Genomic DNA, 56537 nt, shown 5'->3' with positions numbered 1-56537 from the left:
TCTTCATGTCCATCCGGCGTGAACAGCACGACGCGGGTGCTCGAATGCGCCACGCGCAGCTCGATCCAGCGCTTGCCCGGACCCATCGGCTGGTCGGTGGAGATTTCGAAGCCGAGTTTTTCGGTGTAGAAGGCGAGGGCGCGGTCCTGGTCGGACACGGGGATGCCGACGAATTTGAGTTGGGTAATCATGGGGAGGCTTTCTGTTTTTGCTTGTAATGATCGGCATTATCGTGGCAGCATCATCGGCTGTGTGCTTTTAACTACTATAGTTTTTATGACTACCCGCCAGTCCTCGCTCGATGCCTACGTGTTCGACGTCCTCATGCCCGACCTGGTCGGCCACGACCGGCGCCCGGCCGCCTTCGTGGTCTACCTGTTCCTGCTGCACAGCGCCCAGGCGCTCGGCCGCGACCAGGTGCCGGCCAGCCTGCAGACGATTGCGGTGAAAACGGGGCTGTCGAAGTCGGCGGTACAGGTGGCCTTGCGGCACCTGAAGCGGCGCGGGTTGATCGCTGCGGAGGAGGCCGGTTCGCAGGTGAATCCGGTGCGGCAGGTGCTGCGGCCATGGCGCCGCCGGCTGGAGGCTGCGTGACGCCTGGATCGTCCCTCTTGTACTGCTGGGAATCCTTGCTATAATAGGCGGCTTCGCAGCCATGCGAAAACCCATCAGGAGAGATGGATGAGTGGTTTAAGTCGCACGCCTGGAAAGCGTGTATAGGTTCATAGCCTATCGGGGGTTCGAATCCCCCTCTCTCCGCCAAGAACATAGACACAGAGCGGCCTCCGGGCCGCTTTGTCGTTTCTACCCACAATTCGACCCCCAATCGAATTCGGTCGAGCTGGCCTACAGCTTTTCGATCTGCCGGTCGATCGCCTTGCGCGCCCGCTCATTGCGCTCACTGTAACGATCGTTCAGGTAGTCGGCGCGGCCGCGCAGTAGCAGAGTGAACTTGAACAGCTCCTCCATCACGTCGACCACGCGGTCGTAGTAGGCAGACGGGCGCATGCGGCCTGCCTCGTCGAATTCTTTGTAGGCCATCGGCACCGACGACTGGTTCGGGATCGTGAACATGCGCATCCAGCGGCCCAGCAGGCGCAGGGTGTTGACCACGTTGAAGGATTGCGAGCCGCCGCACAACTGCATCACCGCCAGCGTACGGCCCTGGCTTGGCCGGACGGCACCCTGTTCCAGCGGAATCCAGTCGATCTGGTTCTTCATCACGGCCGTGATCGCCCCGTGGCGTTCGGGGCTGCACCACACCTGGCCCTCGGACCACAGGCACAGCTCGCGCAGCTCGGCCACCTTCGGATGCGTCTCGGGCACGCTGCCGACCATCGGCAGCTCCATCGGGTCGAAGATCTTCACCTCGGCGCCGAAGTGCTCGAGGATGCGCGCCGCCTCCCAGGTCAGGAAGCGGCTGAAGGAGCGTTCGCGCAAGGAGCCGTAGAGCATCAGGATACGTGGCGGATGGTTCATGTCGCCGGCCGGTTCGAGCCTCCCGATCGTCGGCATGTCCAGCAGCTCGGGCTTGATGTTGGGGAGGTTTTGCAGTCGCTCAGCCATGCTTGACCTCCTGCGGTTGTCCGGCGTTGGCGAAGTCGCTTTGCGCCACCGTGCCGGCCACCGACGCCTCGCGGTGCGCCGCCGGATACAGCCAGCAGAACAGCGGCGTCGCGGCTGCGGCACCCAGCAGCTGCGCCACGATGAAGCCGAATGCGTCGGCGGGACGGATGCCGGCGAAGGTGTCGGTGGCGCTGCGCGCCAGGGTCACCGCCGGGTTGGCGAACGAGGTCGAGGAAGTGAACCAGTAGGCGGCCGTGATGTAGGCCGCGACGGCGAACGGCGTCACGCTGGGCCGGCTGCGCGAGCACCCGATGATGACGGCGATCAGGCCGAAGGTGGCGACGAATTCGCTCCACCATTGCGCGGCGCCGGTGCGCACGTGTTCGGACGCGACGAACAGGGGGACGTCGAACATCAGGTGCGCAGCAGCCACGCCGGCAAAGGCGCCGGCAAGCTGCGCGGCGATGTAGGGGATCACCTCGGAGGCCGGCATATTCTTCTGCCACGCTTCCGACAGCGTGACGACCGGGTTGAAGTGCGCGCCCGAGATCGTCCCGAACATCAGGACCAAGGCCAGCAGGCCGGCGCCGGTCGCTATCGCGTTGGCCAGCAGGGCGATGGCCACGTTGCCGCCGGCCAGCCGCTCGGCCATGATGCCCGAACCCACGACCACGGCCAGCAGGAGTGCCGTGCCGAGGCCCTCGGCAACGATTCGTCTGGAAAATGTCATTGTGCAAGTCCTCCGTTCACGTCAGTCCGCGACCGGCTGCAGGGTCCCGATGCGGTCCAGCTCCGCCTTCAGGCGCGCCTTGTCGTTCTTCAACTGGTCCAGTGGGAGAGCCAGGAAAGCTTCGATGCGGGCGCGCAGGATCGCGTAGGCGGTCTCGAAGGCGGCGTTGATTTCCGCCTCGGTGCCGACCACATGGCTCGGGTCTTCCACGCCCCAGTGGGTGCGCAGCACCGGGCCGAGATAGGCCGGGCAGGTTTCACCGGCGGCGCTGGCGCAGACAGTCACCACGATGTCCGGCGTCACAGGCAGGTCGTCCCAGGACTTGCTGTAATAGCCCTCGGTAGGGATCTCCTTGCTGGCCAGCAGTGCGAGCGCCTTCTCGTTCAGCTTGCCGGTAGGCTGGCTGCCGGCGCTGATGGCGTGCCAGCCAGCTGGCGCCAGATGGTTAAAGACGGCTTCGCTGATGAGCGAGCGGCAGGAGTTGCCGGTGCAGAGGAAAAGTACGTTCACAGTAGACCTTTGGTTAGCGGTAAGGAATCAGGCGCTTGCGCCGGCCGTGCTGGGTTCGCAGCTTGAACCGCTGGCCGGCGTGCAGGGATTGCCGCCACAGCAGTTCTCGGACAAGAAGCCCAGCAGCTGGTTCATCGTCTCGAAGTTCGCGGCGTAGTAGATGAAGCGTCCGTCGTGCTTCGGCGTCACCAGGTTCGCGTGGGCCAGCTCCTTCAGGTGGAACGAAAGCGAGGACGGCGCCACGTTCAGGGTTTCGGCGATCTTTGTCGCCGACAGGCCGGCAGGGCCAGCCTGCACGAGCAAGCGGTAAGTTGCCAGCCGCGATTCCTGGGCCAGGGCGGCGAGGGCGGCGAGAGCCGGTTTGGTTTCCATGAGGTCATCCATTATTTGATAATTCTAGTATAGTGGAATTAATCTCTCGGTAGCAAGCGACCGCTTGTGACAATACGACGCTTCCAAATGTATCGAAATAATTTGACAGGTTGATGAAAAGTTAATATTCTTCGTTCGTCGAATTACTAATAAGCATTATGTCGAGATGCATTGGTCGAGATGTGTCGCGCGTCTTCGGCGCCGATCTCTCCGGTGAACTTCTCAACGCGACGCGCCTTGTCGCACCCCTGGCGCAAGATATCGGTCTCGCCAATTCGAAACGGGATGCCGATGAATTTTGCTGACTGCCTGGGCCATGGTTTGCCGGGGAATGCCCATGACGTTTGACAAGCACGTCCGGCTTGTCGTCGGAGCCGAGCTGGGCGCGGTACTGCAGCGCGGATTCACGGAAGCGATCGACGCGACCGCAGTCCCGCCGCCACTGCTATACGTCCTCGCAAACGGCCAGGAAGTGCGCGACGCGGTCGAGGATGGTAGCTGGCCAGCACCCGACAGCCGCTTTTCCGGCGAGGCCGCGCTGGACGCCTATGCATTGCCCTTGCTGCGCTGCTTCATCGACGAGCGGCGCAGCCGTGTATCGGATACGCCGGAATATCGTTTCGGGAATGCGCTCGCGCGTGACCTGCATCCTGTCGGCCATTACTTCGACCGCTATGTCGTGCGATTGTTTGATGGCGCGGACGCGCCACTGGGCCGAAGCGGGGAGTGTCGGCCATATGCGCTCGGCCTGCGCACCGCCGAGCTTGACATCGCTCCGGCGAAGGGCGCGAAGAAGCGGAGGTTCGAAATCGGCCGTGTCATTTACGACCTCGACACCCAGCGTGCCATCATGGACGCGATTTTTACCGCGTTCGAAACCTACTACGTGCAGGCGACCGGGCGCTTCGGACAAGGGAACGCCGAACAGGTGCTGGACTCATGCTGGGACGCGTTTCGCCAGGCCGTCGGCGCCGTGCTGCCGCGTTTCCGTTCGCCGCGCCTGGATGCCGAGCGGGAATGGATTGCGACTGCACGATGGCAGAGCCCGGCCCGGTTCCAGCTTGCCGGCGACCTGCTGGTGCCCGCGCTGTCATTGCGCGGCCGGTCCCCTGGCGCGCGTCGCTTGCCGGTCGAGCGCACGGTCGTGCACGATGCCTTGCCCCATGCGCTTGCCGCTGACAGCCTGCGCCAGTTCTACCGTTTTCACACGGTGCCGAGCCTCGTCGTGCGCCGGGTGGCCGAAGTGGAAGCCGCATCCGTTTCGCAGCACGCAGATGACGATGGACTCCGGTGAATCGGGAACGTTGTGGAAGGGATTGCCGGAATGACCGGTCGGCAGTGCCGCGCCGGATTGACGCTGCGAGATTCGCCGCCGCCCTGTCCGGAAACAGGGCTCGGCTGCCGTTAAGGCATTCTGAAGATGATCAGATGGCGGGAGAAGATGGACCGCAATAATTATTGCGCACGCTTTTTTTCTTCCTTCTTTACTTTCTTGTCCGCCTTCTTTTCTTTGGCCGTCTTTGCGGGCTCTTTTTTGGTGGATTTTTTTGCGTCCTGGCTTTTACTCATTTATATTCTCCAATTGAAATTCTGCACCGGCCACTGATTTTCACCCGGCGTCAATGAACCGAGTATCCGCGCAATGTCGGCAGCGGCTGCATGGCAACGGCGACATCGCCTTCAGGATCTTCCTCGGTTTTCCACTGAACCCAGCCGAGCACTTCCTCGATACTGGCGAGGCCGCTATACAAGGCCGTACGGGCCTCGACAAGATTAGCCATTTGATGCCTCTCCTGAAGCGCCACGGCGGCAAGAGAAGGATCCAGAGCGCTGATACGCGCTTCCAGTTCTTCGAGATCGTCGGCGAGTGCCGAGTGCAGGGCATGCAAAGCCGCTACCGCATCATCTGTATCGTAGGGCTCTCTATCATTCATGGTAATTTCTGTTTTCAGCCTCATGGTTGTCGCGTCACGCGTCCACAAGATACAGCAATTGTGGAAATGCTGCCGCCGATTCGAGAATTGCACTCCGGATACCGAGTCGGATGGCGGATCGATAACAATTGCCTTTTTCATGCAAGACTGATTTGTGTGAAAACCTTTTTTTGTACAATAGCGCGAAATGATTAGGTGAAAAGCCGAAGCCCCTGTATATTGGACCTCGCACTACATCAAGTCGTCGTTATTGTTGGTCTTTCTCTCCCGTCTCGCCTTCTGGCGGTCCTGTTTGATTTCCTCCGCTACACCCTCTTGGTCGAATGTGCGTTTCGGGCGATTTGCCCATGCATCTTAAAGGACTAAAAATGACTACTCAAACCGGCACCGTAAAATGGTTCAACGACTCCAAAGGCTTCGGCTTCATCACCCCTGATGCAGGCGGCGGCGATCTGTTTGCCCATTTCCAGGATATCCAATCGGAAGGTTTCAAGAGCCTTGCCGAAAACCAGCGCGTCTCGTTCGTGCGCTCGACCGGCCCGAAGGGCGAAAAAGCCGGTAATATCCGCGCCATCTAAGCGGCCAGCCCTGGCGACGCGTGCGACGCGAATAGCGTTGCCGTGCCCGGCGGGCCCGGATTTCAGCTGACTCCGGCCACCCAGCGACTGGGCCTGGATCGGCAGGAAAAAACGGATTTACGTTCATCGTAAATCCGTTTTTTTATGGGCGCGCCTCGAGCGCTTCACATCGCAGTTTGCTAGCGGCGACTAAACAAGTCCGCTAAACAGGTCCATCGATAGACTTGCCTGGAAGCGACTGCTAGCATGCCACATCGACAACCTCGAGGTGCCTCGGCATGGAATTGAGCGCAAATCCCCAGGAACAGCAGACCAGCAACGCGACCCGCGACGTGGTCGTCGGCATGCTCTTCGTCGGCCTCCTGTTCTTCATCCTCGGCTTCGTCACCTGGCTGAACGGTTCGCTGATTCCCTTCCTGAAGGTGGTCTGCAAGCTGACCAACTTCCAGGCCCTGCTGGTCACCTTCGCCTTCTACATCGCCTACACCGTGATGGCGCTGCCGTCGGCCGCGGTCCTCAAGCGCACCGGCTACAAGAAGGGGATGACCCTCGGCCTGGGCATCATGGGCATCGGCGCCTTGCTCTTCATTCCCGCCGCGCAGAGCCGGCACTACGAGCTGTTCCTGGCCGGGCTGTTCACGCTGGCCACCGGCATGACCCTGATGCAGACCGCCATCAATCCCTACATCGTCTGTCTCGGGCCACGCGAGAGCGCCGCCATGCGGATCAGCATCATGGGCCTCTTCAACAAGGGGGCCGGCATCGTCGTGCCGCTCATCTTCACCAGCCTGATGCTGAAGAATATCGATACCGCGTCCGAGGCCGTGCTGGCGCAGCGGCTGGTCTTCCCCTATGCCTGCATGGCGGCGGCGCTGTTCGTGATCATGGCCTTCATCCATTTTTCGAAGCTGCGCGAGATTCCGCCGGAGCTCGATGGTGACGACGCCCGTGTCGACGCCACCTCGGTCCTGCAGTTCCCGCAACTGGTGCTGGGCGCGCTGGCGCTGTTCGCTTATGTCGGCGTGGAGGTGATCGCCGGCGACACCATCGGCCTGTACGGCCATGAGCTGAAGGTCGCCAATTTCGGCGTGCTGACTTCCTACACCATGGTGTGCATGGTGATCGGTTACCTGATCGGCGTGGTGGCGATCCCGCGCTTCATGTCGCAGCAGCGGGCGCTGGTGCTGTCGGGCCTCGTCGGCGTCCTGCTGACGGTCGGCGTGACCACCGGTTCGACCACGGACACCGCGCTGTCGCAGGCGCTGCTCGGCTGGAGCGGTGCGCCGCTGGTGCCGGACAGCGTGATGTTCCTGGCGCTGCTTGGCCTGGCCAATGCCATGGTGTGGCCTGCGATCTGGCCGCTGGCCCTGCAGGGACTCGGGCGGCATACCGCCAGCGGCTCGGCGGTGCTGGTGATGGCGATCGCCGGCGGCGCGCTGCTGCCGCTGCTCTACGGCCATCTGGCGGACATCGTCACCCCGCGCAGCGCCTACTGGCTGCTGCTGCCTTGCTATGCGCTGATCTTCTGGTATGCCGCGAGCGGCCACAAGATCCGCCGCTGGCGCTGAACTGGAGAGAGGCTTGATGATTCGAGGAGCGGCCGGCGCGACGCTGGCACTGATGACGGCGCTGCTCGCGCCGATGACGCCGGCCATCGCGGAAGCCCCGGCCGGACAGGAAGCGCCGGCCGCCCTGGGCGGCGTCGCCAGCGCCACGAAATTGCAGCTGCGCTGGGAACTGCAGCGCAACCTGTTCAGCGCCGAGGCTCCGCACGGACGCTCGCAGGCGCGCCTGATTCTCACCAACCACGACGATCGTCCCTTGCCGCCGCGGGGCTGGTCGCTGTACTTCAACTGCCTGGACCGCATGATGCCCGGACCCTTGGCCGGCAATCTGGTGCTCGAGCAGGTCGCGGGCAGCCTGTTCCGTATTCTGCCGGGGCCGGGCTTTCAGGGCGTGGCCCCTGGCCAGACCCTGGACATCGTCTATACCTACCCGGGCCTGGTGATCAAGCTGGCCAAGGCGCCGACCGGTCCCTATCTGGTCTACGACGCCGCTCCCGAGCTGGGCGTGGCCATCGCCGACTACGCGCTGCTGCCGGTGACGCGGCCGGAACAGCTGGACCGCGGAACCAGCGGCGCCAAGCCGGTGGTGACGCCGGCGGATACCTATCGCCGCAACGCCCGCGCCGACCTGCTGCCGCCCGCCGAGCTGCCGCCGGTGCTGCCGACGCCCCTGCGGATGCAGGCGGGCGAGGGCAGGCTGCTGCTCAACGCGCAGCCGGTAGTGGAAGCGCCGGCCGCATTGAAGAACGAAGCGGCGCTGGCACGCTCGCTGTTTCCGCAGGCCCTGCCCGCAGGCGGTGCGAAGCTTCAGCTCGGCATCGGCAAGGTGGAGGACCAGGATTCGCCCGAAGCCTATCGCTTGACGATCGACGCCAGGAGCGGCATCGCCATCGTCGGCAACAGCGCCGCCGGCGTCGCCTACGGCCTGCAGACCCTGCGTGACCTGCTGCCGCTGCCCGGTGCAAAGGAACCGGTGCTGAACGAAGTGAGCATCGTCGATGCCCCGCGCTTCGGCTATCGCGGCTTCCAGCTGGACGTCGCCCGCAACTTCCACGGCAAGCAGACGGTCTTCAAGTGGCTCGACCTGATGGCGCGCTACAAGCTGAACAAATTCCACTTCCATCTCACCGACGATGAAGGCTGGCGCATCGAGATCGCCGGCCTGCCGGAACTGACGGCGATCGGCGCGGTGCGCGGCCACAGTGCCAGGCCCGGCGTGCGCCTGCAGCCGGCCTATGGTTCCGGTCCCGATCCGAAGGACCCGAGCGGCAGCGGCTACTTCAGCCGCGCCGACTACATCGCGATCCTGCGCCATGCGAAGGCCCGCCACATCGAGGTGATCCCGGAAATCGAGATGCCCGGCCACGCGCGCGCCGCCGTGCAGGCGATGGAGGCGCGCTACCACCGCCTGAAGGCGGCAGGCGGCAAGGAGGCCGCGAAGTACCTGCTGAACGATTTCGACGACCGCTCGAAGTACAGTTCGGCGCAGTACTTCACCGACAACGTCATCGATCCCGGCCTCGATTCGACCTTCGCCTTCATCGACCACGTGGTCGCGCAGATCGTGGCGCTGCACCGCGAGGCCGGTGTCCCGCTGCGCACCATCCACATGGGCGGCGACGAACTGGCGAACGGCGCATGGGAGCGCTCGCCCGCCAGCCTCGCGCGCATGCGCAAGGAGAAGCTGGCGTCGACGGCCGACCTGTGGGATTACTTCTACGACCGCGTCGACGGCATCATGCGCCGGCACGGCTTGAGCACGTCGGGCTGGGAAGAGCTGGCGGCGCGCAAGACGCTGCTCGCCGGCCGCAGCAAGCTGATCCCGAATCCGCGCTTCACCACGCGCGGCTTCACCGCCTGGGTATGGAACAACTCGCGCGGTGCCGAGGACTTCGCCAACCGCCTCGCCAACGGCGGCTACGACATCGTGCTGGCGCCGGTCGGCGCCATGTACCTGGACATGGCGGCCAACCCGAATCCGGAGGAGCCGGGCGTCAACTGGAACGACTACGTCGAGCTGGACACCGTCTACGACTTCGTCCCCTTCGACATGCTGAGGAATGCACCCGAGTCGGCGCGCGTCGGCAAGGACGGGCTGACCGACTACGGCAAGCGCCACGTGCGCGGACTCGAGGCGACGTTGTTCACCGAGACCGTGCGCGATGCCAGCCGCATCGACTACCTCGTCATGCCGCGCCTGCTGGCGGTGGCGGAACGGGCCTGGGCGCCCGATCCGGCCTGGGCTGGCGAGCAGGATGCGGCGAAGGCGGCCGCGCTGCATCGCCGCGCCTGGTCCGGCTTCGTGAATGCGCTGGGCCAGCGCGTGCTGCCGCGCCTCGACCTCGAACAGACCGGCGTGGCCTACCGCATCGCGCCGCCCGGCCTGATGGTGGATGGCGAGCAGGTGCTGGTGAATCATGCGCTGCCCGGGATCACGCTGCGTTATACGACTGACGGCAGCGATCCGACGTCCGCCAGCCGGCCTGTCACGGGACCGATCACGGAGCGCGGCACGATCAAGGCGGCGGCCTTCGACCGTAACGGCAGGCGAGGGCTGGTGGCGAGCGTCGAGCGCCGCTAGTGCCGGCCGCTTTCAGCGCGGCCGCATGCGCCGCTGCCCCTGGCGCCGCCGCTCGTCGCGCGGCGCCGGCTGCATCGCATAGGACGGCATGGCGCCGTTGCCGTCGATACCGAACTCGATCACGCGGCGCAGCGAGCGCAGCGTGACCGGCTTGGCCAGCACCGCGATGCGGCCCGCATGGTAGTGGGGCACATGGCTTTCGTCGTCGAGCAGCAGGACCACCGGCGCGCGCGGCGCCAGCCGGGTGATCTCGCCGATGAAGGAACGGCGGTCGTCCGCGTTGGAGGTGGTGTAGGTCAGGATCAGGTCGAAGCGCACCGTCTGGGCCGTGTTCAGGGCCGCGCGCGGACTGTCCGTGGTCGCGACGATATAGCCGAGCGATTTCAGCAGCGTGGCAATCTCGCCGCAAGCCAGCGGGTCATGTTCTACGAGCAGTGCGCATTTCATCGTCTATCCTCCTGATAGGTGGATGACGACGCCTCACGCTAGTTCAAGCGCAAAGTTGTAACAATTTTTCTCATCCATTCCTGAGGGGCGTGCCGCGGCGGCGGCGCGCCAGCCAGGCGGCCAGGCCGCCGATCGCCAGGCTGGCCAGCCCGGCCGGTTCCGGCAAGGCCTCGGTTTGCGGCTGGGCGACTACCTGGGCGGCCTTGCGCAGGACGCCGCGCTCGCCCGCGCAGGAGGGATAGGCTTCGCCGCAGCCGTCCGGCTGGTCGCTGTGCGCCCACAGCATGGTGAACACGCCGTCGTCGCCCTGCATGGTGAAATCCGAGAAGCCGTCGTTGGCCATGATGCTGCCTTTCATCCGGCCGTCCGCCAGGAATTGCAGCGTCATCGACAAGCGCTGCAGGCCGGGCAGGGTTTCATCGCGATAGCGGTAGTCGATGCGGTTCCAGTGCTGCTGGCCGTCGTCGCCGGCATACCAGTAGTGCAGCGCCAGCAGGCTGTCCTGCTGTTCTTCGCAGATCTCCGCCATGCATTGGTTCTCGACGTTCAGCGAGAGTGTGCCCTGGGCGACGGCGGTGTCGGTGAATTCGAGTTCGAGATGCAGGCCGGCCGGCGTCGCATCCGTGTGTGCCACCTGCTGCCAGGTGTAGAGGACATTCGCCGAAGCGGCTTGGGTGACGAGGGCGGTGGCGGCCAGGCAGAGAATCTTGCGGAACATATGTGTCTCCAGAAATGATTCCATTTAACAAGCAAGGATTGCGCCTGCGCATCCACGTCCTTGATTTGAAAAAGAATTTAACAATGCAGGGTGCATACCCGTCACAAATATGTAAAACGGGTCGACAGTGCGCTACCGTACATATGGCCATGCAGCATTTCGCGCCGTATTTTCGGCATTTCGTCGCATCGGCCTGTCGGCTGTACGTACTGGACGGCATGATGCGGGCTCGATCAACAGCTCATCGCTAACAACAAAAACCATGTCACGCCAGAACACCCAACACCTCGTCCGCCTGCTCCTCGCATCGCCCGTCATCTTCGGCATGTTCAGCGCCTACGCCGCAGGCCAGGCCACCACGGCCAAGCCTGCGGACAAAGCGGCCCCGGTGCAGCAGGTCGAGGTCAAGGGCCAGGCCGCCGCCTACGACGCCCGCCGCGACGATACCGCCACCAAGATCGTCGTCAACCAGGAAGAGATCCTGCGCCACGGCGACACCACCCTCGGCGAAGTGCTGAAGCGCTTGCCTGGAATTACCGTGGGCGGCGTGCAGGGCCGCGGCGGCGACGTCCGCATGCGCGGCCTGGGCAACGGCTACACGCAGATCCTGCTGAACGGCGAGCCGGCGCCGCCGGGCTTCTCGCTGGACCAGGTGTCGCCGGAGATGGTCGAGCGCATCGAGATCATGCGCGCCGCCACCGCCGAGTACAGCACCCAGGCGATCGCCGGCGGCATCAACATCGTCCTCAAGCGCCAGGTCCAGACCGCGCAGCGCGAACTGAAGACCGGCGTGCAGGCGGAGAACGGTGCCTACGGCGCGGTCTCGACCTTCCAGCTGTCGGACAAGAGCGGCAAGATGTCGTATGCGATGAGCGGCAACGTGCTGTACGGCCGCCAGGACCGTCCTTCGCACATCGTCACCGAAGGCTATGACGCGGCGGGGCGCGAAGTCCTGCATCGCGTCGCCTGGGACGGCAACCGCGGCCGCCTGCTGGCGATCGGCCTGTCGCCGCGGATCAACTGGAATCTCGGCGCCGGCGAAGTGATCACCTCGCAGAACTTCATCAACATCGCCCGTTCGCGCGGCGATGCGCCCGAGACCGTGGTGACTTCGCTGGGCGCGCCGCCGCGCTACGTGGCCACCGCCACCGATGCCGAGAACAAGATGGAAATGCTGCGCAGCGACCTGTCGTGGACCAGGCGCCTGCTTGACGGTGCCAGGATCGACGCCAAGTTCGGCGTCAACTACGCGCACCGCGACAGCGGCGTGGGACAGTTGCAGTACTACCCGAACGATGTGCTGGCGCTCGACCGCGACATCGACAGCGACTTCACCGACAAGGGCTGGAGCAGCACCGGCAAGTATTCGCGTCCGGTCGGACAGGGCCATGCGATCGCGGTCGGCTGGGACGGCGCCTACAGCCTGCGCAACGAAACCCGCCTGCAACACGAGACCACCACGGTCGGCGCGCCGATCGTCAACCGCGACGAGAGCTTCGACGCCACCGTGCGCCGGCTGGCCTTGTTCGCCCAGGACGAGTGGAACGTGACCCAGCAATGGTCGGTGTACTTCGGCCTGCGCTGGGAAGGCATCCAGATCAAGAGCGAAGGCAACAGCTACGCCGCGATCGACAACCGTTCGAGCGTCTTCAGCCCGCTGTTCCAGACCCTGTACAAGATCCCGGGCTCGAAGAACGACCAGATCCGCGCCGGCATCACGCGCACCTACAAGGCGCCCAACGTTGCCAGCCTGGTGCCGCGCCGCGGCATCGCCTCGAACAACAGCCCGACCACGCCGGACACGATGGGCAACCCGCAGCTCAAGCCGGAACTGGCCTGGGGCCTGGACCTGGCCTACGAACACTACCTGCCGGGCGGCGGACTGCTCTCGGCCAGCACCTATGTGCGCCACATCGACGAGATCACCCACTCGCGCGTGTTCTTCATCGACGGCCTGTGGGTGTCGATGCCGGTCAACGACGGCGCCGCCAACACCCGCGGCATCGAACTCGAAGCCAAGCTGCCGCTGCGCCAGATGTTCCCGGGCTGGCCGGCGCTGGACCTGCGCGCCAACGTCACGCGCAGCTGGTCCAGCCTGTCGATGGTGCCGGGTCCGAACAACCGCCTGGATCAGCAGACGCCCCTCTCCGGCACCTTCGGCTTCGACTATAAATTCGACGGCCTGCCGGCCACCTTCGGCGGCAGCCTGAGCTTCCAGAACGGCGGCCCGGTGCGCATCTCGCAGAACCAGTACGCCTATGCCGGCGTGAAGCGCTCGCTGGACCTGTACGGCGTGTGGAAGTTCACGCCCAAGACCCAGGTGCGGATGTCGCTGGCGAATACCCTGCGCCAGGATAACGTCGGCGCCGCCACCTATGTGAGCGCGGACGGCAGCCGCCTGACCGATACGACGATCACGCCGACGATGCTGCAGGTGCGGGCGATGCTCGAGACAAAGTTCTGAATTGGCGGCGGTAGGCCGCCGGGGAGGTCTGCAGCGCGCTCCGGAAATGCTGGCGCAGCGAGAGGGCGGAACCGAAACCCGCGCGCTGCGCCACCAGCTCGACCGGAGCATCGCTGCCCTCCAGCAGGCTGCGCGCGTGGGCCAGGCGCTGCTCAAGCAGCCACTGCTTGAAGGACATGCCGGTGGCCTGGCGGAAGTGGCGCGTGAAGTTACGCCGGCTCATGGCGGCGCGCCCGGCCAGCGCGTCGAGGTCGTGCTGGGCGTCCAGGTGGCGGCTGACCCAGTCGAGTACCCGCGACAACCTGCCGTCGCTGGGCGACACCGGCAGCGGCCGTTCGATGAACTGGGCCTGGCCGCCCTGGCGGTGCGGCGCCACCACCAGCCGGCGCGCCACCGCATTCGCCGCCTCGGCCCCGCACAGGCGGCGCAGCAGGTGCAGGCAGCAGTCGATCCCGGCCGCCACCCCGGCCGAGCTCAGGACCTCGTCCTCGTCGACGTACAGCACTTCCGGATCCACCTTCACCTTCGGATAAAGGCGCGCCAGCGCGTCCGCGGCGGCCCAGTGCGTGGCCGCGGTGCGCCCATCCAGCAGGCCCGCCTCGGCCACCGGGAAGGCGCCCAGGCAGAGCGCCACCACGCAGGCGCCGCGCGCGTGCGCCCGGCGCAGCGCGTCCAGCAAGGCCGCCGGCGCGGGCCGGCAGTCGTCGTGCCAGGCAGGCATGACGACGATGTCGGCTTCGTCCAGCCCATCGAGTCCGTGGCTGGGCCGGATGCCGAAGCCGGCGCTGGTGTCCAGGGTGTCTCCGTCCAGTCCGCAGACGCGCAGCGAGAACGCCGCCTGCGCCCCCAGGCTGCTGCCGAACACCAGGCAGGGAACAGACAGGTGGAAGGGCGTCATGCCGTCGAAGGCGATGACGGCGACCTGGATGGGTTTGGATGTTGTCATGGCCCGATTCTATCGGATATCGGCTTGTGGGCCACTGTCAGGCTTGATAGCTGGCCAGCACAATGCTCCGACATTCACTTACTTCAGGAGCCGACATGCAAGTCCAACAGATCCGCAACGCCACCCTCGTCATCGACTACGCCGGCAAGCGCCTGCTGGTCGATCCCCTGCTCGCGGCACAGGGCGCCTACCCGGGTTTCGTGGGTACCGCCAACAGCCACCTCGCCAATCCCCTGGTGGGCCTGCCGGTTCCGCTGAGCGAACTGCTGGACGTCGACGCCGTCGTCGTCACCCACCTGCACGCCGACCACTGGGACGATGCGGCGCGCCGCCTGGTCCCGCGCGGCCTGCCCATCTTCGCCCAGAACCTGCGTGACGCCGCGCTGCTCCGCGCCGACGGTTTCGAGGACGTGCGCGTGTTCGGTGACGGCGCCGTATTCGGCGATATCGTCCTGCACAGGACCGGCGGCCAGCACGGCAGCGACCAGGTGATGGCCGCGATCGGCGAACGCATGGGGGAGGTGAGCGGGGTGGTGTTCAGCCATCCGGATGAACCGACCCTTTACCTGGCCGGCGACACGGTCTGGAACCGCCACGTCGAGGACAGCCTGGCCGCCCACCGTCCGGACGTCGTGGTGCTGAACTGCGGCGACGCCCAGGTGCCGGGCCTCGGCGCCATCATCATGGACCAGCACGACCTGGCGAAGGTGGCGCAGGCCGCGCCGCAAGCCACCATCGTCGCCAGCCACCTGGAAGCGGTGAACCACTGCGTACTGTCGCGCGCGACGCTGCGCGATTTCCTCGACGCCCAGGGCCTGCGCGCACGCGTGCTGGTGCCCGAGGATGGCGAGGTGTGCGCCTTCAGTGCGGCGGCGTGAAGTTGTACTCCCAGGCCCAGGGCATGTCGTTCTCGCCCAGCACGCGCCGCGCCAGCTCGGGGTAGATGCGCTCGGCGCGCACGTCGTTCGACAGCATCACCACGCAGCGGCGCCTGGCGTCCAGGCAGATCACCATGTTCGCGGTGATCTCGTTGTGGCCGCCCTTGAACCAGCCGGCCCCGCCGCTGCGGTCCCGGAAGCTGACCACGCCAAGGCCGGCCGCCAGCTGCTGCGGCCAGCTGGCCGTTCCTTCCTCCAGCGTCGGGAACTGGTGCCTCGACACGATAGGCAGCCAGCCCTTCACCATGGCCGCGCGCGATGCCGGGCTCAGGCCGTCGCCGCGCACGATGCCTGCCCACAGCTTCGCCTGGTCCTCGATGGTGGTGTCCATCGAGCCGGCTGCGCGCACCCGGCTGCGCTCGTCGTGCGCTTCCATCTTGCCGTTCTCGTCGTAGCCGTCGGCCAGGTTGGCGGCAAAGTCGGGGCGCCACTTCATGCTGGTATTGCGCATGCCGAAGCGGTCGAACACGCGGCGCTGCATTTCCGCGCCGGTGTCCAGCTTCAGGCCCTGTTCGACGATCAGCTGCAGGATGGTCAGGCCTTCGCCGGAATAGGCATAGCGGCTGCCCGGCTCGAAGTGGAAGCGCAGCTTCTTGTCCGGCTCCAGCCAGCGGAAGTTGGCGAAGCCGGCCGAGTGGGTCAGCAGGATGCGCGGCGTGAGCTTGCGCCAGCGCTCGTCCCGGGCGAGGTCGGCATAGTCGTCGGGTTCCCGGTAGTCGGGCAGGGGCTTGGGCAGCAGGCGCTCGAGCGGGGCGTCGAGGTCGAGCTTTCCTTCGTCGACCAGCTGCAGCAGCATGTAGGCGAAGGCGGCCTTGGTCAGCGAGGCGCCGTACATGATGGTGTTGGTCTGCAGCGGGAGTCCCTTTTCGGCATTGCGCCAGCCCCAGCTGCGCACACTCCGTATCTGGCCATCGTCGATGACGGCCAGGGCCAGGCCCTGCAGCTTTTCGCGCTGCATCAGCTGGGTGATTTCAGGATCGGCGGGCGACTGCGCGGGCGGCGTGGCCGCGCAGGAAGACAGCAGGCATGCGAATAGCGGTATGAACCATTTCATCGGCATCTCCGGTTGGGCTCGCAGATGCAGATGATGCCATAGGCGCATGAATCCACTCCGTCATACCCGCGAAAGCGCGAATGCCGGCGCTCAGGGCTTACGCTGCACCGGCGACATCGGCGTACTACGCAAACCCTTGCATTATGTTGTGTAGTGCCCACGCCGCCGCGACACCTGCACAGGCCATTCCAAGGGCATCGGCCAAGGCGTACGGACCTCCCCGCAAGCTCGCTGTCACTCTTGAATCCAAGAAAAATATTGAATTCTCTCAAATACTTTCGTTATACAATTCATCTCATATGTTGAAATCGAACTAATGATTTCCGTATGGCAATGGCTGTAAAGATGCTGCACAGCCAGATTTTGATGGACTAGAATCGCTCATCCCGACCACCGGCCTCGACCCAGCCGGTTCTTTTCTTCGCCGCGCGGCGGCAAGGACGTTTCATGCTCAGTCAACAAGAACTCGCAGAACAGGAGCGCGTCAAGGCATTGCACGCGCTGGCAGTGCTCGACACGCCGCAGGAAGACCGCTTCGACCGCTTCACCCGCATCGCCGCCGCCGCTTTCGATGTGCCGACCGCGCTGGTTTCGCTGGTCGACACCAATCGCCAATGGTTCAAGTCGCGCGTCGGTTTCGACGTACGCGAGACGCCGCGCTCGGTGGCCTTCTGCAGCCACACCATCGCCCTCGACGACCTGCTGGTAGTGCCCGACACCCGCCTCGACGAACGCTTCCGCGACCATCCGCTGGTGCTGGGTTCGCCCTTCATCCGCTTCTACGCGGGCCAGCCGGTGCACAGCGTCGACGGCCAGCCGCTCGGCACCCTGTGCCTGATCGACCAGGAGCCGCGCGAGTTCAGTGACGCCGACAAACGCATGCTGCGCGACCTGGCCCAGATGGTGCAGGATGAACTGAACCGCGGCGCGCTGGTGGCCACGCGCGACGCCGCCCAGTTGGCGTTGCGCGAGCTGAACGTGCAGCTTGAACGCCGCGTCGAAGACCGCACCCGCGAACTGCACGCCAAGAACAGGCTGCTGGAGCAGGAAGGCCGGCAGCGCATGCTGACCCAGCAGGCCCTGCTGCAGAAGCAGGTTTTGCTCGACGCCGTGCTCGAGTCGGTGGACGTCGGCGTGGTGGCCTGCGGCGCCGACGGTACGCTGACCCTGTTCAACCGCGCCGCGCGCGACCTGCACGGCATGGATGTCGCCGACGTCGTGGCGCGGGACTGGGCCCGGCACTACAACCTGTTTGCGGAAGACGGCCACACGCCGCTGGAAGAAGCGAACATCCCGCTGGCGCGCGCCCTGCGCGGCGAGAACGTCAAGGACGCACCGATGGTGATCGCGTGCGAACAGGGCGGTTTGCACCGCGTGCTGGCCAGCGGCCGCGCGCTCAAGGGCCCGAATGGCGAGGCATTGGGCGCGGTGGTCGCAATGAAGGACGTCACCGAACTGGCCGAGTCGCGCTCGCGCGTGATCGAAAGCGAAGAGCGCCTCCGCACCATCGCCGACAACGTGCCGGCCCTGATCGCCTACATCGACACCGGACTGCGCTACTGCTTCGCCAACCAGCGCTACCAGGAATGGTTCGGGGTGAAGAGCGCCGAGATGCTCGGCAGGACCGTGCTCGAGGCGATGGGCGAAACCTTTTATGCGCCGCGCCGCGCGGCCCTCGAGCGCTGCCTGCAGGGCCATGCCTCGGCCCTCGAGATCGAAGAGGAGCGCCGCGGGCGCCGCCGCGTGATCAGCTCGACTTACCTGCCGCATGTGCGCGACGGCGTGGTGCAGGGCATCTACGTGCTGTCGACCGACGCGACATCCGCGCGCGAATACGAACGCCAGCTGCATGCGCTGGCCCACTCGGACCACCTGACCGGCCTGCCGAACCGCCGCAGCTATGAAGAGCGGCTGGCGCAGGCGATTGCGCGCTCGCGCCGCAGCGCGATGGCGATGGCCCTGGTCTACCTCGACGTCGACCACTTCAAGCAGATCAACGACAGCCTCGGCCACGCCAGCGGCGACGCCGTGCTGCGCGAGTTCGCGAAGCGCCTGTCCGCCACCGTGCGCAGCACCGACACCGTGGCGCGCCTGGCCGGCGACGAGTTCGTGATCGTGCTCGAGCAGGTCGGTTCGGCGCGCGAGTGCGCACGCATCGCCGACAAGCTGCTGGAAGCGGTGCGCGCCGACTTCCTGGTCGACGGCCAGCCGCGCCGGATCACGACCAGCATCGGCATCGCCTGGTCCGCGCATCCGGAGCAGGCCGCGCTGGCGCACGCCGCCGACGAAGCACTCTACCAGTCCAAGCGGGCAGGGCGCGATACCTCGTCGGTGCTGGTGGCCGACAGGCACTGAGCGGCCGCCCGGCCGGCCACCCGGCGCCGGCTGCGAATTCCCTCCATTCCTGAAGGCAGGACACGCCACCGGCGCAAGCGGTGGCGTGGATGTCCGCTCGCCCAAGCCGGGCTGGCGTCGGCGATCGTGTAAATGCATCGTTTATCAAGCCTGCCCGTCTTTTTAGAAAATTTTTACACCTCCCTGCCTACACTTCTTTGCATCGCAACATGGCAAGGAGTGCAGTCATCATGATCGTCACCATCGCCCGCCACGCGCCGCCGCTTGCCGGCGAACTGGTGGCCGAACACCTCGCCCTGTTGCGTGCCCGCGGCGGCCGCCGGGTCTTGCTGCTCGACGCAACTTCCACCCAGGCCAGCCGGCAGTGGGCCGAGGAGTGCGAACGCCGAAGCGTCGCCCCGATGCCGGAGCTGCGTGCCGTACGCGGCTTCGGTCTGCCCGAGGAGCTTGAGCGCCTTTATCCGCGTTTTCCGGACGTCGTCATCGATACCGACGGCGGTGACGGCCACGAATGCCTCTCCGCGCTGATCATGGCCAACGTCGCCGTGGTGCCGCTGTCGCCTGAACAGGCGAATGGCGAGCGCCACCATGCCCTGCTCGCCCGCATCGACAACGCACGCATGTTCAACCCCGGCCTGCGGGTCCTGTTCGTCGCCGCCGGCGGCGAGTGCGATCCGGCGGCGCTGTACCAGGAGGTCTACCACGCCGTTCCCGCCGCTCCGGCCTCGTCGCGGAACCCCTCGTTCGGCCTGGCCCCATGAGCCGGCCGGCTTTTTACAATAACAAGGAAACACAACAGACCATGAGCAGAACCATCCTTATGCTGGCGACGCTTGCCGCGCTGTCGGCACCGCTGCATGCCCAGGAGGCCCAGCCGGAAGATACTTTCACCTTCAACGCGGCGCTCACCTCCGACTACCGCTACCGAGGCATCTCCCAGACCCGCCTCCTGCCCGCCCTGCAGGGGGGCGCGGACTACACCCACAACCCCGACGGCCTGTACGCCGGCACCTGGCTGTCCACCATCAAGTGGGCCCGGGACGCGGGCGGCGGCGGCAACCTCGAGTGGGACCTGTACGGCGGCAAGCGCGGCCAGCTCGGCGCCGGCCTCGGCTACGACGTGGGTGTGCTGGGCTATGTCTACCCGTCGAACGGGCTGAAGCAGGTGCGGGGCTTCGCCGACGCCGACACCGCCGAGATCTACGGCCAGCTGGGCTACGGGCCGGCCTACGCCAAGTATTCGCTGGCGCTGACCAATCTGTTCGGCATCGCCGACAGCCGCCACAGCGGCTACCTGGATCTCGGCGCCAATCTCGACCTGGTCCAGGGCCTCACGCTGAACCTGCACGTCGGCCGCCAGGACGTGCGCCATCACGGCACGGCCAGCTATACCGACTACAAGCTCGGCCTGACCAAGGACTTCGGGATCGCCAGCCTGGCGCTGGCCTTTGTCGGCACCAACGCCGGCGAAGCGGCCTATGCATCCCCGGCCAACGGCAAATTCCTTGGCAAGAAGGCGCTGCTCGCCAGCGTCGGCAAGACCTTTTGATCAACCAGACATCCGAGGTATTCATGGACTTCCTCTTCATCGGTGCAATCGTCCTGCTCACTGCCCTGATCTGGGGCATGGCTAGCGCCTGCGCCCGCCTAGGAGCGCGCAAATGACGCTCTTCTATCTCATCGGTGCGCTCGCTTCGGGCGGCCTGCTGGTGTACCTGCTGTACGCCATGTTCAACGCGGAGGACCTGTAATGGACATCCGTTCGCTTGCGCTTCCCGCAGTCTTCCTGCTGGTCCTGCCGGCCATGTCCTGGCCGCTCGGGATCCTGCTGGCCCGCGTGGCCGAGGGGGGCCGCCTGCGTGGCCTCGGCTGGCTGCACCGGACCGAAACGGCGCTGTACCGGGCTGCCGGCATCGACCCGGAGCAGGGCATGGGCTGGAAGGCATATGTCATTGCCCTGCTCGTGTTCAACGCCGTCGGCACCTTCGCCGTCTATGGACTGCAGCGCGTACAGGCCTGGCTGCCGCTGAACCCGCAGGGGCTCGGCAACGTCGGCCCGGACTCGGCCTTCAATACCGCGGTCAGCTTCGTCGCCAATACCAACTGGCAGGGCTACAGCGGCGAGCAGACCATGAGCTACCTGACGCAAATGCTGGCGCTGACCTGCCAGAACTTCTTCTCGGCCGCCACCGGCATCGCCGTGGTGTTCGCCCTGATCCGCGGATTTTCCGCGAAGTCGGCCAGTTCGGTCGGCAACTTCTGGGTCGATCTCACCCGCAGCACCCTGTACGTGCTGCTGCCGCTGTCGCTGCTGTTCGCGGTCTTCCTGATGGGGCAGGGCGTGATCCAGAACTTCTCGGGCTACCTGCAGGTGCCGTTGCTCGACCCGCTGGCCCAGGGTGCCGGGGCCACGCAGACCATCGCGATGGGACCGGTGGCTTCGCAGGAAGCGATCAAGCTGCTGGGTACCAACGGCGGCGGCTTCTTCAACGCCAATTCCGCCCATCCTTACGAGAATCCGACCGCCGTGTCGAACCTGTTCCAGATGGTGGCGATCTTCCTGATCCCGGCCGGCCTGTGCTTCGCCTTCGGCCGCATGGTCGGCGACCGCCGCCAGGGCTGGGCGATCCTGGGCGCCATGACCTTCCTGTTCGTGGTGACGACGGCCGGCGTCGTACTGGCCGAGCACCAGGCGCATCCGGCCTTGCAGGCCCTGGGCATCGACCAGCAGGCGAGCATCCTGCAGTCGGGCGGCAACATGGAAGGCAAGGAAACCCGCTTCGGCATCGATGCCTCCGCCCTGTTCGCCGCCGTCACCACGGCCGCTTCCTGCGGCGCGGTGAACGCGATGCACGACTCGTTCACGCCGCTGGGCGGCGCGGTGCCACTGCTGCTGATGCAGTTCGGCGAGGTGGTGTTCGGCGGCGTCGGCGCCGGCCTGTACGGCATGCTGGTGTTCGCGATCATGGCGGTGTTCATCGCCGGTCTGATGATCGGCCGTACGCCGGAATACCTGGGCAAGAAGATCCAGGCCTACGAGATGAAGATGACCTCGATCGCCATCCTGGTGACGCCGGTGCTGGTGCTGGCCGGCACGGCGATCGCCGTGATGACGGCCGATGGCAAGGCCGGCGTCGCCAATCCGGGCGCGCACGGCTTCTCGGAGATCCTGTACGCCTTCAGCTCGGCCGCCAACAACAACGGCAGCGCCTTCGCCGGCTTGTCCGCCAACACCCCCTTCTACAACTGGATGCTGGCGATCGCGATGTGGTTCGGCCGTTTCGGCGTGATCGTGCCGGTGCTGGCGATCGCCGGCTCGCTCGCGGCCAAGCAGCGCCTGCAGACCACCAGCGGCACCATGCCCACCCATGGGCCAATGTTCGTCGGCCTGCTGGTCGGCGTGGTGGTGCTGGTCGGCGTATTGAACTACGTGCCGGCGCTGGCCCTCGGGCCGGTGGTCGAGCACCTGCAGTTCCATGCACAATAATCAGGAGCACCTCATGACGCAACTTCCTCCGTCCGCTGCCCGGTTGCCGGCCGGCGCCGCGCCCGGCGCCAAGCGCCTGGGCATGTTCGACGCCAGCCTGGCCGGCCCCGCGCTGGTCGACGCCTTCAAGAAACTGGGCCCGCGCACCCAGCTGCGCAGCCCGGTCATGTTCGTGGTCTACGTCGGCAGTATCGTCACCACGCTGCTTTATGTGCAGGCGCTGCTTGGCGCCGGCGAGGCGCCGGCCGGATTCATCCTCGCCTGCGCCGTCTGGCTGTGGTTCACCGTGCTGTTCGCGAATTTCGCCGAAGCGCTGGCGGAAGGCCGCAGCAAGGCGCAGGCGGCCGCGCTGCGGGGCCTGAAGCAGAGCGTGATCGCCAAGAAGCTGGCCACGCCGAAGCACGGCACGAGCTGGCTGCCGTGCCCGGCCACCGATCTTCGAAAAGGCAAGTACATCCTGGTCGAAGCGGGCGACGTCGTGCCCATCGACGGCGTCGTGGTCGAAGGCGTGGCCTCGGTCGACGAGAGCGCGATCACCGGCGAGTCCGCGCCCGTGATCCGCGAATCCGGCGGCGACTTTTCGAGCGTCACCGGCGGCACCCGTGTGCTGTCGGACTGGCTGGTGGTAAAGGTGAGCGCGAATCCGGGTGAGACCTTCCTCGACCGCATGATCGCGATGGTCGAGGGCGCCAGGCGCAAGAAGACGCCCAACGAGATTGCACTCACCATCCTGCTGGTGGCGCTGACCATCGTGTTCCTGGTGGTGACGGTGACCCTGCTGCCGTTCTCGCTGTACTCGGTCGAGCTGGCGAAGGCCGCCGGCGTGCACAGCTCGCCGGTCACGATCACGGTCCTGATCGCGCTGCTGGTGTGCCTGATCCCGACCACCATCGGCGGCCTGCTGTCGGCAATCGGCGTGGCCGGCATGAGCCGCATGATGCGCGCCAATGTGATCGCCACGTCCGGCCGCGCGGTGGAGGCCGCCGGCGACGTCGACGTCCTCCTGCTCGACAAGACCGGCACCATCACGCTCGGCAACCGCCAGGCCGCCGCCTTCCTGCCGGCACCGGGCGTCGCCGAACGCGAGCTGGCCGACGCCGCGCAACTGGCTTCGCTGGCCGACGAGACACCGGAAGGGCGCAGTATCGTGGTACTGGCCAAGCAGAAGTTCAACATCCGCGAGCGCGAACTGGAGAACCTGCACGCGGTGTTCCTGCCATTCTCGGCGAATACCCGCATGAGCGGCGTCGATGCCGGCGCGCGCCGGATCAGGAAAGGCGCCGCCGATGCGGTACGGCGCCACGTCGAGGCGCTCGGCATGCCGTTCCCGGCGGAGGTCGTACGCATCGTCGAGGATGCCGCGCGGCGCGGCAGTACCCCGCTGGTGGTGGCGGACGGCGCCCGCATCCTCGGCGTGATCGAACTGAAGGACATCGTCAAGGGCGGCATCAGGGAACGCTTCGCCGAGCTGCGCCGCATGGGCATCAGGACCGTGATGATCACCGGCGACAACCGGCTGACCGCCGCCGCGATTGCCGCCGAAGCCGGTGTCGACGACTTCCTGGCCGAGGCCACGCCGGAGGACAAGCTCGCGCTGATCCGCAAGTACCAGGCCGAAGGCCGGCTGGTGGCGATGACTGGTGACGGCACCAACGACGCCCCGGCGCTGGCCCAGGCCGACGTCGCGGTGGCGATGAATTCCGGCACCCAGGCCGCCAAGGAAGCCGGCAACATGGTGGACCTCGATTCGAATCCGACCAAGCTGCTGGAGATCGTCGAGATCGGCAAGCAGATGCTGATGACGCGCGGTTCGCTGACCACCTTCTCGATCGCCAACGACGTCGCCAAGTATTTCGCCATCATTCCGGCGGCCTTCGTCGGCGCCTACCCGCAGCTGAAGGCGCTCGACCTCATGCACCTGGCCAGCCCGGCCTCGGCGATCATGTCGGCGCTGATCTTCAACGCGCTGATCATCGTGTTCCTGATCCCGCTGGCCCTGCGTGGCGTGCGCTACCGGGCGATCGGCGCCACCGCGCTGCTGCGCCGGAACCTGCTGGTCTACGGTATCGGCGGTATCATTCTGCCGTTCATCGGCATCAAATTGATCGACATGCTGCTGGCGTCGCTCGATCTCGTCTGAACAAGGAAATCACCATGGCATCCATCATTCGTCCCGCGCTGGTCCTGTTCGGCGCCCTGAGCATCCTGTGCGGCCTGCTGTACCCGGCGGCCGTGGCCGGCATCGGCCGCGCCGCCTTCGCCCACGAGGCGGACGGCAGCCTCCTTGCCGCGAACGGCCGCACCATCGGCTCCGCGCTGATCGGCCAGCCATTCTCGGCTCCCGGCTACTTCTGGGGCCGGCCATCGGCCACGGCGCCGGTACCGGACAATGCCGCGGGCTCGGGCGGTTCCAACCTGGGACCGACCAATCCGGCATTGATCGATGCGGTCAAGGCCCGCGTGGCGGCCTTGCGCAAAGCCGATCCAGCCGACCGCGCACCGATTCCGGTCGACCTGGTCACCGCCTCGGCCAGCGGTCTCGATCCGGAGATCAGCATCGCGGCCGCGGCGTACCAGGCGGCGCGCGTGGCGGCGGCGCGCAGGCTGCCGGAGCCGCAGGTGCGCGCGCTGATCGCCGCCCACCGCATGCAGCCGGCCCTGGGCTTCCTCGGCGAGCCGCGCGTGAACGTTCTGGCGCTGAACCTGGCGCTGGACGCCAAGACGGCGCATCCGCAATGAGGCGAGCCGCATGAGCTTCCCCGGCGAAGGCCCGCGGCGCGACCCGGACGCGCTGCTGGCCCAGGTGAAGGAACAGGAGCGCCGTGCCGCGCGAGGCCGGTTGCGCATTTATTTCGGGGCCTCGGCCGGCGTCGGCAAGACCTATGCGATGCTGACGGCGGCGCGCCAGCTTGCCGCCGGCCGCAAGCTGCTGGTCGGCGTCGCCGAGACCCACGGACGTGCGGAAACCGCGGCCCTGCTGGAAGGGCTGGACGTCCTGCCGCGCAAGGGCATCGGCTACCGCGGCAAGACGCTCACCGAATTCGACATCGACGCCGCCCTGGAGCGCCGGCCCGACCTGGTCCTGGTCGACGAGCTGGCGCATTCGAATGTCGCCGGCTCGCGCCACCCGAAGCGCTGGCAGGACGTCGAGGAACTGCTCGAGGCCGGCATCGACGTGTTCACGACCGTCAACGTCCAGCATCTTGAGAGCCTGAACGAAGTGGTGGGCGGGATTACCGGGGTGCGGGTGGCGGAGACGGTGCCCGACAGCGTTTTCGACGGCGCCGACGAAGTGGTGCTGGTGGACCTGCCGGCGGACGAGCTGCTGACCCGGCTCAGGCTCGGCAAGGTTTACCAGGGAGAGCAGGCCGAGCGCGCCGGCCGGAACTTCTTCCGCAAGGGGAACCTGATCGCGCTGCGCGAGCTGGCGCTGCGCCGCACCGCCGAGCGCATCGGCGACGACGTGCGCGCCTACCGGGTCGAGAAATCGATCGATACCGTATGGCGCACCGGTAGCGCGCTGCTGGCCTGCGTGGGACCGGGGCCGGAGGCTGAAGGCGTTGTCAGGAATGCGGCGCGCCTGGCGGCCCAGCTCGGCGCGGAGTGGCATGCTGTCTACGTCGAGACGCCGGCGCTGCAGCGCCTGGATCCGGCGCGGCGCGAGCGGATCCTGGGCGCGCTCGAGCTGGCGCGTGAACTCGGCGCGGCCACCGCCGTCCTGTCGGGCGACCGCATGGAGGCGGCCGTGGTCGACTATGCGCGCAGCCACAACCTGTCGCGGATCGCGCTCGGCCGCAGCGATGCGCGGTGGCGCTGGCAGGCGCCGGCCGGCTTGCGCATCGGACGGCTGGCGCCGGACGTCGACCTGGTCGAGGTGGCCGTGGCGCACGACCGGCCGGCCGATGGCGCGCCGCGGCCTGCCGGCGGCCCCGCAGGCCGGATGCCGCTGCGCCAGGTCCTGCCGGCGCACGGTATGGCCGTCGCCGCCAGCGTGGGCATGGCGCTGGCCGCCACCCCGGCGATCGCCTATCTCGACCTGGCCAACATCGCCATGCTGTTCCTGCTGGTCGTGCTGCTGGTGGCGGTGCGCTTCGGCCGTGGCCCGTCGGTCACCGCGACCTGCGTCAGCGTGGCCTGTTTCGACTTCTTTTTCGTGCCGCCGCGCTTCACGCTGGCGATCTCGGATTTCCAGTACCTGGTGACCTTCGGCGTGATGCTGGCGGTCGGCACCATCACCGGACACCTGACGGCGGGGCTGCGCTTCCAGGCGCGGGTCGCGGCCCGCCGCGAGAGCCGGACGCATGCCCTTTACGAATTTGCGCGCGCGCTGTCCGGGGTGCTGCAGACGGAGCAGATCCAGGAAGCCACGCGCGATGCCATTGACCGCACCTTCGGGGCCCGTACCGTGCTGCTGCTGCCGGATGCCGACGGCCGGCTGAGTCCGGCGAAAGGGGGCAGGGCGGAGGACGAGGCGGCCCTTGCCGGTCTGGACCTCGGTGTGGCGCAATGGGCCTTCGATCATGGCGCCGCCGCCGGCATGGGCAGCGATACTTTGCCGGGCAGTCCGCTCTTCTACATGCCGCTGGTGGCGCCGATGCGCACTCGGGGCGTGCTGGCGATCGAGGCCTCCACGCCGCACCGGCTGCTGGCGCCCGAACAGGTGCAGCAGCTGGATACTTTCGCCGCCCTGGCCGCGATCGCGCTGGAACGGGTGCACTACATCGAGGTGGCGCAGGACGCGCTGGTCAGGATCGAGTCCGAGCGCCTGCGCAATTCGCTGCTGTCGGCGCTGTCGCACGACCTGCGCACGCCGCTCACCACGCTGATGGCGCAGGCCGAGTCGCTGGCGTGCTCGACGCCGCCGTTGGCGCCGGCGCAGCGGAGCATGGCCGAGGCGCTGCGCGAGGAAACCGTGCGCATGAGCACCCTGGTGACCAACCTGCTCGACATGGCCCGTATCGAGACCGGCGAGGTCAAGCTGCGCCTGCAGTGGCAGGCGGTCGAGGAAACCGTGGGTGGCGCGCTGCGCGCCAGCCGCGCGGCGCTGGCCGGCCGCAGGGTCGAGACCCAGGTGCCGGCCGGCCTGCCGCTGGTGCGCTACGATGCCGTACTGATCGAGCGGGTGCTGTCCAACCTGCTGGAAAATGCGGGAAAATACACGCCGGCCGGCAGCACGGTGAGCGTCTCGGCCCGGCCGCACGGCATATGGCTGGAGATGACGGTTGCCGACGACGGCCCCGGCCTGCCGCCGGGCCAGGAGGAAGCGGTGTTCGAAAAATTCGTGCGTGGGGAGCGTGAGTCCGCCAAGCCCGGCGTCGGCCTCGGCCTGGCGATCTGCCGCGCCATCGTGGAAGCGCACGGCGGCACGATCCGCGCCGCCAACCGGCCGGAGGGCGGCGCCGCCTTCGTCTTCACGCTGCCGCTGGGGACACCGCCGGACATGCAGTTGCCGGATGAAGACATGGAGATCGAGGAAGAGGATGAGTGATTTCATCGGCGTGGCCCTGCTCGTGGAAGACGAGCCGCACATCCGCCGCTTCGTTCGCGGCGCGCTGGAGCAGGAAGGCTGGCAGGTGCACGAGGCGGCCACCCTGCAGCGCGGCCTGGTCGAGGCGGGCACGCGCAAGCCCGACCTCGTGATCCTCGACCTCGGCCTGCCGGACGGCGACGGCGTCGACTTCATCGGCGACCTGCGCGCCTGGTCGGCGGTGCCGGTCATCGTGCTGTCGGCACGGGTCGACGAAGAGGAGAAAATCCGCGCCCTCGACCGCGGCGCCGACGACTACCTCACCAAGCCCTTCGGCGTCGGCGAGCTGCTGGCGCGGGTGCGCGCCTCGCGGCGGCGCCAGCGCGGCCTGGCGACCGGCGGCGACGGCAAGGTGAGTTTCGGCGACGTCGAGGTGGACGTCCAGAACCGCAGCGTCACCAAGGCCGGCAAGGCGGTGCGCCTGACGCCGACCGAGCACCGGCTGCTGGCGGTGCTGGTCGCCAATCCCGGCAAGGTGATGACCACGCCGCAACTGCTGCGCGCGGTCTGGGGCCCGAACCAGGCCGACAATGCCCACTACCTGCGCATCTACATGGGCCACCTGCGCCACAAGCTGGAAGACAATCCTGCGCAGCCCCGCTTCATGGTGACGGAGACCGGTGTCGGCTACCGTTTCCAGCTTCCTTGATGTTGTTTCGGGGCAACCAAACGCCGCCAATACGGTATTTTCTGGACTAGTCGTGTGTTCAGCATCTATCCTCGCGCGATAGCTTCCTCTCCCGATGCCGATGCCGCCGAGTTTCACGCCCCGCCTCCGACACCTGAACCAGATACGCCGCCCGATGGTCGGGCGTTCGATCGCCCTGCTGGCGGCATTTTGCGTGCTGCTGCTGGGGATCTACGGCTGGAGCCTGTGGACGGCACGCGAGGCACAGCTGGAAGAAACCTCGGCCAGCACCGCGAACATGGCGCTCGCGCTGGCGGCCCAGGCCGAGACCTCGTTCAAGGTGGCCGATGCGGTGCTGGCCGAGACCGTCGAGCGTGTCGAGCAGGACGGCGTGGAGGGCGCGGCGGGAGAGCGCCTGCAACGGCGCTTCCAGCACATCGCCGCCCATTCCGCCGAAGTGCATGGCCTGTTCGTGTATGGCCCCGACGGCAGCTGGCAAGTGACGACGCAGGCGAAGCCGCCGCAGGCCAACAACGCCGACCGCGAGTACTTCCGCCATCACCAGGCCGACCCCGACCGCCGCAGCCACGTGGGCAAGCCGGTGCGCAGCCGTTCCACCGGCGTGATGGTGATCCCGGTGTCGCGCCGCATCGACCGTCCCGACGGCAGCTTCGGCGGCGTCGCGCTGGTGACGCTGGACCTCGGCTTCTTTGGCCGCTTCTATGACCGCTTCGACGTCGGACGCCAGGGCACCATCCTGCTCGCCCTCGACGACGGCACCCTGATCTACCGGCGCCCGTTCTCGGAAAACCTGGTCGGCACCAGCATCGCCGGCGGGCCGATCTTCCAGATGATGAAGAGCGCCGGGCCGGTCGGCACCGCGATGTTGCGGGCCAGGATGGACGGCATCGAGCGCCTCTACAGCTACCGCCACCTGGACGGCTATCCGCTGGTGGTGGCCAGCGCCGAGTCCAAGGACGAGATCCTGGGCGACTGGCGGGCGGGCGCGGTCAAGATGAGCTGCGTGGTGGCGTTCGCGATCGTCCTGCTGGCCTGGGGCGGGCGGCGCATGATCCACCAGATCCGCATCCGCGAGAGTCTCGAGGAAACCTTGCGGGCGCTGGCCGAAAGCGACGGCCTGACCGGGCTGGCCAACCGCCGCCTGTTCGAAGACACCCTGGCGCGCGAGCTGGCGCGGGCGCGCCGCGGCGGCACCGGATTCGCGCTGATCCTGACCGATGTTGACTGGTTCAAGAAGTACAACGACCGCTACGGCCATGTGGCCGGCGACGACTGCCTGCGCAAGGTGGCCACGGCGATCGCGGCCGGCGCGCGCCGGCCGGGCGACTTGGCGGCGCGCTACGGCGGCGAGGAATTCGCCGTGATCCTGCCTGCTACCAGCCTGGATGGCGCGGTGAAGGTGGCCGAAACGATCCGCGCCGCGGTGGCGGAACTGAAGCTGGAGCATGCCGACAGCCCCTATGGCCAGGTCAGCCTGAGCCTGGGCGTGGTGGCCGGCCTGGCCGGCGCCGGGCCGGACGGCGCCTGGGTCGAGGCCGCGGACCGCCTGCTGTACGAAGCCAAGGAAGGCGGGCGCAATCGCATCGCGGCGCGGCTTGCAATTGCATAGCGCGCGATCTAACATCCATCCCATGGAATCGAAGACGACCCCCTTGCTGGACAACCAGCTGTGCTTTGCGCTGTACTCGACCGGGCTGGCGATGAACAAGGTCTACCGCAAGCTGCTGCGCAAGCTGGACCTGACCTATCCGCAATACCTGGTGATGCTGGTGCTGTGGGAGCGCGACGGGGTGACCGTGTCCGACATCGGCGCGCGGCTCTTCCTCGACTCGGCGACCCTGACGCCGCTGCTCAAGCGCCTGGAGACGGCCGGCCTGGTGGCGCGGGCGCGCTCGAACCTCGACGAGCGCCAGGTGGTGGTCAGCCTGACCGACGCCGGCCGCGCGATGGCGCGCGACGCTGCGGCGATCCAGGAACAGGTGCTGTGCGCGGCGGCCTGCCCGCCGGGCGACCTGGCGGCGCTCAAGCGCCAGCTCGAGCAGCTGCGCGGCAAGCTGGCAGCAGACAGCTAGCCGGCGTCAATCGGTGTCCGGCTGGCTGCAACCGGGATAGGCCTGCTGGGGCATGGTGCGCTGGGCCAGCAGCAGGGCCTGGAAATCGCTGGCACGCATCGGCTTGCCGATCAGGTAGCCCTGCAGCACGTCGCATTCGGTCGAGCGGATCGCGCAGGCCTGCGCCTCGGTTTCGATCCCTTCGCAGATCACGGACAGCTTGAGCGACTTGGCGAAGGCGATCACGCCGTTGACGATGTCCAGGCAGCGCCGGTCTTCCTCGATCTCCTGCACGAAGGAGCGGTCGATCTTGATCGCGGTGATCGGGAACTGGCGCAGGTAGGAGAGGTTCGAGTAGCCGGTGCCGAAATCGTCGAGCGCGATCCTGAAGCCTTCCTGCTGCAGCGAACGCAGCACGGACGCCGCCTTCTCGATGTCCTGGGTCAGCATGCTCTCCGTGACTTCCAGCTTGATGCAGCCGGTGTCCAGCCCGTAGTGCGCCACCAGGTTCTTCAGCAGCACCGGCAGGTTCTCGTCGGTGAGCTGGCGGGTCGACACGTTCACCGCCATCTGCAGCTGGAAGCCGAGCAGCTCCCATTCGCGCGCCTGGCGGCAGGCTTCCTCGCAGACCCAGGCCCCGACTGCGTTGATCGCCGGCGAATCCTCGAGCATCGACAGGAAGGCGCCCGGCGCGATCACGCCCAGGCGCGGATGCTCCCAGCGCAGCAGGGCCTCGGCCCCCACCACGGCGCCGTTGGCGGCGCTGATCTGCGGCTGGTAGAACAGCACGAACTGGCGCCGCTCGAGGGCCGAAAACACTTCCTGGCGCAGCTGCAGGCGCTCCTTGATGAGCTGTGCCGACTTGGGCGAGAACAGGCAGGCGGTATGGCGGCCGTTGTCCTTGGCGGCATACATCGCGGCATCCGCATTGTTGAGCAGTTCGTCGGCGCTGACCTCGCCGGGCTTGCCCAGCGCGATCCCGATGCTGGCGCCGACCGTGACCTTCAGGGGGCCGATCGCGATCGGTTCGGCCATGCGCTGCAGCACCGTGGCCGCCAGCGCCTTCGCCGCTTCCGGACTTGCATCAGTGAGCACGAACACGAATTCGTCGCCGCTGATGCGCGCCACCGTGGTATCGGCATTGCCGAATGCCGCCAGGCGGCGCCCGATCTCCTGCAGCGCCAGGTCGCCGGACTGGTGGCCGTGGGCGTCGTTGACTTCCTTGAAGTGGTCGAGGTCGACGAACAGCACCCCGATCATGTCGTCGCGCGCCAGCGCCTCGTCGAGCGCGCGCAGGCAGCTGAAGCGGTTGTGCAGGCCGGTCAGGCTGTCGTGGGTGGCCATGTGGACCAGGCGCGCTTCGGCTTCCTTGCGCTCGGTGATGTTCGCAAAGAACACCGTCAGGCCATCCTTCGACGGATAGGCGCGCGCCTCCAGCCACATCTGCAGCGGCGCATAATAGCTTTCGCAGCTGGCCGCTTCCTGCCGCTCGAGCGCGCGATGGTAGGTCTGATAGAAGGGGCCGCCGACGGCTTCCGGGAACTCGTCCCAGATCACCTTGCCGATCAGATGGTCGGCGCTGCGCCGCATCCAGGCCGCTCCCTTGCTGTTGATGAAGGTGAAGCGCCACTCGCGGTCGAGCGAGAAGCAGCCGTCGGAAATGCTCTCCAGCAGGGTGCTGAGGTGCTCGCGCGCATTCGCCACCTCGGCCTGGGCCTGGATCGCGACGCTCACGTCTTCCAGGAAGGCGACGAAATTGGTGATCGCGCCGGCGGCATCGCATACCGGGAACAGGTGCATGCGGCTCCAGAACACGCTGCCGTCCTTGCGGTAGTTACGCAAGGTGCAGGTGTGGCTGCGGCCGGTGGCGAGGGCCTCGCGCAGGCCGGCGAGTGCGGGCTGGTCACGGTCGCTGCCCTGCAGGAAACGGCAGTTACGGCCGATCACCTCGGCCAGCGTGTAGCCGGAGATCGCCTCGAAGGCCGGATTCACCCAGGCGATCGGATCATCGGGCTGCTTTGCATCGCAGATGACGATGGCCGTGCTGCTCGCCTGGATCAGGCCCTTGAAGAAATCCGCAGGCTTGTCTTCGAGATTGACGAGGGTGAGCCGATTGTATTCCCACGAATGTAATGACATGGTCGCCTGTTGGAACGCTGGACGGCTCCAGTGTAATCGCGGTAGTCGATACGCGGAGCACGCCAAGCGGCCCCGGCTTTATCGCAGCGGCGCCATCCCGAGGGCCGTCATTTTCTCGCCGAGGGCCAGGCGGTCGGCATCGATCTGGCCGCCGTTCGTGCGGCTCGACAAGGCGGCTTTCGTTTTCCGGCCGAGGAAGTAGGCGATGCGTTCCGCGTTCGCGCCGGAGGGGTGGGGAATGCCATGCAGGATGCGCGCTTCGTCGAGCATGCCGCGGCGCGCCAGCCACGACAGCGCCTGGCTCACCTTGGGCCCGAGCGGCACGAAGACGGCGCCGGACAGCTGCGCGGCTTCCTGGCCGAAATACGCCAGCAGCTGTTCCTGCAGCAGGGGCGTGGTCACCATGTTCGGATTGGCGCCGTTATAGTTCTTGCCATCGACGAAGATGGGCTGGCGCAGCGCCCCGGTCACGTGCATGAGGTGGGCGTCGGCGCCGAACAGCGTGGCGCAACTGGCGATCCCGAGCCAGCGCTGCAGGCCGATATGGTCGAGCAGGGCCACCAGGTTGGGACGGATCGCACCGCTGAAGGCGCCCGTGTACTTGGCCGCGCGCAGCAGGTCGGGCAGGGGCAGGCCGTCGCGCAAGCCCTGCTGCGCGGCGCGCACCGCATTCTTCCATTGCACGAAGCCGGGCGAGATCCCGACCACCACCACGCGCGCGGCGGGATTGACGTAGTCGAAGGGAATGTAATGTGCTTCGACGCGGCCGGCGCGGCCGAGCAAATAGGCATCCGGAATCTGTGCGGGATTCGCGATCGCGGCGAGGTCGGTGGCGGCGATCAGGTCCGCATAGTCAGCAAACTGGGCAGGCATGGCCGTATTGTGCCACGGTGCGCCGGCCGAGCGGGGCGCCGTGCTAGCATCGGGCCGACCTGCCGCCGCGGCGGCGATACCTCATACCTATACAGGACCGAACGTGAACGTGCAAACCGACTCCACCCCAGGCATCACCCAGGCGCCGTTCGGCAAGCTGCCCGACGGCGCGCCGGTCACCCGCTACACCCTCGTCAACCGCCACGGCATGACGGTGAAGATCCTCGATTTCGGCGGCATCATCACGAATATCCTCGTGCCCGACCGCGAGGGCCGCTTCGCCGACGTCGCCCTCGGCTTCGACGAGCTGTCGCCCTACCTTGGCGAGAGCCCGTATTTCGGCGCCCTGATCGGCCGCTACGGCAACCGCATCGCAAAGGGCCGTTTCACGCTCGACGGCCACAGCTACCAGCTGGCGACCAATAACGGCAGCAACCACCTCCACGGCGGCGACCGCGGCTTCGACAAGGTCCTGTGGCAGGCCGCCGTCGAAGGCAATGAACTACGGCTGCGCTACCGCAGCGGGGACGGCGAGGAGGGCTATCCGGGCAATCTGGACGCCCAGGTCGTCTACAGCCTCACCGACGACAACGAGATCGTCGTGCGGTTTTCGGCCGTCGCCGACAAGCCGACGCCCGTCAACCTGACCCAGCACAGCTATTTCAACCTGGCCGGCGTCGAGGGCTGCGGTGACATCCTCGGCCATGAACTCCTCATCGATGCCGACGGCTTCGTGCCGATCGACGCCGAATCGATCCCGCTGGGCCAGGTGCGCCCGGTGGCCGGCACCCCCTTCGACTTCCGCCAGCCGCGCAGCATCGGCAGCCGGATCGGCGAGGACGACCGGCAGCTCGCCAACGGCCAGGGCTACGACCATTGCTTCGTGCTGAACAGGGAGGCCGGAAGCCGCCTGCTGACGCGCGCGGTGCGCGTGCGCGACCCCGGTTCGGGGCGGGTGCTGGAACTGCTGACCCAGGAGCCGGGCGTGCAGTTCTACAGCGGGAACTTCCTCGACGGCAGCCTGTCGGGCAAGGGCTGCGCCTATCCCCACCGCGGCGGCTTCGCGATCGAGCCCGAGCACTTCCCGGACTCGCCGAACCAGCCTGCTTTCCCGAACACGATCCTGCGCCCGGGCGATATGTATGCGACCGAGTCGCGCTTCAGGTTTTCGGTGGAGGCATAAGCAAAGGTGTTGTTCCGATAACTCACTTTTGTAAATATCTTCCCACAAACTTCACTTTTCTATCGACTTTCGTTAGTTTCTCGCCATAAACTTTGTCGCTTTGCGTCATATTTGTGCATGGACTTGTAATCAACAAGGTTTCGGAGAGAAGAATGAAAGTCACGGATTGGAAGATCGGGACCCGTCTCGGGATGGGTTTCGGGGTCATCTGCCTGGCGCTGGTGTTCATCGTCGGACAGGGTGTGATCGGCCTCGGCAGTGTGAACACCGGTACCCATACGATCGTCAGCAAGCGCATGCCGCGCCTGGACCTGAGCAGCCGTCTGTCGGGCGAAGTCGACGACATCGCGATCGCGCTGCGCAACATCATGCTGAACGACGACAAGGCCGACCGCTCCACCCAGCTCGATGAAGTGAAGGCCTCGCGCAAGGATGCCGAGACCATTCTGGCCGAACTCGACAAGACTCTGGAAAGCGCGCAGGGACGCGCCCTGCTGGGCCAGCAGCAGGAGCTGAACGCCAGGTATGTGAAGAGCCAGGATGAACTGATCCGCATGGTCGAGGCGAACGACATGGACAGCGCCAAGGCCTACCTCGCGAAGGAGATGCGCCCGATCCTGGTCGAGTACAAGAAGGTGATCGCCGAGCAGATCCGGCAGCAGAAGGAACTCGCCGACGCCGATGCCGCCGCCGCCGCCGACACCTATGCCCGCACCCGTAGCCTGATGCTGGGGGTGGGCCTGCTGATCCTGGGCGCCGCCGCCGCGCTGGCGCTGTGGACCACGGCCTCGATCGTGCGCCCGATCCGCCGCGCACTGGCGGTGGCCGACGCCGTCGCCGCCGGCGACCTGACCACCAGGGTCGAGGTCACCAGCAAGTGCGAGGCCGGCCAGCTGCTGGCATCGCTGAAGACCATGAACGACAACCTGGTGAAGACCGTCGCCACGGTGCGCACCGGCACCGAGGCGATCGGCTCGGCGTCCAGCGAAGTCGCGGCCGGCAACCAGGACCTGTCGAGCCGCACCGAGCAGCAGGCCAGTTCGCTGGAAGAGACGGCGTCCTCGATGGAAGAGCTGACCTCGACCGTGAAGCAGAACGCCGACAATGCGCGCCAGGCGAATACCCTGGCCGAAGCCGCATCCGGCGTCGCCGCGCGCGGCGGCCAGGTGATCCACCAGGTGGTCGCCACGATGGAACAGATCCACGATGCTTCCGGCAAGATCACGGACATCATCAGCGTGATCGACGGCATCGCCTTCCAGACCAATATCCTCGCGCTGAACGCGGCCGTGGAAGCGGCACGCGCCGGCGAGCAGGGCCGCGGCTTCGCGGTCGTCGCCGGCGAAGTGCGCAACCTGGCCCAGCGCTCGGCCGCCGCGGCCAAGGAAATCAAGACCCTGATCGACGATTCCAGCGACAAGGTCGATACCGGCAGCCGCCTGGTGAAGGAAGCCGGCAGCACCATGAACGACATCGTCGACAGCGTGGGCCGCGTCACCGACATCCTCAACGAGATCACCTCGGCCAGCCAGGAGCAGAGCGCCGGCATCGAGCAGATCAACGAAGCCATCACCCAGATGGACACCGTGACCCAGCAGAACGCCGCACTGGTCGAAGAGGCGGCCGCCGCCTCGCAAGCCATGCAGGACCAGGCCACGCGCCTGGCGCAGGCGGTGGCGGTGTTCAAGCTCGAGCATGGCGCCGCGCCGGCCATGGCCGCCGCCCCGGCTGCGCCGCGTTCCACCCTGCCGGCAGTAAGGGCGGCGGCCGCCAAGCCGGCGGCCAGGCCGGCCCGCACCGCGCGTCCGGCGCCGGCCGAGGCGGTGGAGAGTGATTGGGAAGAGTTCTAAGAACGTCGTCCCCGCGAAGGCGGGGATCCAAGTTCTGCTTGATCTGCCGAAACGCGAGCAAACTTGGGTCCCCGCCTGCGCGGGGACGACAGTCTCAACTCGCAGCCGCTGATTATGTTATGGTATCCGACGCGCCCCCAAAGGCGCGTTCGGCAACCGTCTTTACAAGGATCAGCATGACCGGCTTCGTCATCACCCCTCCCGACACCCCCGCGCTTGCCATCGCAGGCTCCGACCAGACTTTCCCGCTGCGCCGCGTGTTCTGCGTCGGCCGCAACTACGCCTCCCACGCGCGAGAAATGGGTTCCGACCCGGACCGCGAACCGCCGTTCTTCTTCACCAAGCCGGCCGACGCCGTGGTGCCGGCCAGCGGCACGCTGCCTTACCCGCCTGCCACGAAGGAGCTGCACCATGAGGTCGAACTGGTGGTGGCCCTGAAGGAGGGCGGTGCGAACATCGCGCCGGAACAGGCGCTCGGCATGGTGTGGGGCTATGCGGTCGGCCTCGACCTGACCCGGCGCGACCTGCAGGCCGTCGCCAAGAAGGACGGACGGCCCTGGGACATGTCGAAAGGCTTCGACGCCTCGGCGCCCTGCAGCCCGCTGCAGCCGGTCTCCTGTACCGACCACCCGCAGGCCGGCCGCATCTGGCTCGAGGTGAACGGCCAGCTGAAGCAGGAGGGCAACCTGAACGAGATGATCTGGCCGGTGGCCGACGTGATCGCCTACCTGTCGCGCTTCGTGACGCTGGCGCCGGGCGACCTGATCTTCACCGGCACCCCGGCCGGGGTCGATGCCCTGAACCCGGGCGACCACGTGCGCGGCGGCGTGGACGGCGTCGCCACTTTCGAACTCGCCATCGGCGGCCAATGACGGGCCTGCACCGCCCCGGGCTGCTGCAGATCGGCGGCTTCCCGCCGGAGGTACAGTCGCAGATCGACGCCGAATTCGAGCGGCTGGGCGCCGCGGACATCGAACGCGATCCCGCGCGCGCCGGCGATATCCGCGCCATCGTCACCCGCAGCAACCTGGAGGTGCCGGCCAGCCTGGTCGAGCGCCTGCCGAAGCTGGAGATCATCGCCACCAACGGCGTCGGCTACGACCTGATCCCGCTCGAGCTGGCGGCGCGGCGCGGCATCGTGGTGTCGAATACCCCGGACGTGCTGAACGCCGCCGTGGCCGAGCTGTGCATCGGCGCGCTGCTGTCGCTGCTGCGCCAGCTGCCCCAGGCCGACCGCTATGTGCGCGACGGCCGCTGGCTTGACGCCAACTTCCCCCTGAGTACCAGCCTGGCCGGCAAGCACGTCGGCATCGTCGGCCTGGGCCGCATCGGCAAGGAGATCGCGCGCCGGCTCGAACTGTTCGGCGTGGCCCTGGCCTACCATGGCCGCAGCGACCAGGGCCTGGACTGGCGCTTCGAAGCCGACCTGGCGGCGCTGGCGCGCGACGTCGACATCCTGATCGTGGCGGCGCCGGGCGGACGCGAGACCGCGCGCATGATCGATGCGCGCGTGCTGGACGCACTCGGGCCGCGCGGCTGGCTGGTGAACGTGGCGCGCGGTTCGCTGGTGGACGAGGAAGCGCTGCTGGCGGCGCTGGAGCAGAAGCGCATCGCCGGCGCCGCGCTCGACGTGTTCGACGGCGAGCCGGACATCGACAAGCGCTTCTTCGGGCTGGAGAACGTGCTGCTGTTGCCGCACATCGGCAGCGCCACGCAGGAAACGCGGGCGGCGATGGCGCAGCTGATGCTGGATAATCTGCGGAGTTGGTTCAGGAGTGGGCGGGCGTTGACGCCGGTGACTGCCTGAACCTTGGCGCATGAACGTCAGCGCATGAACGTCGTCCCCGCGAAGGCGGGGACCCAAGTTTTGCGTGCGTTTCGACCGCGCCTGCAAACCTCGGTTCCGCCTGCGCGGGAACGACGGTTCTAAAGCCGACTCAATTCGCCATATTCTTGGCCACGATCGCATCCGTAGCCGCCTGCGCCTGCTGCAGCGGCTGGTTCAGCACATTGGTCGTATAGGTCGGGCTCGGGGCCGCCACGGCGCCCAGCGCGCCGCCGTCCTGCTTGCTGATGTCGACGTCGACGGTGGCGGACAGGCCCACGCGCAGCGGATGCTGGGCCAGCTCCTTCGGATCCAGCGAGATCCGCACCGGCACCCGTTGCACCACCTTGATCCAGTTGCCGGTTGCGTTCTGCGCCGGCAGCAGCGAGAAGGCGCTGCCGGTGCCGGCGGCCAGGCCCACCACCTTGCCGTGATAGACCACCTTGCCGCCGTAGATGTCGGCCTCGATCGTGGCCGGCTGGCCGACGCGGATGTCGCGCAGTTCCGATTCCTTGAAGTTGGCGTCGATCCACAGCTGGTCCAGCGGCACGATGGACAGCAACGGCGCGCCCGGGGCGATGCGGCTGCCCACCTGCACGCTGCGTTTGGCCACGTAGCCGCTCACCGGCGCGACGATGGCGTTGCGGCGCGCCGCCAGCCAGGCCGACAGGTAATCGGCTTTCGCCGCCAGCACGGTCGGGTGCTCGGACGGGGACACGCCCGCCACCGCCACCCGCGCCGCCGCCACCTGCTTCAGCGCCACGTCCAGCGCGGCCTTCGCATCCTGCACGGCGCGGCGCGCGTGCGCCACGTCTTCGCCGGAGACGACATTATCAAGCGCCAGCGGCAAGCGCCGCGCCAGGTCGTCCTGGGCCGCCTTCAGGGTCACGCGGCGCTGTTCGACCACCGCGTTCAGCTGATCGACGTTGGAATAGCGCTCGCGCTGCTGGCGCACGGCGGTGCCCAGGCGCGCCTCGGCCTGGGCCAGGTTCACTTCGGCGTCGGAGGGGTCGAGGCGCACGATCTCTTCGCCGGCTTTCACCAGCTGGGTCTCGTCGGCGCGGATCTCGACCACGCTGCCGGTCACCTGCGATGAGACGTTGACCAGGTTGCCGCCCACGTAGGCATTGTCGGTCTCGACGCGCTTGGAGGAGACCAGGGTGTAATACGCGCCGTAGGCGAGGCCGGCGGCGAGGAAGGCGACGGTGATGCCGGCCAGGACTGCGCGGCGCTTGCCCTTGTTCGTGATTTGATTGTTCTCGGTGCTCATGGTCTTGGGTTCTGGATTATTTGGTGTTGTTCGATGCGGCAGCCGAGGAGGGCGCGCGATAACCGCCGCCGAGCGCCTTGACCAGCGCCACCTGGGTCTGCAGGCGGGCGTCGAGCAGCTGCAGGTCGGTGTCCTGCTGGCGCAGCAGGGTCATCTTCGCCTGCAGCACGCCGGCGCGTTCCAGCAGGCCGCGCTGCATGCGCGCCTCGGCGCTGTCGAGCAGCTTGCGGCTGGATTCCACGGTCTGCCGGTGGGCCTGCGCTTCCTGGTCGAGACCCTGCAGGGTTGCGCCTTCCTGGGCCACTTCGCGCACCGCGGCCAGCACGGCTTCGTTGTACTCGGCCACTAGTTCCTCGCGGCTGCCGCGGGCCACGCCCAGCTGGGCCTTCAGGCGGCCGCTGTCGAACAGCGGCAGGTCGAGGGTGGCGCCGAGCAGCGGCGTGCGGCTGGGCCAGCGCAGCAGCTTGCCGAGCGAGACCGCGTCGAGGCCGAGCGCGCCCACCAGGTTGATGTCGGGACGGAAGGCGGCTTCGCTGGCGGCCACGCGGCCGAGCTGGGCCTCCACCCGCCAGCGCGCGGCCTGCAGGTCGGGACGGCGCGCCAGCAGCTCCATGCCGAGTTCGCGCGGCAGGGTATTCGCGCCGGGCGCCGGCTTGAAGCGGGCCAGCTTGGCGAGGGCTTGCGTATCGCCGCCGATCAGGGCGCGCAGCACCTCGCGCTCGCGCACCGCCTGGGTGGCGAAGCGGGCCGACTGTTCTTCCATCGTGCCGAGGTCGAGTTCGGCGCTGCGCAGCATGTCGGCGCTGGCCAGGCCGTGGGCGATGCGGGCCTTGCGGCCGGCCACCAGCTCGCGCTGCACCGCCGCGAGAAGCTTCACGTTGTCCTGGCGTGCCCACAGCATCTGCAGGCGGAAGTAGCTCTGGACGACGCTTGCGGCGATCGCCTGCGCGGCCTGGGCGGCTTCGGCCTTGCGCGCATTTTCTTCGCCCAGCGCGCTAGCGACCAGGGAGCGGTGCTTGCCCCACCAGTCGACGTCATAGGAGGCGCGCAGCTGCACGTTGGCGTCGTTGAAGTAGTTGCCGCCGATCGGCGGCGGGAAGAAGCCGTTCGAGGAATAGCGCTGGCGGTTCAGGCCAGTCGACAGGCCCACCTGGGCGCCTTCGTCGGCACGTTCGGCCGTCACGATGGCCTGGGCGCTGGCGACGCGCGCCTGCACCACGGCCAGGCTCGGGTTGTCGTGCAGCGCCTGCTGGACCAGGGCGTTCAGCTGCGGGTCGCCGTAGGTCAGCCACCATTGCTCGGCCGGCCAGGCGTCCTGCGGCAGGGTGATGCCGGGCGCGTGCTGGGCCTTTGCCGCCAGGTCGATCGGCGCGGCGCGCTTGCTGTCGGCCGGCACGCTGATGCAGCCGGCCAGCAGCGCCAGCACGGCGCCGGCGGCGAGGCTGTTTTTCAGGATGAATGAGGTGTGTCGCACTTGTTCTAGCTTTCCAAATTAATCGAGGTGCACGTCGACCGGGGCCGGGGCTGAAGCAGCTTTCGGCGGACGGATCAGGATCAGCAGCGGAATCACGGCCGCGGTGAGCAGCATCATCAGCCAGTAGTCGTCGACGTAGGCGATCATCGAGGCCTGGCGCGTGATCTCGTTGTTGATCATGGCGGCGCCGAGCTGGCTGCCCATGTTGTAGATGCTGGACGGGTCGTTCAGTGCCGGATTGGCATTCGTGATCTGGGTCGTCAGCGAGGCGTGGGCGATCTGGGTGTTACGCACCAGCAGGGCCTGCACCATGGCGATGCCGATCGAGGAACCGATGTTGCGGACCAGGCTGTACAGCGCCGTACCCTCCGCACGCATCTGCTGCGACAAGGTGGCGAAGGTGGCGGCCGACAGCGGCACGAACACCAGGCCCAGGCCCACGCCCTGGATCACGCCGGGCCACACGATGTCGGACTGCGACAGCACCAGCGTGTACTGGGTCATCTGCCACAGCGAGAACGCGGTGATGGCGAAGCCGGCGCCCAGCAGCAGGCGGAAGTCGACCTTGCCGGTGAGCCGTCCCACCACCAGCATCGCCGCCATCGTGCCCAGGCCGGACGGCGCCGTCACCAGGCCGGCCAGCGCCGCCGGGTAGCCCATCAGGCCCTGCAGCATGGTCGGCATCAGCGCGCGGGTCGCGAACAGCACCATGCCGACGATGAAGATCAGCAGCAGGCCGGTGACGTAGTTGCTGTTCTTGAGCAGGCGGAAGTCGACGAAGGACTGGCCGGCCGGACGCGTCAGGGTGTGGCCGATGAAGTAGGCGCCGGCCAGCAGCAGCATGACCAGCTCGACCCAGGTCTCCAGCGACTGGAACCAGTCGTTCTGTTCGCCGCGGTCGAGCAGCATCTGCAGCGCGCCGATCGCGATCGACAGAGTGACGAAGCCGAACATGTCGAAGCGCACCCGGCGCGCGGCGGTGGTGGCGTGGATGTAGCGCCAGATGCCGTAGAAGGCCACCGCGCCGATCGGCAGGTTGATGAAGAAGACCCAGCGCCAGCTGTAGCTGTCGGTCAGCCAGCCGCCCAGGGTCGGGCCGAGGATGGGGCCGATCATCACGCCCATGCCCCATACCGCCATCGCCGAGCCGTGCTTTTCTTTCGGATTGATGTCGAGCAGGACCGACTGCGACAGGGGCACCAGGGCCGCGCCGAACACGCCCTGCAGCATGCGCGAGACGACGATCTCGGTCAGGTTCATCGATAGCCCGCACAGGGCCGAGGCGATGGTGAAGCCGGCCACCGAGACCAGGAACACCTTCTTCAGGCCGAAGCGGTCGACCAGCCAGCCGTTCAGCGGGGTGGCGATGGCGGCGGCCACGATGAAGGAGGTCAGCACCCAGGTGATCTGGTCCTGGGAGGCCGACAGCGCGCCCTGCATGTGGGGCAGGGCGACGTTGGCGATGGTGCCGTCGAGCGCCTGGATGATGGTCGCCAGCATGATCGAGATCGTGATCATGGTGCGGTTGATCGGCGGATTCCCGGAGGCCGGCGCCGCGTTCGCGGTGGCTGCGCTCACAGCTGTTCCTCGATGCGCGCGCGCAGCAGTTCCAGCAGCTCGGTGGCGGCCTCGAGCCGGGCCGGGTCGATGTCGCCCAGCAGGGCCAGGCGCACGGCATTGGCCTGCTCCTTCACCTGCTTGTACAAGGTGGTGCCGGCATCGGTCAGGTGGACCAGCTTGACGCGGCGGTCGGTGGGCGAGGGCGCGCGCGTGACCAGGCCTTCGCGCTCGAGGCGGTCGAGCATCGACACCATCGACGGGCCTTCGACGCCGACCAGGTCGGCCAGCGCGCGCTGCGACATCGGCTCGCCCGACTTGGCGATCATGGCGATGGTCATCCAGCCGGCCTGGCCGATGCCCAGGTGCTTCAGTTGCTTGTCGATCAGGAGGCGCCAGCCGCGCGCCGTGTTGTGCACGGCGGCGGAGAAGCGCTCTCCGATCGGAGATTCAGGTAGATCGCTCATCGTTAGAATTCGAATCGATAGGAATCTATCGAGTTTAGTTTATGCAAGTTGAGTTGTAAAGAGCGTGTCGTGTCAGAATGGACATAACGATGAGTGAGGAGGGAAGATGCCGCAAGCCGCATTGCTGACCGTCCACGGCATGGGAGAGACGCCGCGCGATTACGCCGAAAAGCTGTTCCAGGCCGTGGCTGCACGGCTGGGACCCTTGTCCGGCCAGGTCGATTTCCGCTCGATCTACTACCAGGACATCCTCAAGCCCAACCAGGAAACCGTGTGGGCCAGGGTCAGCGACACCACCCGCCTGCACTATGCCGACCTGCGCCGCTTCCTGCTGTTCGGCTTCGGCGACGCCGCCGGGCTGGAGAACCGCAAGGAGATCGACGGCTCGGTGTATGAACTGGCGCAGGCGGCGATCGCGCGCCAGCTGCTGGGCGTGGCCAGGCAGGACCCGTCGGCGCGGGTGGTGTTCCTGGCGCAGTCGCTGGGCTGCCAGGTGCTGTCCAGCTATATCTACGATGCGCAGAAGGCGCTGGCGGGCGGCCAGGTCCTGGCCGGGGTGTGGAAGGACGTCGACGCCTGGGCCATGCGCGCGCTGGGGGCGCGCCTGAGCGACAGCGACCGGCACTTCATGGCCGGCGCCACCTGCAGCGCCTTCGTCACCACCGGCTGCAACATCCCGATCTTCTGCGCGGCCCACAAGCAGATGGACATCAAGCCGATCGCGCTGCCGACGCCCGGCTTCGAGTGGATCAACTTCTATGACCCCGACGACGCGCTGGGCTGGCCGCTGCAGCCGCTCTCGCCGGGCTACGCCGAACTGGTCGACGACCGCGCGATCAATGCAGGGCAGGGCGTGGTGACCTGGATCCTGAAGAGCTGGAACCCGCTGTCGCACACGGTCTACTGGAGCGACGCCCAGGTGCTCGACGCGCTGACCCAGCGCCTGCGCCTGGAAGTCACCTGAGCGAACTGTATTCCCGCGCCGCGCCGGCTTCTGTGCGCGCCACGCCGGATGCCGTCAGGCTACCATCGGGCACATGAGAGAATCGATTGCAGAACACGCCGCGCGGGCGGAGCCGGCCGGCTTCCAGCTGCGGCCCATCGTGCGCCACCGCGGCGCCAGCCATGGCGCGGCCGAGGACAGCGTGGCCGAAGAGATGCCGCTGGCCCTGGTGGTGAACGGCATTTCGCAGGTGGTCATGATGGTCACCCCGCGCGACCTCGAGGCCTTCGCGGCCGGCTTCGCGCTGACCGAAGGGCTGGTCGACAGCCGTGCGCAGATCTACGACATCGAACTGCGCCTGCATGCGCGCGCGGCCGAGGTCGAGCTGACCGTGGCCCAGGAAGCCTTCCAGCGCCTGAAGGGACGGCGCCGCGCGCTGGCCGGACGTACCGGCTGCGGGGTGTGCGGCATCGAAAGCCTGGAACTGCTCGACCTGGCGCCGGAAAAGATGGCGCCGGCGGCGCTGCCGGCGGACCCCGGCGCGGCCATCGCGCGCGCCGCCGCCGAACTGCCGCGCCACCAGACCCTGATGCAGGAGACCGGCGGCGTGCACGCGGCGGCCTGGTGCGGGCTGGACGGCGCGATCGCCGCCGTGTTCGAGGACGTCGGCCGCCACAATGCGCTCGACAAGCTGGTCGGCCACCTGGCCCTGGCGCGCGCCGACCTGCGCGGCGGCTTCGTCTTCATGTCCAGCCGCGCCAGCTACGAGCTCGCACGCAAGACCGCGCGCATGGGCATCCCGCTGCTGGCGACGATCTCGGCGCCCAGTTCGCTGGCGATCGACATTGCGGCCCAGGCCGGCCTGAAGCTGGCCAGCTTCTGCCGCCGCGACGGCTTCGTCGAATACACTTGATTGCCCTTCGGCGGGTCCGTTAGAACCTGGTCTCCAGCGTGGCGCGCAAGGTCGCCGAACCCGGATAGACCGTGCGACTGCGCTGGGTGTCCTGGCCGGCCACCGTATAGCTGCTGGCAGTGATGCTGTCCTGGCCGAGCAGGTTGGATGCGGCGATGCGCAACTGGCGCTTGGGATCGAATTTCCACAGGGCGTACAGGTCGAGGTTGCGGCGCACGCTCTCGTAGGTCAGCTGATTGTTCGAAACCCGCACTTCGCCGCCGGTCTTGAAGGCGAAGCTGCCGCCGGCCGAGAACGCGCCACGCTTGTAGTCGGCGCCCAGCGTGCTCGAAAACGGCGTCTGGCCCATCAGGCGGTTGTTCGGACCCGGCACGTTGTCGACGCTGGACCAGTTGCGCGACACGCTGGCGCGCAGGTCGAGCGCGGTGGTGGTTTCGAACAGCGCCTTCAGCGGGAACTTGGCTTCCAATTCGATGCTCCTCGCCCGCGCGCTGCCGGTGTTGACCGGACGCGTGACCCAGCGGGTACCGTCGAACACGGTCTGGAGGCGCGTGTTGTTGTCGATGTTGCGTGCCGAGACAGCCGCCGACAGCAGCGCACCCTCGGCCCAGTAGTGTTCGTAGGCGGCGTCGATGCCGAGCGCCAGTTCCGGTTTCAGGTCCGGGTTGCCGGTGTCGTCGGGCTGGGTCTGGTCGTTGTTGACCGAAGTGAAGCGGTGCGGGATCATGGCTTGCAAGTTCGGTGCCTTGTAGGTGCGGGTTAGCGCGAAGCGCAGCTGGTCGCCGTTGGACCCGGGCAGCTTGTACAAGGTCTGGAACAGCGGGCTCCAGACGCTCGATCGCTTATGCACCGTCGCGAAGGTGTTGCCGGCGATGCGGGTCTGGATGCCTTCCCAGCGCGCGCCCAGGTACACCGACCAGCGCGGCGTGACGTTCCACTCGTCCTGGGCGTACAGCGCCAGGCGCGTGAGGTCGGCGATGTAGAACTCGTCGCCACCCGGCAGAGGCACGGTCGGCCGCACCGAATCGCGATCGCGCCGCGCATCGTTCTCGTGCTGCACCCCGCCATCCCAGCCGAAGGCCAGCGCATGGCCTTCCCAGCTCGCGCTGGTGAACTTGCCCATCGTGTTGACCTCGCGGAAGGTCGCGTTCGACTGGACCAGTTCATGCAGATCCGGATCCGCGGCGCGATAGGTCGCGTTCGCCCCCGCGCCGACGGTCGCGCTCAGCTTCGCATCGAGCTTGGCGCCGGAATCGAATTTGTGCACCCAGTTGCCCTCCTCGCGCAGCATCTTGTAGTCGTTGCTCATGGTCTGCCGGAGGTCGGGATAAAAGGGCGGGCTACCCAGCAGGGCGGCGATCTGCGTACGGTTGTCGTTTTCGAAGCGGCCGACGTTCACCAGCGTTTGCGAGGTCACGGTGTCGCCGTTGTCCAGGGTCCAGATCAGGCGCGGGCTCAGGTTGTAGCTCGAGAAGCGTCCCGATTCGAACTGGCGGCCCTGGCGCAGGCCAAGCAGCTTGCCCGCCGCGTCGTCGAATTCCTGGTCGCTCAGCACGGTGCGGTCCAGATGCTGGTGGGCGTAGTTGGCGGTGATCGACCAGGCCAGTTTGCCGGCCTTGTCGGACATCTGCAGGTTGGCGTTCGGGCCGAGCGTCCAGTTGGCGCGCTCGAAGCCCAGCTTCAGCTGGCGCTGGCCGGCCTTCACGGTTTTCTTCAGCACGATGTTGATGGTGCCGGCGATACCCTGGGTCGAGAACTCGGCGCTCGCGGCGCGCAGCACCTCGATGCGTTCGATCAAGTCGGGCGCCAGGGAGTCCAGCGTGAAGCCGTTTGGCGCGCGTTCGCCGTTGATCAGGATCTGCGTATAGCCCTTGCCCAGGCCGCGCATCTGCACTTCGCTGCCGCGCCCACCACTACCGCTGATCGTGATGCCGGGCACGCGCTTGAGCACGTCGAGGATGCTGGTGTCGCCGTGGCGGACGATCTCGTCATGGTTGATGACGATCCTGGCGGCGGTATCGTCGCGGCGTGGGTCGTAGGCGTCGAACGCGCCGCGTACCTCGACCTGCTGCACGGTGCTGCCCTGCGCTTGCTTGCCGTCGCCGTCGCTCGCGGCTTGCCGGGCATGCGCGGATGCCGCAGCCAGCGCCACGGAAAGTGCCGCCGCCAGTTTTTTCATCTGCATATGAAAGAGGGGTGTTGTATAGTAATTAATGTGCTAAACAATAGCACTATAAATTACTAGCAACAAGAACTTTCGTTGACTACCCTTATGCGCAGGCGCTGAGCAGCACCGGAATCGATTTCGAGGTCGGCGTGCCGGCGCCGGTCGCCACGCTGTCGAGCGGCACCAGCGCATTGGTCTCGGGGTAGTAGGCGCCCAGGCAGCCGCGCGGGATGTCGTATTCGACCAGCATGAAGCGCTCGGCGCGGCGTTCGACGCCGTCATCCCATACGCTGGTGATGTCGACCCACTGGCCGTTCTGCAAGCCGAGCATCTTCAGGTCGAGCCGGTTGGCAAACAAGACCCGGCGCATGCCGAACACGCCGCGGTAGCGGTCGTCCATGCCGTAGATCGTGGTGTTGTACTGGTCGTGCGAGCGGGTCGTCATCAGCACCAGAAGGCGCTCGCCGTGGCGCGCGCGCGCGCGGTGGATCGGCGTGTCCTTGTCGATTTCCTGCACCACGAACTGCGCCTTGCCGCTGGCCGTGACCCATTCGCGCTCGCGCGAGGCGACCTTCAAATGGAAGCCGCCGGGCACCGCCACCCGCGCGTTGTACTCCTGGAAGCCGGCGATCGAGCGCTCGATGGCATCGCGGATGCGCGCGTAGTCGGCCACATGCCAGTTCCAGTCGACCTTGGTGCTGCCCAGGGTCGCCGCGGCCATGCCGGCGACGATCGCCGGTTCGGACAGCAGGTTGGGCGAGGCCGGCTTGTTCATGCCGTAGGAGATGTGCACCATGCTCATCGAATCCTCGACCGTCACGCCTTGCGCGACGCCCTGCTGCAGGTCGATCTCGGTGCGTCCCAGGGTCGGCAGGATCAGGGCGTCCTGGCCGTGCACCAGGTGGCTGCGATTCAGCTTGGTGGTCACGTGCACCGTCAGCGCGCAGGATCGCAGGGCCTGGAAGGTGAGCGGGGTGTCCGGGGTGGCGATGGCGAAGTTGCCGCCCAGGCCGATGAAGACCTTGACCCGGCCGTCCAGCATCGCCTTGATGGTCTCGACCACGTCGTAGCCGTGGTGGCGCGGCGGCTCGAAGTCGAAGGCCTTGCCGAGGCGGTCGAGGAAGGCCTGGGAGGGCTGCTCCTCGATGCCGACGGTGCGGTCGCCCTGCACGTTGGAGTGGCCGCGCACCGGGCACAGGCCGGCGCCGGGACGGCCGATATTTCCGCGCATCATCATGAGGTTGGACAGCAGCTGCACCGCCGCCAGCGAATTCTTGTGCTGGGTAAGGCCCATGCCCCAGGTCGCGATCACGCGCTTGCCCTTGACGTAGACCTGGGCCAGCTCCTCCAGCCGCGCGCGCGCGACCCCGGACTCCGTCAGGATGTCGTCCCAGCTCTCGGCCCGCAGGTCGGCGGCGAAGGCCTCGAAGCCGGTGGTGTGGCGGGCGATGAAGCCGGCGTCGATGACGCGCGCCAGGCCGGCTTCGAGGGCGGCGTCGTCCAGTTCGATCACGCGCTTGGCGACGCCCTTGATCAGGGCCAGGTCGCCGGCCAGCTTCGGCTGCACGAACAGGGTGCCGATCCTGGTGCTGGAATTGGTCAGCATCTCGAGCGGGGCCTGCGGGTCGGTGAAGCGTTCCAGGCCGCGTTCCTTGAGCGGGTTGATCGAGACGATGGTGGCGCCGCGCTTGGCGCAGGCGCGCAGCTCGCCCAGCATGCGCGGGTGGTTGGTGGCCGGGTTCTGGCCGAAGATCAGCAGGGTGTCGGCTTGTTCGAAGTCTTCCAGGGTGACGGTGCCCTTGCCGATGCCCACCGTGCCGGGCAGGCCGCGGCTGGTCGGCTCGTGGCACATGTTCGAGCAGTCGGGAAAGTTGTTGGTGCCGTACAGGCGCACGAACAGCTGGAACAGGAAGGCCGCCTCGTTGCTGGCGCGGCCGGAGGTGTAGAAGGCGGCCTGGTTCGGGTCGGGCAGGGCCTGCAAGTGGCGCCCGACCAGGGCGAAGGCGTCCGCCCAGGCGATCGGCACGTATTTGTCGCTGGCGCCGTCGTAGACCAACGGGTCCGTCAGGCGGCCGTGCTGCTCCAGTTCATAGTCCGATTGCCGCATCAGTTCGGCCACGGTGTGGCGCGCGAAGAAATCCGGACCGACGCGCTTGCTGGTCGCTTCAGCGGCGACCGCCTTCACGCCGTTCTCGCAGAATTCGAAGGTCGATGCATGCGCGCGGTCCGGCCAGGCGCAGCCCGGACAGTCGAAGCCGTCCGGCTGGTTCTGCCTGAACAGCGTCTTGTAATTGCTGCCGCTGACCTTTTCCCTGAACAGGTTGATCGCCACCTGCTTGACCGCACCCCAGCCGGCGGCGGCATGGGTGTAGGGCGCGACGAAACCTTCGTTGTTTTGTTTTCCCACGATTACTCCTGTACTCCTGTATCTGGCGACACGGCCGGCGCGACGTGGTGCCGGTCCGAGTCGAGTCGACAGAGTACGCCCGCTTACCCGACGGCAGCGTGCACACAATCCTCCTGTTGACAGGAGCACAGTACGGAACATGGAACGGCAGCCTCCGGCAGCGCCGCAGCCCTTCGGCTATACTGCCGGCGTGCCCACACTGTATGAAACCCTCGCCGCGGAAATCGAGAGCCAGATCGCCAGCGGCGTCCTGCTCGAAGGCGAAAAAATCCCCTCGATACGCCAGACCAGCCAGCATCACAACCTGAGCATCACCACGGTGCTGCGGGCCTACGTGCTGCTCGAAAGCCGCGGCATCGTCGAGAGCCGGCCGCAATCCGGCTATTTCGTGCGCCCGCGCGTCAAGCCGGCGGCGCCGCCGTCGCACGTCCCTGCGCCGCTGATGCTGTCGTCCGAGGTCGACGTCAGCCGGCTGGTGCTCAAGACCCTGCGCTCGATCCACACCGGCGGCGCGGTGCCGCTCGGATCGCCGTATGCGGATCCGTCCAGCTACCCGTGGAAGCGCCTCAGCCAGTACGCCAATGCGATCGCGCGCCGCCACCAGGAGTGGAGCGTGATGAACGACCTGCCGCCGGGGCATCCGCAGCTGATCCGGCAGATCGCCCGCCGCCACCTCGAGAACGGCCTCGCGGTCGATCCGGGCGAGATCATCGTCACGGTCGGGGCGACCGAGGCGATCAACCTGTGCCTGCAGGCGGTGGCGCGGCCGGGCGACACCATCGCGGTCGAGTCGCCGACCTACTACGCCATGCTGCATGCGATCGAGCGGCTCGGGATGCGCGCCGTGGAGGTGGTGACGGATCGGAAGGAGGGCATCGATCTCGAGGCGCTGGCCGAAGTCATCGCCAGCCAGAAGATCGCCGCCTGCATGGTGATGCCGAACTTCCAGAATCCGCTCGGTTTCCAGATGAGCGACGAGCGCAAGCGCGCGCTGGTCGAGCTGCTGGGGACGCACGGGATCCCGGTCATCGAGAACGACGTCTACCACGAGCTGTATTACGGCGACAGCCATCCGACCTCGCTGAAGTCCTTCGACACCAGGGGGCTGGTGCTGCATTGCGCCTCGTTCTCGAAGAGCCTGACGGCGGCCTACCGGATCGGCTGGTGCCTGCCGGGCCGCTACACGGCCGAGGTGGAAAAGCTGAAGTTCCTGAATACCCTGGCGACCTCCTCGCTGCCGCAACTGGCGATCGCCGAATACCTGCAGAACGACGGCTATGACGCCCACCTGCGCAAGATGCGCAAGGCCTTCGCGCAGCAGGCGCGGATCATGTCCGCGGCCGTGCTGCGCTTCTTCCCGGAAGGAACGCGGGTGAGCGAGCCGAAGGGCGGCTATGTGCTGTGGGTGGAGCTGCCCGGCGGGGTCGATGCGATGACGCTGTATGCGCGCGCGCTCGAAGAGAGGATCACGGTCGGCCCCGGGAATATGTTCTCGGCGCGCGGCAGCTTCGATCATTTCATCCGGCTGAACTACAGCTACCCGTGGAGCGCCCGCGTCGAAGCCGCGGTGAAGCGGCTCGGCCGCCTGGTGGCCGAACTGGCCGGGGACGCTTCCTAGCGTTCGCGCAGCGGCGCCGGAGTCGGCGAGCTGGTCAATCGTCGTGTCGAACATGGTAGAGCTTTCGGATACCGCAAAAGGCCGCTAGTGTCGGCGCAGCCGTAACCTGCTCTGCGGTACAGAACTGCTCACATGAAAAGGATACAGTCGCCCGAGCGCTGTGTCCGTCCTGTCCCGATGCATCTGTATTCCTTGCCCCCGGGCTGGCCGCAGTATGCTGCGGCGATGGACATGAGCAATGAACAAATGAACGAGGGCGAGGCGGCCTTGGCCGGCCTGCTCGAACAGCTGTGGCGGATGGCGCAGGAGGCGCCGTCCAGGTCCTGTTCGCTGGCGCGGGCCAGCAAGCGCACGCGGCGCCCGATGAGCGTCCTGACGCGGCAACTGAGCCTGCTGTCCGAGGCCGGCTGGGTGCAGGTGGCGGCGCACGAGGAGGGCGGCGGCAGCGTGACGCTGACGGCGGCCGGGCGCGAGCTGTGCGCCGGCTGGTTCGGCGCCTGAGAGCTCTTATCCTCCGACCAGCGACATGCGGACTACCGGATAGCGTCCCGCACCGCCGTGCCTTCGCAGCGCGCCGCGCTGTTCCGAATAGCGGTCGGCGCGCGTGCTCCAGCTGGCGCGGATCGTCTGCGCCAGCTGGCCGGTCCGGCCGGCACGCAGCCAAGGACGCAAGTCGACCGAACGCGCCGCGAACAGGCACAGGAACAGCTTGCCGTCGGCGCTGACGCGGGCGCGGGTGCAGTCGCCGCAAAACGGCTTCGATACGCTGGCGATGAATCCGACCTCGCCGCCGCCGTCGGCGTAGCGAAAGCCGTTGGCGGTATCGCTGGCATGCCCCGGCTGCGGGACCAGCGCGAACTCGCTGTCGATCAGTGCGCGCATCTCCGCCGCGGTCACCACCTGGTCGAGCCGCCAGCCTTCGGCGCCGCCGACGTCCATGTATTCGATGAAGCGCAGATTGACGCCGCTGTGGCGGAAATGGCGCGCCAGCGGCAGGACCTGGTGCGCGTTGCGGGTCCTGCTGATCACCGCGTTCACCTTCACCGGCGCCAGTCCGGCGGCCTGCGCGGCCTCGATCCCGTCGAGCACCCGGGCGACCGGGAAGTCGACGTCGTTCATGGCGCGGAACACGGCATCGTCGAGCGCGTCGAGGCTGACGGTCACGCGGCCCAGGCCCGCATCCCTGAGCGCGCGCGCCTGCGCCGCGAGCAGGGCGCCGTTGGTCGTCATCGCGATCTCGACCGGCTTGCCGGCCGGTGTCTCCAGTCGCGCCAGCGCTTCGACGAGGCGCGGCAGGTCCTTGCGCAGCAGCGGCTCGCCGCCGGTGATCCGGATCTTTTCCACTCCCAGGCCGACGAAGGTCCTGGCAAGCGTCGTCATCTCGTCGAAGGACAGGCGCTCTGCCGCGCGCAGGAAAGGGTAGTCGCGCGTGAAGACCTCCTTGGGCATGCAGTAGGTACAGCGGAAGTTGCACTGGTCGATGACAGATAGCCGCAAGTCCTTGAGGGGGCGCATCAAGGTGTCGGTGAGGCCCGTCGCGGGCAGGAATGGATTCATGCGGCGAGGATAGCAGCGCTTGCGCGCACCGCGTGCATACAGTCGGGCCTGGGCGCAGGCAGTACAGTTCCGCTGGCGTCAGCCCGGCTGCAGGGTGAACACGGCGCGCACCTCGCCGGCCGGCATGCCGCGCGCATTCAGGATCGCCGGCGCGCGCCAGGGTTCGAGCAGTTCGCGGCGCTGCGCGTCCAGCAGGCCGAGCTGCTCGAGCGCGCTGAAGGTGGACGGATGCAGGGCGCGCACGGCGCCGTCCGCGACCTTGATCGCGATGCCGATGCCGGCCGAGCGCACGCCGATCGCCTGCACCGCGTCGGCGCCGATCTTCGCCACCCAGTCGCCGCGGCCGGCCGTCATCCAGGCGAGGTCGGTGCGCGCCTCGCCGGACACCAGGTCGGGCCGCTTGGTCATCGCATCGAACAGGTCGCCCAGCACGCTGCCCAGGCGCGCATCGCGGCCGCCTTGCGCCAGGCGCGCATACAGGTGGGCCAGGCGCGCCAGCGGCATCGCATAGTTGGGCGCCGAGCAGCCGTCGATCCCGGTCGGCAGCTTGTCCTCGTTCATCTGCACGGCCTCGGCCAGTGTGGCGCGGATCGCCTGCTGCAGCGGGTGGCCGGGGCCGACATAGCCGGCGGTCGGTACGTCGTGCAGGCGGCACCAGGCCAGGAAGCCGCTGTGCTTGCCCGAGCAGTTGTGGTGGACCGTGCGCCAGCGCCGCCCGGCCGGGGGCGGCAGGCCGACCGCGTCGTAGTATAGCGGGGTGGCGCAGCCGCATTCGAGGTGGGTCTCGTCGAGGCCGATCTTGCCGAGGATGGACTGGACGCCCGCCAGGTGCTTTTCCTCGCCCGAGTGGCTGGCGCACAGCAGGGCCAGTTCGTCGAGCGTGAGGCCAAGGCGCGCCGGGCCGTCGGCCAGCATGAAGGGCAGGGCCTGGAAGGGCTTCAGCGCCGACCGCGTGAAGACCATGGCGTCGGGATCGCCGCTGGAGTACAGCAGGCGGCCGGCGGCGTCGACCACGGCGATCGAACCGAAATGGATGTTCTCGACCGGGTAGCCGGTCTCCGGATAGCCACGGCTGGTGGCGACGAGGGGGACTGGATGCATGGGTGTCGTCCTGATGATCGATTCCGAAACTCTAGCGGATATTCGCACCGGGGCGCGCAGGACGCGAAAACCCATGCATCTGCGGCAATCCTGCTCAGTTCTTGTGCTTGCTGAAGCGGTGTCCCTGGTCGAATGCCGAGCCCAGCGAGAGGATCAGGCCCGAAGCGGCCAGGATCAGGACGACGCCCCCGGTGGCATGGCCGGGCGAGCTGGCGACCATGGACAGCGCCCACAATGGCGCGAGTCCGCCGGCGATCGCGGTGCCGATTTCGCGGGCCGCGCCCATGCCGGTGGAGCGGCTCTGCACCGAGAACTGGCGGCTGAGGAAGGAGCCTTGCGGCGCGAACATCATCGGCGCCAGGATGCCGGTGCCGACGATCAGGGCGGCGTAGATCAGCGAATTCTGGCCGCTGGCCAGCAGCGCCATGAAGGGATAGGCGAACAGTGCCGACAGCAGGCCGCCGACGATCAGCACCTTCTTGCTGCTGTACTTGTCGCACAGCCAGCCGAAGGTCGGCACGGCGACGATGGCAACCAGGCTCGCGAGCGTTACCGACAGCGAAGTCACGTTCGCGGAGACGCCCTTGAACTGGGTCAGATAGGCCAGCGAGAAGGTCTTGAAGATGTAGCTCAGGGCGTTGTAGCCGATCGCCACCAGGAAGACGACCATCAGGCCGGCGCGGTTCGTGCCGAACAGTTCCTTGAACGGCTTTTTCTCGGCGCCGCCGGCTGCAGCCCGGTCAAATTCCGGCGTTTCCGGCAGGCGCTTGCGGACCCAGATGCCGACCATCACCAGCACGGAGCTGAGCAGGAAGGGGATGCGCCAGCCGCCGCTCTGCAGGAATTTGTCGCCGCCGAGGGTCAGCAGGTAGACCGTGAAGGACGACAGCAGGAGGCCGAGGTTCAGGCCGAGCGCCGGCCAGGAGCCCTGGCGGCCGCGCCTGTCGTCGCTGGCATGCTCGTACGAGGTCACGGAGGCGCCGGCAAATTCGGCGCCGGCGCCCAGGCCCTGCAGGATACGGATGACGACCAGCAGCAACGGGGCCCAGAAGCCGATCGTTGCGTAGGAAGGAATCAGGCCGATGGCGGTCGTGCAGACACCCATCAGGAAGAAGGTCACGTAAAGCAGCTTCTTGCGGCCGAAGCGGTCGCCGAAGTAGCCGAACAACACGCCGCCGAGCGGGCGCGCCACGAAGCCGATGGCGAAGGTGGAAAATGCCATCATCGACGCGGTCGACGGATTCGACGCATCGAAGAACACCTTGCTGAAGACGATCGATGCCATCGTCGCGTACAAATAAAAGTCGTACCACTCGAGCATCGAGCCGACGATGGTCGCGGTTGCCACCCGCTTCAGGCGGCTGGCCGCCTGTTCTGGCGTTTCCCAATCGGGTTTGCGCATCTCCATAATGTCTCCTTGGATCCTGGTTGTTATGTGTTATCTGGTATCTGTTGAATAGAATCGCTGGCGGGCCGCGATTCAGCGGCCGGGAATCACTTCGCGCACGATGTACTCGGCAATCGCCATCGACGAGGTGGCGCCCGGCGACGGTGCGTTGCGGATGTGCGTGATATTTCCCTGGCGGCGGATGACGAAATCGTCCACCAGGGAGCCATCGCCCTGCATGGCCTGGGCCCGGATGCCGCGCACGGCCGGGGTCACGCCGACCTCGGACAGGCTCGGTACATACTTGGCGGCTTCGCGCACGAACACCGATTCGCTGAGGACCGTCTTCAGTTCGCGCAGCGTGGCGGGCACATTACGCGATGCAAATTTCCAGAAGCCGGCATAGGTGAGGAAGTCGGCGATATCGCGCGCGCTGAAACGCTTGCCGTCGTAATTTTCCCGGCCGAGCGAGATGAAGGCGTTCGGGCCGATGGTCATCTGGCCGTCGATGCGCTTCGTGAAATGCACACCGAGGAAGGGGAAGCGCGGGTCGGGGACCGGATAGATCAGACCTTTGACGTGCGACTTGAAGGCCTCGTCGATGACGTAGTACTGGCCGAAGAAAGGCACGATTTTCGGGGTCGCCTCGTCTCCGGAGCGCTGGGCCAGGCGGTCCGACTGGAGGCCGGAGCAGGCGATTGCGAAGTCGAAATGCCCGGGATGCACTTCACCGCTCTCGAGTTCGACATGGATCTGGCCGCCGCGTTCGATCAGGCGGGATACCGGTGCATTCAGGCGGATGCTGCCGCCTTTTTCCTCGATCTCCTGGGCGATGCGGCGGGCGATCTGCCCGTAACTGACGATGGCGGTATGCGGCGAATGCAGGGCGCGGATGCCGATGCAGTTCGGCTCGATCTCGCGCAGCTCTTCCGGGCCGACCATGCGCACGCCGGGCACCTTGTTGTTCAGCGATTTCTTGTAGATGGCATCGAGGCGCGGCAGTTCTTCCTCGTTGAGGGCGACGACCACTTTGCCGCACTCGTCGTAGGGGATGGCATGTTCGAGGCAGTAGTTCCTGACCAGTTCGACGCCGCGGCGGCACAGGCGCGCCTTGAGGCCGCCGGGTTCGTAGTACAGGCCGGCGTGCACCACGCCGGAGTTATGGCTCGACTGGTGCTGCGCAACCGCCGTCTCTTTTTCGAATACCGTGACCGAGGCGTCCGGATCGTCCAGCAACAATTGCCGGGCCACCGACAGTCCATTGATACCGCCGCCAATGACGGCATAGCGCTTCTTGCTCATACACACCTTTCGAGAATGACACTCGCATGTTA

The 56537-nt window shown here is 67.0% G+C and carries 48 protein-coding genes and 1 tRNA gene (1 of these 49 only partly in view); 27 read left to right on the top strand and 22 right to left on the bottom strand.

The window, feature by feature from the left end; translation table 11 throughout:
• A protein-coding gene (locus AC1DOP_RS03150) for a VOC family protein (RefSeq protein ID WP_442122519.1) crosses the window boundary here: on the bottom strand, window positions 1-191 show its 5' portion. Its footprint begins 175 nt before the window's first position; the window shows 191 of its 366 coding nt (coding positions 1-191); the start codon lies at window positions 189-191; its stop codon lies beyond the left edge, outside the window.
• Window positions 192-276: 85 nt separating this feature from the next.
• Between AC1DOP_RS03150 and AC1DOP_RS03145 the strand changes: the two genes are divergently transcribed.
• Both AC1DOP_RS03145 and AC1DOP_RS03140 read left to right on the top strand, forming a co-directional pair.
• Window positions 277-594 carry a helix-turn-helix domain-containing protein gene (locus AC1DOP_RS03145; protein ID WP_442122520.1) on the top strand — a complete coding sequence of 106 codons (318 nt, stop codon included), beginning with the start codon at window positions 277-279 and terminating at the stop codon, window positions 592-594.
• Window positions 595-671: 77 nt separating this feature from the next.
• Window positions 672-762: transfer RNA gene (locus AC1DOP_RS03140), tRNA-Ser, on the top strand.
• 84 nt (window positions 763-846) lie between these two features.
• Here the strand turns inward: AC1DOP_RS03140 and arsH are convergent.
• Genes arsH through AC1DOP_RS03120 form a run of 4 tightly spaced genes read right to left on the bottom strand, consistent with a single transcriptional unit; the run spans window position 847 to window position 3178 of the window.
• Window positions 847-1566 carry an arsenical resistance protein ArsH gene (gene arsH / locus AC1DOP_RS03135; protein ID WP_477249768.1) on the bottom strand — a complete coding sequence of 240 codons (720 nt, stop codon included), beginning with the start codon at window positions 1564-1566 and terminating at the stop codon, window positions 847-849.
• Complete coding sequence (locus AC1DOP_RS03130; protein WP_442122527.1) at window positions 1559-2296, bottom strand: aquaporin; 738 nt, start codon at window positions 2294-2296, stop codon at window positions 1559-1561. The genes arsH and AC1DOP_RS03130 overlap by 8 nt, the downstream gene beginning before the upstream one ends.
• Before the next feature lie 21 nt (window positions 2297-2317).
• Entirely contained in the window at window positions 2318-2806 is a 489-nt protein-coding gene (locus AC1DOP_RS03125; RefSeq protein WP_442122528.1) for an arsenate reductase ArsC, read from the bottom strand.
• Window positions 2807-2833: 27 nt separating this feature from the next.
• Window positions 2834-3178: an ArsR/SmtB family transcription factor gene (locus AC1DOP_RS03120; RefSeq protein ID WP_442122529.1), complete on the bottom strand. Its 345-nt coding sequence runs from the start codon at window positions 3176-3178 to the stop codon at window positions 2834-2836.
• A 337-nt stretch (window positions 3179-3515) separates the two neighbouring features.
• On the opposite strand from AC1DOP_RS03120, the gene AC1DOP_RS03115 reads away from it, so the two are divergent.
• Window positions 3516-4472: a hypothetical protein gene (locus tag AC1DOP_RS03115; protein ID WP_477249765.1), complete on the top strand. Its 957-nt coding sequence runs from the start codon at window positions 3516-3518 to the stop codon at window positions 4470-4472.
• 325 nt (window positions 4473-4797) lie between these two features.
• Here the strand turns inward: AC1DOP_RS03115 and AC1DOP_RS03110 are convergent, their stop codons facing one another.
• Window positions 4798-5253, bottom strand: coding sequence for a hypothetical protein (locus AC1DOP_RS03110; RefSeq protein ID WP_442122531.1), 456 nt, complete (start codon window positions 5251-5253; stop codon window positions 4798-4800).
• Window positions 5254-5480: 227 nt separating this feature from the next.
• On the opposite strand from AC1DOP_RS03110, the gene AC1DOP_RS03105 reads away from it, so the two are divergent.
• From AC1DOP_RS03105 to AC1DOP_RS03095, 3 genes are all read left to right on the top strand, one after another.
• Window positions 5481-5690, top strand: a complete 210-nt coding sequence (locus AC1DOP_RS03105; RefSeq protein ID WP_056136492.1) for a cold-shock protein — start codon at window positions 5481-5483, stop codon at window positions 5688-5690.
• Between the two features lie 278 nt (window positions 5691-5968).
• The gene (locus tag AC1DOP_RS03100; RefSeq protein WP_477249762.1) at window positions 5969-7258 is read left to right on the top strand and encodes a sugar MFS transporter; all 1290 of its coding nucleotides are present in this window, start codon (window positions 5969-5971) and stop codon (window positions 7256-7258) included.
• 16 nt (window positions 7259-7274) lie between these two features.
• Window positions 7275-9836: a family 20 glycosylhydrolase gene (locus AC1DOP_RS03095; RefSeq protein ID WP_477250111.1), complete on the top strand. Its 2562-nt coding sequence runs from the start codon at window positions 7275-7277 to the stop codon at window positions 9834-9836.
• A gap of 12 nt (window positions 9837-9848) precedes the next feature.
• Here AC1DOP_RS03095 and AC1DOP_RS03090 read toward each other — a convergent pair whose 3' ends face one another.
• The gene (locus AC1DOP_RS03090; RefSeq protein ID WP_442122533.1) at window positions 9849-10283 is read right to left on the bottom strand and encodes a DNA-binding transcriptional response regulator; all 435 of its coding nucleotides are present in this window, start codon (window positions 10281-10283) and stop codon (window positions 9849-9851) included.
• Window positions 10284-10353: 70 nt separating this feature from the next.
• On the bottom strand, window positions 10354-11001 hold the full coding sequence (locus AC1DOP_RS03085) for a PEP-CTERM sorting domain-containing protein (RefSeq protein ID WP_477249760.1): 648 nt from the start codon (window positions 10999-11001) through the stop codon (window positions 10354-10356).
• A 262-nt stretch (window positions 11002-11263) separates the two neighbouring features.
• Between AC1DOP_RS03085 and AC1DOP_RS03080 the strand changes: the two genes are divergently transcribed.
• The gene (locus AC1DOP_RS03080; protein ID WP_477249757.1) at window positions 11264-13465 is read left to right on the top strand and encodes a TonB-dependent receptor plug domain-containing protein; all 2202 of its coding nucleotides are present in this window, start codon (window positions 11264-11266) and stop codon (window positions 13463-13465) included.
• On the opposite strand, the gene AC1DOP_RS03075 is transcribed toward AC1DOP_RS03080, so the two are convergent.
• Window positions 13416-14393 carry a GlxA family transcriptional regulator gene (locus AC1DOP_RS03075; RefSeq protein ID WP_477250109.1) on the bottom strand — a complete coding sequence of 326 codons (978 nt, stop codon included), beginning with the start codon at window positions 14391-14393 and terminating at the stop codon, window positions 13416-13418. The genes AC1DOP_RS03080 and AC1DOP_RS03075 overlap by 50 nt on opposite strands.
• Before the next feature lie 113 nt (window positions 14394-14506).
• Here AC1DOP_RS03075 and AC1DOP_RS03070 point away from each other — a divergent pair, with 113 nt between their 5' ends.
• Window positions 14507-15289: an MBL fold metallo-hydrolase gene (locus AC1DOP_RS03070; RefSeq protein ID WP_477249755.1), complete on the top strand. Its 783-nt coding sequence runs from the start codon at window positions 14507-14509 to the stop codon at window positions 15287-15289.
• Here the strand turns inward: AC1DOP_RS03070 and AC1DOP_RS03065 are convergent.
• Window positions 15273-16403, bottom strand: coding sequence for a serine hydrolase domain-containing protein (locus tag AC1DOP_RS03065; RefSeq protein WP_477249753.1), 1131 nt, complete (start codon window positions 16401-16403; stop codon window positions 15273-15275). The two genes, AC1DOP_RS03070 and AC1DOP_RS03065, sit on opposite strands and share 17 nt — an antisense overlap.
• A 447-nt stretch (window positions 16404-16850) precedes the next feature.
• Here AC1DOP_RS03065 and AC1DOP_RS03060 point away from each other — a divergent pair, with 447 nt between their 5' ends.
• The 11 genes from AC1DOP_RS03060 to AC1DOP_RS03010 all read left to right on the top strand — a co-directional run bounded on the left by AC1DOP_RS03060 (window position 16851) and on the right by AC1DOP_RS03010 (window position 30493).
• On the top strand, window positions 16851-18758 hold the full coding sequence (locus AC1DOP_RS03060; RefSeq protein ID WP_477249751.1) for a sensor domain-containing diguanylate cyclase: 1908 nt from the start codon (window positions 16851-16853) through the stop codon (window positions 18756-18758).
• A gap of 209 nt (window positions 18759-18967) precedes the next feature.
• A complete protein-coding gene (locus tag AC1DOP_RS03055; RefSeq protein WP_477249749.1) occupies window positions 18968-19519 on the top strand; it encodes a cobyrinic acid ac-diamide synthase in 552 nt (183 codons plus the stop codon).
• 41 nt (window positions 19520-19560) lie between these two features.
• The gene (locus tag AC1DOP_RS03050) at window positions 19561-20307 is read left to right on the top strand and encodes a TorF family putative porin (protein ID WP_477249747.1); all 747 of its coding nucleotides are present in this window, start codon (window positions 19561-19563) and stop codon (window positions 20305-20307) included.
• Between the two features lie 112 nt (window positions 20308-20419).
• Window positions 20420-20509 carry a potassium-transporting ATPase subunit F gene (locus tag AC1DOP_RS03045; protein ID WP_442122541.1) on the top strand — a complete coding sequence of 30 codons (90 nt, stop codon included), beginning with the start codon at window positions 20420-20422 and terminating at the stop codon, window positions 20507-20509.
• A complete protein-coding gene (kdpA, locus tag AC1DOP_RS03040) occupies window positions 20509-22245 on the top strand; it encodes a potassium-transporting ATPase subunit KdpA (RefSeq protein WP_477249745.1) in 1737 nt (578 codons plus the stop codon). The genes AC1DOP_RS03045 and kdpA overlap by 1 nt, the downstream gene beginning before the upstream one ends.
• A gap of 82 nt (window positions 22246-22327) precedes the next feature.
• Window positions 22328-24385 (top strand): potassium-transporting ATPase subunit KdpB, encoded by a 2058-nt coding sequence (gene kdpB, locus AC1DOP_RS03035; protein ID WP_477250107.1) that lies wholly within the window; start codon window positions 22328-22330, stop codon window positions 24383-24385.
• A gap of 14 nt (window positions 24386-24399) precedes the next feature.
• Window positions 24400-24984: a potassium-transporting ATPase subunit KdpC gene (gene kdpC / locus AC1DOP_RS03030; RefSeq protein WP_477249743.1), complete on the top strand. Its 585-nt coding sequence runs from the start codon at window positions 24400-24402 to the stop codon at window positions 24982-24984.
• Window positions 24985-24994: 10 nt separating this feature from the next.
• The gene (locus AC1DOP_RS03025) at window positions 24995-27733 is read left to right on the top strand and encodes a DUF4118 domain-containing protein (protein ID WP_477249741.1); all 2739 of its coding nucleotides are present in this window, start codon (window positions 24995-24997) and stop codon (window positions 27731-27733) included.
• On the top strand, window positions 27726-28421 hold the full coding sequence (gene kdpE / locus AC1DOP_RS03020) for a two-component system response regulator KdpE (RefSeq protein ID WP_477249739.1): 696 nt from the start codon (window positions 27726-27728) through the stop codon (window positions 28419-28421). Before AC1DOP_RS03025 ends, kdpE begins: the two co-directional genes overlap by 8 nt.
• A gap of 100 nt (window positions 28422-28521) precedes the next feature.
• Entirely contained in the window at window positions 28522-30030 is a 1509-nt protein-coding gene (locus AC1DOP_RS03015) for a sensor domain-containing diguanylate cyclase (RefSeq protein ID WP_477249737.1), read from the top strand.
• Between the two features lie 22 nt (window positions 30031-30052).
• Window positions 30053-30493 carry a MarR family winged helix-turn-helix transcriptional regulator gene (locus AC1DOP_RS03010; RefSeq protein ID WP_477249735.1) on the top strand — a complete coding sequence of 147 codons (441 nt, stop codon included), beginning with the start codon at window positions 30053-30055 and terminating at the stop codon, window positions 30491-30493.
• Window positions 30494-30499: 6 nt separating this feature from the next.
• Here AC1DOP_RS03010 and AC1DOP_RS03005 read toward each other — a convergent pair whose 3' ends face one another.
• A complete protein-coding gene (locus tag AC1DOP_RS03005) occupies window positions 30500-32611 on the bottom strand; it encodes a putative bifunctional diguanylate cyclase/phosphodiesterase (RefSeq protein ID WP_477249733.1) in 2112 nt (703 codons plus the stop codon).
• A gap of 78 nt (window positions 32612-32689) precedes the next feature.
• Window positions 32690-33484: a hypothetical protein gene (locus AC1DOP_RS03000; protein ID WP_442122549.1), complete on the bottom strand. Its 795-nt coding sequence runs from the start codon at window positions 33482-33484 to the stop codon at window positions 32690-32692.
• A gap of 103 nt (window positions 33485-33587) precedes the next feature.
• Here AC1DOP_RS03000 and AC1DOP_RS02995 point away from each other — a divergent pair, with 103 nt between their 5' ends.
• From AC1DOP_RS02995 to AC1DOP_RS02980, 4 genes are all read left to right on the top strand, one after another.
• Entirely contained in the window at window positions 33588-34667 is a 1080-nt protein-coding gene (locus AC1DOP_RS02995) for an aldose epimerase family protein (RefSeq protein WP_477249731.1), read from the top strand.
• A gap of 152 nt (window positions 34668-34819) precedes the next feature.
• Window positions 34820-36517 (top strand): methyl-accepting chemotaxis protein, encoded by a 1698-nt coding sequence (locus tag AC1DOP_RS02990; RefSeq protein ID WP_477249729.1) that lies wholly within the window; start codon window positions 34820-34822, stop codon window positions 36515-36517.
• Between the two features lie 176 nt (window positions 36518-36693).
• Window positions 36694-37389: a fumarylacetoacetate hydrolase family protein gene (locus AC1DOP_RS02985; protein ID WP_442122552.1), complete on the top strand. Its 696-nt coding sequence runs from the start codon at window positions 36694-36696 to the stop codon at window positions 37387-37389.
• Entirely contained in the window at window positions 37386-38324 is a 939-nt protein-coding gene (locus AC1DOP_RS02980) for a 2-hydroxyacid dehydrogenase (RefSeq protein WP_477249726.1), read from the top strand. Before AC1DOP_RS02985 ends, AC1DOP_RS02980 begins: the two co-directional genes overlap by 4 nt.
• 130 nt (window positions 38325-38454) lie before the next feature.
• Here AC1DOP_RS02980 and AC1DOP_RS02975 read toward each other — a convergent pair whose 3' ends face one another.
• The 4 genes from AC1DOP_RS02975 to AC1DOP_RS02960 are packed head-to-tail and all read right to left on the bottom strand — an operon-like array spanning window position 38455 to window position 43110.
• Window positions 38455-39612 carry an EmrA/EmrK family multidrug efflux transporter periplasmic adaptor subunit gene (locus AC1DOP_RS02975; RefSeq protein WP_477249724.1) on the bottom strand — a complete coding sequence of 386 codons (1158 nt, stop codon included), beginning with the start codon at window positions 39610-39612 and terminating at the stop codon, window positions 38455-38457.
• Between the two features lie 16 nt (window positions 39613-39628).
• Window positions 39629-41086 (bottom strand): efflux transporter outer membrane subunit, encoded by a 1458-nt coding sequence (locus AC1DOP_RS02970; protein WP_477249722.1) that lies wholly within the window; start codon window positions 41084-41086, stop codon window positions 39629-39631.
• A gap of 18 nt (window positions 41087-41104) precedes the next feature.
• A complete protein-coding gene (locus tag AC1DOP_RS02965) occupies window positions 41105-42604 on the bottom strand; it encodes an MDR family MFS transporter (protein WP_477250105.1) in 1500 nt (499 codons plus the stop codon).
• A gap of 56 nt (window positions 42605-42660) precedes the next feature.
• Complete coding sequence (locus tag AC1DOP_RS02960) at window positions 42661-43110, bottom strand: MarR family winged helix-turn-helix transcriptional regulator (protein WP_442122556.1); 450 nt, start codon at window positions 43108-43110, stop codon at window positions 42661-42663.
• Window positions 43111-43216: 106 nt separating this feature from the next.
• Here AC1DOP_RS02960 and AC1DOP_RS02955 point away from each other — a divergent pair, with 106 nt between their 5' ends.
• Window positions 43217-44074 carry a hypothetical protein gene (locus AC1DOP_RS02955; protein WP_442122557.1) on the top strand — a complete coding sequence of 286 codons (858 nt, stop codon included), beginning with the start codon at window positions 43217-43219 and terminating at the stop codon, window positions 44072-44074.
• A 73-nt stretch (window positions 44075-44147) separates the two neighbouring features.
• A complete protein-coding gene (fdhD, locus tag AC1DOP_RS02950) occupies window positions 44148-44966 on the top strand; it encodes a formate dehydrogenase accessory sulfurtransferase FdhD (protein ID WP_477249720.1) in 819 nt (272 codons plus the stop codon).
• Between the two features lie 19 nt (window positions 44967-44985).
• Here fdhD and AC1DOP_RS02945 read toward each other — a convergent pair whose 3' ends face one another.
• Both AC1DOP_RS02945 and AC1DOP_RS02940 read right to left on the bottom strand, forming a co-directional pair.
• The gene (locus AC1DOP_RS02945; protein WP_477249717.1) at window positions 44986-47145 is read right to left on the bottom strand and encodes a TonB-dependent receptor plug domain-containing protein; all 2160 of its coding nucleotides are present in this window, start codon (window positions 47143-47145) and stop codon (window positions 44986-44988) included.
• Between the two features lie 91 nt (window positions 47146-47236).
• Window positions 47237-49540 carry an FdhF/YdeP family oxidoreductase gene (locus AC1DOP_RS02940; RefSeq protein ID WP_442122560.1) on the bottom strand — a complete coding sequence of 768 codons (2304 nt, stop codon included), beginning with the start codon at window positions 49538-49540 and terminating at the stop codon, window positions 47237-47239.
• 139 nt (window positions 49541-49679) lie between these two features.
• Here AC1DOP_RS02940 and AC1DOP_RS02935 point away from each other — a divergent pair, with 139 nt between their 5' ends.
• Both AC1DOP_RS02935 and AC1DOP_RS02930 read left to right on the top strand, forming a co-directional pair.
• Window positions 49680-51158, top strand: a complete 1479-nt coding sequence (locus tag AC1DOP_RS02935; protein ID WP_477249715.1) for an aminotransferase-like domain-containing protein — start codon at window positions 49680-49682, stop codon at window positions 51156-51158.
• Between the two features lie 231 nt (window positions 51159-51389).
• Complete coding sequence (locus AC1DOP_RS02930; RefSeq protein ID WP_442122562.1) at window positions 51390-51659, top strand: ArsR family transcriptional regulator; 270 nt, start codon at window positions 51390-51392, stop codon at window positions 51657-51659.
• A gap of 6 nt (window positions 51660-51665) precedes the next feature.
• On the opposite strand, the gene moaA is transcribed toward AC1DOP_RS02930, so the two are convergent.
• The 4 genes from moaA to lhgO form a co-directional block, all read right to left on the bottom strand.
• Window positions 51666-52715 carry a GTP 3',8-cyclase MoaA gene (gene moaA / locus AC1DOP_RS02925; protein ID WP_477249712.1) on the bottom strand — a complete coding sequence of 350 codons (1050 nt, stop codon included), beginning with the start codon at window positions 52713-52715 and terminating at the stop codon, window positions 51666-51668.
• Window positions 52716-52793: 78 nt separating this feature from the next.
• Entirely contained in the window at window positions 52794-53816 is a 1023-nt protein-coding gene (locus tag AC1DOP_RS02920) for an asparaginase (protein WP_477249710.1), read from the bottom strand.
• A 94-nt stretch (window positions 53817-53910) separates the two neighbouring features.
• On the bottom strand, window positions 53911-55218 hold the full coding sequence (locus AC1DOP_RS02915; protein ID WP_477249708.1) for an MFS transporter: 1308 nt from the start codon (window positions 55216-55218) through the stop codon (window positions 53911-53913).
• Window positions 55219-55296: 78 nt separating this feature from the next.
• A complete protein-coding gene (lhgO, locus tag AC1DOP_RS02910) occupies window positions 55297-56505 on the bottom strand; it encodes an L-2-hydroxyglutarate oxidase (RefSeq protein WP_442122566.1) in 1209 nt (402 codons plus the stop codon).
• Between the last annotated feature and the right edge of the window lie 32 nt (window positions 56506-56537).

This window comes from Massilia sp. 01N410, assembly GCF_056399665.1.
Note: the sequence above shows the minus strand (reverse complement) of the source record. Positions and strands in the feature narration are given on the sequence as shown.

What these genes read in the sequence shown, in the direction of transcription:
- AC1DOP_RS03145 (WP_442122520.1), top strand. Translation starts at nt 277, where the DNA reads ATGACTACCCGCCAGTCCTCGCTCGATGCCTACGTGTTCGACGTCCTC.
- arsH (WP_477249768.1), bottom strand. Translation starts at nt 1,566, where the DNA reads ATGGCTGAGCGACTGCAAAACCTCCCCAACATCAAGCCCGAGCTGCTG.
- AC1DOP_RS03130 (WP_442122527.1), bottom strand. Translation starts at nt 2,296, where the DNA reads ATGACATTTTCCAGACGAATCGTTGCCGAGGGCCTCGGCACGGCACTC.
- AC1DOP_RS03120 (WP_442122529.1), bottom strand. Translation starts at nt 3,178, where the DNA reads ATGGAAACCAAACCGGCTCTCGCCGCCCTCGCCGCCCTGGCCCAGGAA.
- AC1DOP_RS03115 (WP_477249765.1), top strand. Translation starts at nt 3,516, where the DNA reads ATGACGTTTGACAAGCACGTCCGGCTTGTCGTCGGAGCCGAGCTGGGC.
- AC1DOP_RS03110 (WP_442122531.1), bottom strand. Translation starts at nt 5,253, where the DNA reads ATGAAAAAGGCAATTGTTATCGATCCGCCATCCGACTCGGTATCCGGA.
- AC1DOP_RS03105 (WP_056136492.1), top strand. Translation starts at nt 5,481, where the DNA reads ATGACTACTCAAACCGGCACCGTAAAATGGTTCAACGACTCCAAAGGC.
- AC1DOP_RS03100 (WP_477249762.1), top strand. Translation starts at nt 5,969, where the DNA reads ATGGAATTGAGCGCAAATCCCCAGGAACAGCAGACCAGCAACGCGACC.
- AC1DOP_RS03095 (WP_477250111.1), top strand. Translation starts at nt 7,275, where the DNA reads ATGATTCGAGGAGCGGCCGGCGCGACGCTGGCACTGATGACGGCGCTG.
- AC1DOP_RS03090 (WP_442122533.1), bottom strand. Translation starts at nt 10,283, where the DNA reads ATGAAATGCGCACTGCTCGTAGAACATGACCCGCTGGCTTGCGGCGAG.
- AC1DOP_RS03085 (WP_477249760.1), bottom strand. Translation starts at nt 11,001, where the DNA reads ATGTTCCGCAAGATTCTCTGCCTGGCCGCCACCGCCCTCGTCACCCAA.
- AC1DOP_RS03080 (WP_477249757.1), top strand. Translation starts at nt 11,264, where the DNA reads ATGTCACGCCAGAACACCCAACACCTCGTCCGCCTGCTCCTCGCATCG.
- AC1DOP_RS03070 (WP_477249755.1), top strand. Translation starts at nt 14,507, where the DNA reads ATGCAAGTCCAACAGATCCGCAACGCCACCCTCGTCATCGACTACGCC.
- AC1DOP_RS03065 (WP_477249753.1), bottom strand. Translation starts at nt 16,403, where the DNA reads ATGAAATGGTTCATACCGCTATTCGCATGCCTGCTGTCTTCCTGCGCG.
- AC1DOP_RS03060 (WP_477249751.1), top strand. Translation starts at nt 16,851, where the DNA reads ATGCTCAGTCAACAAGAACTCGCAGAACAGGAGCGCGTCAAGGCATTG.
- AC1DOP_RS03055 (WP_477249749.1), top strand. Translation starts at nt 18,968, where the DNA reads ATGGCAAGGAGTGCAGTCATCATGATCGTCACCATCGCCCGCCACGCG.
- AC1DOP_RS03050 (WP_477249747.1), top strand. Translation starts at nt 19,561, where the DNA reads ATGAGCAGAACCATCCTTATGCTGGCGACGCTTGCCGCGCTGTCGGCA.
- AC1DOP_RS03045 (WP_442122541.1), top strand. Translation starts at nt 20,420, where the DNA reads ATGACGCTCTTCTATCTCATCGGTGCGCTCGCTTCGGGCGGCCTGCTG.
- kdpA (WP_477249745.1), top strand. Translation starts at nt 20,509, where the DNA reads ATGGACATCCGTTCGCTTGCGCTTCCCGCAGTCTTCCTGCTGGTCCTG.
- kdpB (WP_477250107.1), top strand. Translation starts at nt 22,328, where the DNA reads ATGTTCGACGCCAGCCTGGCCGGCCCCGCGCTGGTCGACGCCTTCAAG.
- kdpC (WP_477249743.1), top strand. Translation starts at nt 24,400, where the DNA reads ATGGCATCCATCATTCGTCCCGCGCTGGTCCTGTTCGGCGCCCTGAGC.
- AC1DOP_RS03025 (WP_477249741.1), top strand. Translation starts at nt 24,995, where the DNA reads ATGAGCTTCCCCGGCGAAGGCCCGCGGCGCGACCCGGACGCGCTGCTG.
- kdpE (WP_477249739.1), top strand. Translation starts at nt 27,726, where the DNA reads ATGAGTGATTTCATCGGCGTGGCCCTGCTCGTGGAAGACGAGCCGCAC.
- AC1DOP_RS03015 (WP_477249737.1), top strand. Translation starts at nt 28,522, where the DNA reads ATGCCGCCGAGTTTCACGCCCCGCCTCCGACACCTGAACCAGATACGC.
- AC1DOP_RS03010 (WP_477249735.1), top strand. Translation starts at nt 30,053, where the DNA reads ATGGAATCGAAGACGACCCCCTTGCTGGACAACCAGCTGTGCTTTGCG.
- AC1DOP_RS03005 (WP_477249733.1), bottom strand. Translation starts at nt 32,611, where the DNA reads ATGTCATTACATTCGTGGGAATACAATCGGCTCACCCTCGTCAATCTC.
- AC1DOP_RS03000 (WP_442122549.1), bottom strand. Translation starts at nt 33,484, where the DNA reads ATGCCTGCCCAGTTTGCTGACTATGCGGACCTGATCGCCGCCACCGAC.
- AC1DOP_RS02990 (WP_477249729.1), top strand. Translation starts at nt 34,820, where the DNA reads ATGAAAGTCACGGATTGGAAGATCGGGACCCGTCTCGGGATGGGTTTC.
- AC1DOP_RS02985 (WP_442122552.1), top strand. Translation starts at nt 36,694, where the DNA reads ATGACCGGCTTCGTCATCACCCCTCCCGACACCCCCGCGCTTGCCATC.
- AC1DOP_RS02980 (WP_477249726.1), top strand. Translation starts at nt 37,386, where the DNA reads ATGACGGGCCTGCACCGCCCCGGGCTGCTGCAGATCGGCGGCTTCCCG.
- AC1DOP_RS02975 (WP_477249724.1), bottom strand. Translation starts at nt 39,612, where the DNA reads ATGAGCACCGAGAACAATCAAATCACGAACAAGGGCAAGCGCCGCGCA.
- AC1DOP_RS02965 (WP_477250105.1), bottom strand. Translation starts at nt 42,604, where the DNA reads ATGATCACGATCTCGATCATGCTGGCGACCATCATCCAGGCGCTCGAC.
- AC1DOP_RS02960 (WP_442122556.1), bottom strand. Translation starts at nt 43,110, where the DNA reads ATGAGCGATCTACCTGAATCTCCGATCGGAGAGCGCTTCTCCGCCGCC.
- AC1DOP_RS02955 (WP_442122557.1), top strand. Translation starts at nt 43,217, where the DNA reads ATGCCGCAAGCCGCATTGCTGACCGTCCACGGCATGGGAGAGACGCCG.
- fdhD (WP_477249720.1), top strand. Translation starts at nt 44,148, where the DNA reads ATGAGAGAATCGATTGCAGAACACGCCGCGCGGGCGGAGCCGGCCGGC.
- AC1DOP_RS02945 (WP_477249717.1), bottom strand. Translation starts at nt 47,145, where the DNA reads ATGAAAAAACTGGCGGCGGCACTTTCCGTGGCGCTGGCTGCGGCATCC.
- AC1DOP_RS02935 (WP_477249715.1), top strand. Translation starts at nt 49,680, where the DNA reads ATGGAACGGCAGCCTCCGGCAGCGCCGCAGCCCTTCGGCTATACTGCC.
- AC1DOP_RS02930 (WP_442122562.1), top strand. Translation starts at nt 51,390, where the DNA reads ATGAGCAATGAACAAATGAACGAGGGCGAGGCGGCCTTGGCCGGCCTG.
- moaA (WP_477249712.1), bottom strand. Translation starts at nt 52,715, where the DNA reads ATGAATCCATTCCTGCCCGCGACGGGCCTCACCGACACCTTGATGCGC.
- AC1DOP_RS02920 (WP_477249710.1), bottom strand. Translation starts at nt 53,816, where the DNA reads ATGCATCCAGTCCCCCTCGTCGCCACCAGCCGTGGCTATCCGGAGACC.
- AC1DOP_RS02915 (WP_477249708.1), bottom strand. Translation starts at nt 55,218, where the DNA reads ATGCGCAAACCCGATTGGGAAACGCCAGAACAGGCGGCCAGCCGCCTG.
- lhgO (WP_442122566.1), bottom strand. Translation starts at nt 56,505, where the DNA reads ATGAGCAAGAAGCGCTATGCCGTCATTGGCGGCGGTATCAATGGACTG.